This window comes from Pseudomonas sp. NBRC 111124 (assembly GCF_001320245.1).
Taxonomy (GTDB): domain Bacteria; phylum Pseudomonadota; class Gammaproteobacteria; order Pseudomonadales; family Pseudomonadaceae; genus Aquipseudomonas.
This window is the reverse complement of the sequence record NZ_BCBA01000032.1, coordinates 1-55,623: the sequence shown is the minus strand read 5'-3', so window position 1 is coordinate 55,623 and position 55,623 is coordinate 1. Positions and strand designations below refer to the sequence as shown.

Sequence of the window (55,623 nt, the reverse complement as noted above, 5' to 3'; positions counted from 1 at the left end):
CCTGCTCGAAGCCGCTTCTGACCTGGGTTCGAGCACCTTCAACAGCTTCTGGAAGATCACCGTGCCGCTGTCGAAGAACGGCATCATCGCCGGCTGCATGCTGGTGTTCATCCCGGTGGTGGGCGAGTTCGTGATTCCTGAGCTGCTTGGCGGCCCGGAAACCCTGATGATCGGTAAAGTGCTGTGGCAGGAATTCTTCAACAACCGTGACTGGCCGGTGGCTTCCGCCCTGGCGGTGGTGATGCTGGCGATCCTGATCGTGCCGATCCTGCTGTTCAACCGCAGCCAGGCCAAAGAAATGGAGGGCAGAGCATGAAGCGCTTCAGTTTTTCCAAGCTGATGCTGGTGCTCGGCTTGCTGTTCATCTACCTGCCGATGCTGATCCTGGTGATCTACTCGTTCAACGCCTCCAAGCTGGTAACGGTGTGGGGTGGCTGGTCGGTGAAGTGGTACGTCGGCCTGCTCGACAACACTCAGCTGATGGGTTCGGTGATGCGCTCGCTGGAAATCGCCTGTTACACGGCGGTGGCCGCAGTGGCGCTGGGTACCCTGGCGGCCTTTGTGCTGACCCGGGTCACCCGCTTCAAGGGCCGCACGCTGTTCGGCGGCCTGGTCACCGCACCGTTGGTCATGCCTGAGGTGATCACCGGTCTGTCGCTGTTGCTGCTGTTCGTGGCCATGGCGCAGATGATCGGCTGGCCGCAGGAGCGTGGCATCGTCACCATCTGGATCGCCCACACCACGTTCTGCGCGGCATATGTGGCGGTGGTGGTGTCGGCCCGCCTGCGCGAGCTGGACCTGTCGATCGAGGAAGCGGCGATGGACCTGGGTGCCAAGCCGTGGAAGGTGTTCTTCCTGATCACTATCCCGATGATCGCACCGTCGCTGGCGGCAGGTGGCATGATGTCGTTCGCGTTGTCGCTGGACGACCTGGTACTGGCGAGCTTCGTGTCCGGCCCGGGTTCGACCACCTTGCCGATGGAAGTGTTCTCGGCGGTGCGCCTGGGCGTGAAGCCTGAGATCAACGCCGTGGCCAGCCTGATCCTGCTGTCGGTGTCGCTGGTGACCTTCTTTGTCTGGTTCTTCAGCCGCCGTGCCGAAGAGCATCGACGCAAGGCGATCCAGCAAGCGATCGAAGAGGGTGCGGCGGCCAACGCCTCGCAGCCACAGGTCAAGCGCCCGACTCAGGTGGCAGCGTCGGCCTGACCCGGCCCATTCGCGGGCATGCCCGCTCCACAGGGACCTCACAGCCTCAAGGTTTGTGGTAACCCCTGTGGGAGCGGGCGAGCCCGCGAAGGCACCCACACGGATTCAAAGCCATATTGCATCCCAGTGTGGATAGTCCCTGAAACTCCTTACCAATCCAGCCCTCAAGGGGTTGGCCACAATGTAACGGGCTACATGCACCACACTCTCTTCCCGCCTCAACGCATGGTCATGGTAACCCGGTTGCCATATCAGCTTGTGCCTGACACCTGCCTTGTGTAACGCAATGGCTGTGCGTGATTTGAACTTGCGCATCAGTGTTCCCAATGCCACCTCTTTTAGCTCGATCAACCAATGCAAGTGGTCAGGCATCAGTACCCAGGCCAGCGAACGACAATCCTGAATGTCATCTGAGACCCGCAGGTGTTTGACCACCAGGCGAGCAAGGTGGAAGTCATGGAACAGTGCGGCTAATGGCATTGTGATCTTCCTTGAAACTGAATTTGCTTCTGAAAGGTAGCGGCTTAAGCGGGGATGGTGGGTGACTGATGGTTTCTGGATATGGCAGAAGCTGATGCATGGCTTTGCCGGCCTCTTCGCGGGCTCGCCCGCTCCCACATGGGTGGCGCAGTCTTCGAAACCTGTGCATAGCTGTGGGAGCGGGCGAGCCCGCGAAGAGGGCCGGACAGCCGCTGAAAATGCCTAACTGATCCCGGTCAGTGCCGTTTATCGAACCCTGAACTACGCTGACAGTCGCATCCAAAGAATCATTTGCGCGCAAAGCAAGGAGCCTGCATGACGTTGATGCGTCCGCTGTCGGTAGTTTGCCTGGGGCTGCTGTATATGCTCGCCGGCTGTAGCAAGGAAGAAACCACCGCAACACTGCCACGGGTTGGCGTACAGCAGGTGTCGCCCACCGACTTCGCTGCCAGGGTTACCCTGACCGGCGACGTGCAGGCGCGGGTGCAGACCGACCTGTCGTTCCGCGTCGGTGGCAAGATCATTTCCCGTAGCGTCGACGTCGGTGACCATGTCAAGGCCAACCAGGTGCTTGCACGCCTCGACCCCAAAGACCTGCAGAACAACGTTGACTCGGCCAAGGCCGAGGTGTTCGCTGCCCAGGCGCGGGTCACCCAGACCAGCGCCGCCTTTGTGCGCCAGCAAAAACTGCTGCCCAAGGGCTATACCAGCCAGAGTGAATACGATGCCGCCGAAGCTGCGCTGCGCAGCAACCAGAGCGCGCTCAAGGCAGCCCAGGCAGAGCTGGCCGATGCCAACGAGCAACTGAGCTACACCGCACTGGTATCCGATGCCGATGGCGTGATTACCGAACGCCAGGCCGAAGTCGGCCAGGTGGTGCAGGCGACCATGCCGATCTTCAGCCTGGCCCGTGACGGCGACCGCGATGCGGTGTTCAACGTCTATGAATCACTGCTGGTGGCGCCGCCGAGCGATGCCGGTGTCATCGTCAGCCTGCTGGATGACCCTAAGGTGCAAGCTCACGGCGTTGTCCGCGAAATCACCCCCACCGTGTCGGCGCAAAGTGGCACGGTGCAGGTCAAGGTGGCGCTCAAGGACGTGCCGCCGGGCATGCAGCTGGGCGCGCCGGTCACGGCCAGTACCAATGCAGTGGGGCGGCCGAGCATCGAGCTGCCGTGGTCAGCCTTGACCAAGGCGCTGCATGAACCTGCCGTCTGGGTGGTGGGCGAGGGCGACAAGGTTGAATTGCGCAAGGTCGAGGTCAGCCGTTACCTGACCGGCAAGATCGTAGTCGCCAACGGCCTTAAGGCCGGCGAGACCGTGGTGGTGGTCGGTAGCCAGCTGCTGCACCCGGGCATGCAGGTAGAAAAGGTCGATGCCAAGACCACGGAGGGTGAGCTATGAAGCGCCTGCTGATGCTGTCGGCCGGCCTGCTGCTGGCCGCCTGCGGTCATGAGGAAGAAGCGCCCGAGCCGATCCGGCCGGTGTTGTCGGTCAAGGTGGCGCCACAGGTGCAGTCGCAGCTGGGCCGCTTCGCGGGCGTTATCCAGGCGCGTTTCGAAAGCACCTTGGGCTTCCGGGTTGGGGGGCGCATTGCCCGGCGTTGGCTGGATGTGGGCGCCCAGGTGAAGCCGGGTGACACCTTGGCCACGCTCGACCCCACCGACCAGCAAAACCAGTTGCGCGCGGCCGAAGGCGACCTGGCCAAGGTGCAGGCGCAGTGGATCAATGCCCAGGCCGATGCTCGCCGCCAACAACAGCTGTACGACCGTGGCGTTGGTGCCCAAGCCCAGCTGGATATTGCCCAGACCAACCTGAAAACCACCAGCGCCGCACTGGAGCAGGCGCGCTCTGCGCTCAGCCAGGCCCGTGACCAGCTCGACTACAGCACCCTGCGCGCCGACCACGCCGCAGTGATCACGGCCTGGCAGGCCGAAGCCGGGCAAACCGTCACCGCAGGCCAGTCTGTGGTCACCCTGGCCCGGCCGGACGTGAAAGAGGCCGTGATCGATCTGCCCATCGGTCTGGCCGAGCAGTTGAGCAAAGACCTGACCTTCACGGTCGCTTCGCAACTCGATCCTTCCATCAACACCACGGCCACCCTGCGCGAGCTGGAGCCCCAAGCTGATGCCGCCACCCGCACCCGTCGCGCCCGGCTGACCCTGGCGAGCACACCGGCCGCCTTCCACCTGGGCACCGCGATCAGTGTGACCCTCAGCTCGCAAGTGTACCCGCGCAGCGAACTGCCCCTGAGTGCCTTGCTCGAGCGTGACGGCAAAACTCAGGTGTGGGTGATCGATACCCAGCAGAAGACCGTGGGCACCCGTGACGTCACCCTGATCGATCGTACTGCCGACAGCATCGTCCTGGCTTCGGGCGTGCAGCCTGGCGAGCGCGTGGTGACGGCGGGCGTAAACAGCCTCAAGCCTGGCCAGAAGGTCACCTTCGACGAGGATGCGCAATGAAAGGAAGCTTCAACCTGTCCGAATGGGCGCTCAAGCATCAATCGTTCGTCTGGTACCTGATGTTCGTTGCCCTGCTGATGGGCATTTTCTCGTACTTCAACCTTGGCCGTGAGGAAGACCCTTCGTTCACCATCAAGACCATGGTGATCCAGACCCGTTGGCCGGGTGCGACCCAGGACGAAACCCTCTACCAAGTGACCGACCGCATCGAGAAGAAGCTCGAAGAGCTGGACTCCCTCGACTACACCAAGAGCTACACCCGCCCTGGCGAGTCCACGGTGTACGTGTACCTGCGCGACACCACCAAGGCCAAGGACATCCCGGAAATCTGGTACCAGGTGCGCAAGAAGATCCAGGACATCCGCGGCCAGTTCCCGCAGGGTATCCAAGGGCCTGCCTTCAACGACGAATTTGGTGACGTGTTCGGTTCGATCTACGCCTTTACTTCCGACGGCCTGACCCTGCGCCAACTGCGCGATTACGTAGAACAGGCCCGCGCCGAGGTGCGCGAAGTACCCAATATCGGCAAGATCGAACTGGTCGGTACCCAGGACGAAGTGCTGTACCTGAACTTCTCCACCCGCAAACTGGCGGCACTGGGCATCGACCAGCGCCAGGTCATGCAAGCGCTGCAAGCACAGAACGCGGTGACCCCGGCTGGGGTGATCGAGGCCGGCCCCGAGCGCATTTCGGTGCGCACCACCGGGCAGTTCGCCTCGGAAAAGGACCTGCAGACCGTCAATCTGAAGATCAACGACCGCTTCTTCCGTCTGGCCGACATCGCCGACATCCAGCGCGGCTACGTCGACCCGCCGTCGCCGATGTTCCGCTACAACGGCCAGACCGCCATCGGCCTGGCCATCGGCATGAAGGCTGGTGGCAACATGCAGGTATTTGGCGCGGCGTTGAAAAAGCGCATGGACCGGGTGATCGAAGACTTGCCGGTCGGCGTTGGCGTGCACACCGTGTCGGACCAGGCCGTGGTGGTCAAGCAGGCGGTCGGCGGCTTCACCAGCGCGCTGTTCGAAGCGGTGGTGATCGTGCTGGCGGTGAGCTTCGTCAGCCTCGGCATGCGCGCCGGCCTGGTGGTAGCCTGCTCGATTCCGCTGGTGCTGGCGATGGTGTTCGTGTTCATGGAATACAGTGGCATCACCATGCAGCGGATTTCGCTGGGGGCACTGATCATCGCCCTCGGCCTGCTGGTGGATGACGCGATGATCACCGTCGAGGTGATGGTCACGCGCCTGGAAATGGGCGAGAGCAAGGAGCAAGCGGCCACGTTCGCCTATACCTCGACGGCGTTCCCCATGCTGACCGGTACCTTGGTGACGGTGGCCGGCTTCGTGCCCATCGGCCTCAACGCAAGTTCTGCAGGTGAGTACACCTACACGCTGTTTGCGGTGATCGCCGTGGCGCTGATGGTGTCGTGGGTGGTGGCGGTGTTCTTCGCCCCGGTGTTGGGCGTGCACATTCTCAGCAGCTCCAAGCTCAAGGCCCATGAGGCCGAGCCCGGGCGTGTCGGCCGGGCCTTCGAGCATGGTCTGCTGTGGTGCATGCGCAACCGCTGGCTGACCATCATCGGCACCATCGTGCTGTTTGCCCTGGCGATCTTCTGCGAGCGCTTTGTGCAGAACCAGTTCTTCCCGTCATCGGACCGCCCGGAAATCCTCGTCGACCTCAACCTGCCACAGAACGCCTCGATCGAGGAAACGCGCAAGGTGGTCGACCGCTTCGAGGCGCGGATCAAGGACGACCCGGACCTGGTGAGCTGGAGCACCTACATCGGCCAGGGTGCGATCCGCTTCTACCTGCCCCTCGACCAGCAGTTGCAGAACCCGTACTACGCGCAGCTGGTGATCGTCAGCAAAGGCTTCGAAGAGCGCCAGGGCATGATGCAGCGGCTGCAGAAGATCCTCCATGAAGACTTCGTCGGCATCGGCGTCAACGTGCAGTCGCTGGAGATGGGCCCGCCAGTAGGCCGGCCGATCCAGTACCGGGTCAGCGGCGGCAATATCGACGAAGTGCGCAAGCACGCCATCGACCTGGCCACCTTGCTCGACCAGAACGAGCACATCGGCGAGATGATCTACGACTGGAACGAACCCGGTAAGGTGCTGCGGGTGGAAATCGCCCAGGACAAGGCGCGCCAGCTGGGGCTGTCGTCGGAAGACGTGGCCAACGTGATGAACAGCATCGTCAGCGGGGTGAACATCACCCAGGTCAACGACAACATCTACCTGGTAAATGTGGTCGCCCGCGCCGAGGACAGCGAGCGGGGCTCGCCCGATACCCTGCAGAACCTGCAGATACTGACCCCCAGTGGTACCTCGATCCCGCTGCTGTCGTTCGCCACCGTGCGTTACGAGCTGGAGCAGCCGCTGGTGTGGCGTCGTGACCGCAAGCCGACCATCACCATCAAGGCCTCGGTCAACGGCGATATCCAGCCTACCGACCTGGTGGCCCAGCTCAAGCCGAAGATCGACGAGTTCGCCAGCAAGCTACCTGTGGGCTTCGAAGTGGCCACCGGCGGTACCGTGGAGGAAAGCGCCAAGGCTCAGGGGCCGATCCGCAAGGTCATCCCCTTGATGCTGTTCCTCATGGCGACCTTCCTGATGATCCAGCTGCACAGCGTGCAGAAGCTGATCCTGGTGGTCAGCGTGGCCCCCCTGGGGCTGATCGGGGTGGTGCTGGCGCTGGTGCCGACGGGCACGCCAATGGGCTTTGTGGCAATCCTCGGCATCCTCGCGCTGGCGGGCATCATCATTCGTAACTCGGTGATCCTGGTGACCCAGATCGACGAGTTCGAAGCCCAGGGTTACTCGCCATGGGATGCGGTGGTGGAGGCGACCAACCACCGGCGCCGGCCGATCCTGCTGACGGCGGCGGCAGCGAGCCTGGGGATGATCCCCATTGCCCGCGAGGTGTTCTGGGGACCGATGGCCTACGCCATGATCGGCGGGATCATTGTCGCGACCCTGCTGACGCTGCTGTTCCTGCCGGCGTTGTATGTGGCCTGGTACAAGATTCGCGAGCCTGAACACCACAACTGAACGTTCTTGTAGGAGCGGGCTTGCCCCGCGAACACCGGCAAAGCCGGTGCCAGGCCCCTAGGCGCTTGGCACCGGCTTTGCCGGTGTTCGCGGGGCAAGCCCGCTCCTACAAGGGGCGCGCGTCAGGTTTGAGAAATGGTTATATAAACATTCTTAAACAGTATTTTTAAGAATAATCCCGCCTCACTACTATTGCCTCCAAGCCAGGCAATAAATCCCCTTCAAATCCCTGCCCGGCACCCTCATTCCAAGGAGAACGAGCATGAGTGCATCGCTGCGTAGCATCGACGGTCAGGACGAAGCCACCATTCTGCGTGAGATCCAGAGCGCCTTGCGCGACCTGCGTTTCGGTGCGGTGGAAATCACCGTGCACAACGCTCAGGTCGTGCAGATCGAGCGCAAGGAGAAGTTCCGCCTGCAACAGCCTGGTAACAAGACCGGCTGATTCGCGCCACAACATCCAAAACTAGAAAAATGCCAATCGGGAGCTTCACCATGTCCATCCGCCGTTATGCACTCGCCGCCTTGGCCAGTGCTGTTTTTGCCGGTTCCGCCATCGCCAAGGACTACGAACTGCTGAACGTGTCCTATGACCCGACCCGTGAGCTGTACCAGCAGTACAACGCCGAATTCATCAAGCACTGGCAACAGGCCCATCCGGGCGACAAGGTGAAGATCCAGCAATCCCATGGCGGCTCGGGCAAGCAGGCCCGGGCGGTAATCGACGGCCTGCGCGCCGACGTGGTGACCCTGGCCCTGGCCGGTGACATCGACGAAGTCGCCAAACTCGGCAAGACCTTGCCCGAGGACTGGCAGAAGCGCCTGCCGGACGCCAGCACCCCGTACACCTCGACCATCGTGTTCCTGGTGCGCAAGGGCAACCCGAAAGGTATCAAGGACTGGGGCGACCTGATCAAGAAGGACGTGTCGGTCATCACGCCCAACCCGAAAACCTCCGGTGGCGCCCGCTGGAACTTCCTCGCCGCCTGGGCCTACGGCCTGAAGACCGGCGGTAGCGAAGACAAGGCCAAGGCCTACGTGCAGGAGCTGTTCAAGCACGTGCCTGTATTGGATACCGGTGCCCGCGGCTCGACCATCACCTTCGTCAACAACGGTCAGGGTGACGTGCTGCTGGCGTGGGAAAACGAAGCCTTCCTGGCGCTGAAGGAAGACGGTGGCGCTGACAAGTTCGACATCGTCGTGCCGTCGCTGTCGATCCTTGCCGAGCCGCCAGTGGCGGTAGTCGACAAGAACGCCGAGAAGAAGGGCAATACCGAGATTGCCAGCGAATACCTGAAGCACCTGTACAGCCCGGCCGGCCAGAAGATCGCTGCCGAAAACTTCTACCGCCCGCGTGACGAGAAAGTTGCTGCCGAATTTGGCAAGCAATTCCCCAAACTGGATCTGGTAACCATCGACAAGGACTTTGGTGGCTGGAAGACTGCACAACCGAAATTCTTCAACGATGGTGGTGTGTTCGACCAGATCTATCAGGCACAGTAACGCGGTCATGGTAGGAGCGGCCTTTAGCCGCGAAAGGGCTGCGCAGCAGCCCCAGGATTCAGAAGCCTGCACCGGCCCGGAATTGTTTCCGGGCTTCGTGCGTTAAACCAGGGATCTTTATGTCACGTCGCATTTCCCCCGTCATACCCGGCTTCGGGCTGACGCTGGGCTACACCTTGGTGTACCTCAGCCTGATCGTGCTGATACCGCTGGCGGCCATGTTCATCCATGCCTCGCAGCTGACCTTCGAACAGTTCTGGAACGTCATCAGTGCACCGCGGGTGATCGCCGCACTCAAGCTGAGTTTCGGCACCGCCCTGTTCGCCGCCATCATCAACGGTGTGATCGGTACCCTGCTGGCTTGGGTGCTGGTGCGCTACACCTTCCCTGGGCGCAAGATCATCGACGCGATGATCGACCTGCCGTTCGCCCTGCCCACCGCCGTGGCCGGTATTGCCTTGACCGCCCTGTACGCGCCTGCGGGCTGGGTTGGCCAGTTCGCCACCGACTTGGGCTTCAAGATTGCCTACACGCCGTTGGGCATCACCCTGGCACTGACCTTCGTCACCCTGCCGTTCGTGGTGCGCACGGTGCAACCGGTGCTGGCCGACATCCCGCGTGAAGTCGAAGAGGCCGCTGCATGCCTGGGCGCCAAACCTCTGCAGGTGTTCCGCCACATCCTGGCGCCAGCGCTGCTGCCCGCCTGGCTCACCGGCTTTGCCCTGGCCTTCGCCCGTGGCGTTGGCGAGTATGGTTCGGTGATCTTCATCGCTGGCAACATGCCGATGAAGACGGAGATCCTGCCGTTGCTGATCATGGTCAAGCTCGACCAGTACGACTACACCGGCGCCACTTCCATCGGCGTGCTGATGCTGGTGGTTTCCTTCATCCTGCTGCTGCTGATCAACCTGCTGCAGCGCCGCATCGAAACCCCTTGAAGGAGGCCGCATGTCCAGTTCAACCCTGAGTGCAAGCGCTGCCGCCAACGCCGCCCGGCGTGGCAGCGCCACCTCGCGGCGCGTTCTGATCGGCCTTGGCTGGCTGGTATTCGCGCTGTTCCTGCTGCTGCCATTGGTCATTGTGGTGTCGCAGGCGCTGAAGAATGGCTTCGGCACCTTCGTCGAGGCGATCTTCGAGCCTGATGCCTTGTCGGCGCTTAAGCTTACCTTGCTCGCCGTGGTCGTTTCGGTGCCGCTGAACCTGGTATTCGGTGTCAGTGCCGCCTGGTGCGTGAGCAAGTACAGCTTCCGCGGCAAGAGCATCCTGGTGACCTTGATCGACCTGCCGTTCTCGGTGTCGCCGGTGATCGCCGGCCTGGTCTACGTGCTGATGTTCGGCGCGCAAGGCCTGTTCGGCCACTGGCTGCAGGACCACGATATCCAGATCGTGTTCGCCCTGCCGGGCATCGTCCTGGCGACCATCTTCGTCACCGTGCCGTTCGTTGCCCGTGAACTGATCCCGCTGATGCAGGAGCAGGGCACGCAAGAGGAGGAGGCCGCGCGCCTGCTCGGTGCCAATGGCTGGCAGATGTTCTGGCACGTGACCTTGCCGAACATCAAATGGGGCCTGATCTATGGTGTGGTGCTGTGCACCGCGCGGGCCATGGGCGAGTTCGGCGCGGTGTCGGTGGTGTCGGGCCATATCCGTGGCGTGACCAACACCTTGCCGCTGCACGTGGAGATCCTCTACAACGAGTACAACCACGTCGCGGCCTTCAGCGTGGCCAGCCTGTTGCTGATCCTGGCGCTCTTCATCCTGCTGCTCAAGCAGTGGAGCGAGAACCGTATTAACCGCCTGCGCAACAGCGCCGCGGAGGAATGATTCATGTCGATCGAAGTTCGTAACGTCAGCAAGCGCTTCAACAGCTTCCAGGCCCTGAACAGTATCAACCTGGACATCAACAGCGGCGAGCTGGTGGCCCTGCTTGGCCCGTCCGGCTGTGGCAAGACCACCCTGCTGCGCATCATCGCCGGCCTGGAAACCCCGGACCAGGGCAACATCGTGTTCCATGGCGAGGACGTGTCCGGCCATGACGTGCGTGATCGCAACGTCGGCTTCGTGTTTCAGCACTACGCGCTGTTCCGCCACATGAGCGTGTTTGACAACGTTGCCTTCGGCTTGCGCATGAAGCCCAAGGGCGAGCGCCCGAGCGAGAGCAAGATTGCCGAGAAAGTCCATGAACTGCTGAACATGGTGCAGCTCGACTGGCTGTCCGACCGCTACCCCGAGCAGCTGTCTGGTGGCCAGCGCCAGCGTATTGCCCTGGCCCGCGCGCTGGCGGTGGAGCCCAAGGTGCTATTGCTCGACGAGCCGTTCGGTGCGCTCGACGCCAAGGTACGCAAGGAGCTGCGCCGCTGGCTGGCGCGCTTGCACGAAGACATCAACCTGACCTCGGTGTTCGTCACCCACGACCAGGAAGAGGCGATGGAAGTGGCTGACCGCATCGTGGTGATGAACAAGGGTGTGATCGAGCAGATCGGCTCGCCGGGCGAAGTGTACGAGCAGCCAGCCAACGATTTCGTCTATCACTTCCTCGGTGACTCCAACCGCCTGGCCTTGAGCGAGGGGCACCATGTGCTGTTCCGCCCGCACGAGGTGTCGCTGTCGCGGCATGAGACCGAGGGCCACCATGCGGCCGAAGTGCGCGACATCCGCCCGCTGGGTGCGACCACCCGGGTGACCTTGAAGGTAGAAGGGCAGAGCGAGCTGATCGAGGCCGAAGTGGTCAAGGACCACGACAGCCTGACCGGGTTGGCCCGCGGGGAGACGTTGTTCTTCCGGCCGAAGGTCTGGCAGAAGGTGGCGGATATCTGAGTCGCCTTGAAGCATGAACAGCCCGGGCATGGTCCCGGGCTTTTTATTGTCTGGGCGATTGCTGGGGCTGCTCTGCAGCCCTTTCGCGACACAAGGCCGCTCCTACGGGGGGTGCGCGGTCCTTTGTAGGAGCGGCCTTGTGTCGCGAAACGAGGGCATAGCCCTCGCGGCAATCTGATGCCTTGCACGAATATTTCATATGCCTGCAAAGCATCGCCTGATCGCTGTGAACCCGCACCCCGCGAAACCCTTGGGCTAGAGCCATCCTCTCTAAATATATATTCCCAAGAGTTCTAACTTTAATTTTAAACATTACTTTCAGAGATAAACGCATGCCCGCGATGATTCAGCTACACACCTGAATCAAGAACCCCAGGAGTTTGATCAATGGGTAATGTCCAATCGGCCGTCAGGGCCTACGACCAGCCATGGCGCCCGAGCCCGGGTGACCTGGTCGAGCTTGGACGGACGCTTCGCCTGCCACTGGGCCAGCTGCGCCTGCAACGCACTCCGGTCAGCGGCCTGAAGCGCCGTGACAAGCTGGCGCTGGGCCTGCTGGTATTGGCCCTGCACGGCGCTGCAGCCTACTGGGTGAGCCAGGCCCCCACGCCTGCGCTGCCCGTGGTGCCGCCACAGATTCCGCCCATGACCATCGAATTTGCCGCGCCCGCGCCGCCGGTGGTGGAACCGCCACCGCCCGCCCCGGCACCGCCGGTGGTCGAGCCCCCGCCTCCGGTGATCGACGAGCTGGCCGCCAAGCCCAAGCCGAAGCCAAAGCCCGTGCCCAAGCCGGTCGCCAAGCAACCGCCCAAGCCGCAGCCCAAGCCGGTCGAGGCGCCGCCACCTGCTCCGGTGGCGGCTCCGGCACCGCCTGCGCCACCGGCACCGGCACCCGTCACGCCGCCGTCGGCCAACGCTGCGTACCTGAAAAACCCGGCACCGGAATACCCGCAGATGGCCCTGCGCCGTGGCTGGGAAGGCACCGTACTGCTGCGCGTCGAGGTACTGCCCAACGGCAAGCCGGGGCAGATCCAGATCCAGAAGAGCAGCGGCCGCGATGCACTCGACGCCGCCGCGCTGGCTGCGGTCAAGCGCTGGAGCTTCGTCCCCGCCAAGCAGGGTGATGTGGCCCAGGCCGGCTGGGTCAGCGTGCCAATCGATTTCAAGCTTCGCTAACTTTTCGCAGAACACAGGAAGACACCATCATGAGCCTGCTGGCATCCCCCCTCGAGTCCGTTGAAAGCGCAGTCATCTGGCTGCTGGTCGGTTTTTCCGTCGTCACCTGGGGCCTGGCCCTGGTCAAGGCTGCGCAGTTTGTGCGGCTGAAGAATCAGGACAAGCGCTTCCACCAGCAATTCTGGGCAGCATCGAGCCTCGACTCGGCGGCGGAAATCAGCCACGAGCTGCCTGGCCCGGCCGCCCGCGTTGCCCAGTCCGGCTACGCCGCGATTGCGGTCGGTGACACCCACGCCAGTGACCTGAGCCACGCCATCAACCACCAGGACCGCCTCGAACGCGCCCTGCGTCAGCAGATCGTGCGTGAACGCCGTTCGCTGGAAACTGGCCTGGCGGTGGTCGCCAGTATCGGCAGCACCTCGCCCTTCATCGGTCTGTTCGGCACCGTGTGGGGCATCATGGAAGCGCTCAAGGGCATCAGTGCGGCCGGTTCCGCCAGCCTGGAAACCGTTGCCGGGCCGATCGGCGCGGCGCTGGTCGCCACCGGTGTGGGTATCGCCGTCGCGGTGCCGGCGGTGCTGGTCTACAACTACTTCCTGCGCCGCCTCAAGCTGACCGCGGCCGACCTCGATGACTTCGCTCACGACTTCTACAGCCTGGCGCAGAAGAGTGCTTTCCGCGTGTTGGTCCATCCGGCCGTACACAAGGCTCAGGCCGGTTTCACCCAGCCGGTGAAGGAGGCGTCCTGACATGGCCTTTTCGACCCAGGATAGCGACGAAGTCCTCAGTGAAATCAACGTCACGCCACTGGTGGACGTCATGCTGGTGCTGCTGGTGGTGTTCATCGTCACCGCGCCGCTGCTGACCAACGCCATTCCGATCAACCTGCCCAAGACCGAGGCCGTAGCCCCGGTGGAGCAGAAAGACCCGCTGGTGGTGAGCATCGACGGTGGTGGCAAGCTGTTCATCAACAAGGACGAGATCCAGCCCGACCTGCTTGAAAGCAACCTCAAGGCGGCCAAAGACAAGGACGCCGACGTGCGTGTGCAGCTGCAGGCCGACGATGGCGTGAACTACGGCGAAGTGGCGCGGGCCATGGCCGCGATCGAGCGCGCCGGGATCAGTAAACTGGCGGTAATCACTGCACGGTAGTCTTCACCCTCTTCAGGCAAGTGCTTAAGGGCCATATCTCTTGGCAGGGGTTGGCCCTTTTTTTTGCCCGCCATCTGAATGTAATTTTGGTTATTAATAAATAGCTTCTTATTCCTTTACGAATATAACTGTCTCCCTATACTGATCGCCAAGCACGCAAACTTACTGGAGGCGTCCCCATGCGCAATGAGTCGATTCGTTACCTGATTGTGCCGGGCTGGCAAGGATCGCCAGACAACCATTGGCAGAGTCACTGGCAGCGCACGCTGCCCAACAGTGCCCGGGTCGAGCAGGATGACTGGCTCACCCCACAGCGCCGTGACTGGGTGCAGGCGCTGGAGCAGGCGATTGCCGCCGAACGTTCGCCGGTGATTCTGATCGCTCACAGCCTCGGTTGCGTCACCGTCGCCCACTGGGCCGCGCAGGCCAGCCCAGCCCTGCTGCGCCGGGTGCGTGGCGCATTGCTGGTGGCTCCGGCGGATGTCGAGCGGCCAACCTGCGCGCCGGCCTTGCGCAACTTCGCGCCGATCCCGATGCAGGCGCTGCCGTTCCCCAGCCAGGTGGTCAGCTCCGACAACGACCCAGCGGTGAGTGTGCCGCGAGCCTTGCACCTGGCCCAGGCTTGGGGCGCCGAGGCGGGCCTGCTGAGCAATGCCGGGCACATCAACGTCAAGTCCGGCCACGAGCGCTGGGAACAAGGCTTCGCCTACCTGTACCGCCTGCAAAGCCGGGTCGAGCAGCGCGCTTTGCGCCGCGCCTGATCGACTCGGACCGTTCACCGTTTGCCTGACGCCCGGCCACCGATGGCCTGGGGCGGGAGTTTGCCATGACTTTTCAAAACCCGTTCGGCCAGCCGCTGCTGACCTTCCCTGAACTGGACAAGAGCCCCCTGAGCATTCGTGCCAAGGCGCTGGTGTTCATCGACCCGCGGTCGCAGCAGTTGCGCCAGGCCCTGGAGCAGCTGGCGCCGCAACCGGTACCGGTGCTGATCCGCGGCGAAACCGGCACCGGCAAGGAGCTGTTGGCCCGGCAGATCCACCGGGCCAGTGACCGCCCCGGCCTGTTCGTCTCGGTCAATTGCGCGGCCATCAGCCCGACCTATGCCGACGCCGAGTTGTTCGGCTACAGCGCTGGTAGCCAGGGCGGCACGGCCAGCAGCCGCGCTGGCTGGTTCGGTTCGGCCAATGGCGGCACCTTGTACCTGGACGAGATCGCCGATTTGCCCTTGGCGATCCAGGGCAAGCTGCTGGCGGCCCTGGAAAACCGCGAGGTCACCCGTGTCGGCGCGCAGCAACCACAACCGGTGGATGTGCGTCTGGTGGCCGCGACCAGCATCGACCTGGCGCGGGTGGTGAAGGCCGGGCGTTTCAACGAGCGCCTTTACCAGTACCTGCGCGAGGGCGCGCTGGAACTGCCGCCGCTGCGCGAGCGCCCCGGCGATATCCTGCCGCTGGCCGAGTATTTCGTGGGCATCTACAGCGTGCGCCTGCAGCGCCCGCTGGCGTTGATCAGCGAGGCCGCGCAGCAGGTGCTGGAAGCGCATGCCTGGCCGGGCAATACCCGCGAGCTGGAGAACGTGATCCACTTCGCCCTGCTGGTGAACGACGGGGATGAGCTGTTGCCGGAGGATCTCGATCTGGTCAACCCCGCGAGCTAGACGAACTAATAAGCAAACTGGATGATGGCAGTTTGTTTTTGGAATAAGCAGCTAATTAAAAGATATTATTACGGAATAAAAAATCTCGGTATTGTCCGCTTCACGCCCGCCGATGAAACGGTTGGGCACCCGACTTCGCCATCCTCGATGGCCCAGAACCAGAACAAGGAACACCATGAAGAAGACCCTGCTGACCACTGCCCTGGCCGCCGCCCTGTCGTTCGCTGGCCTGGCCTCTGCCGCCGAGAAACTGGTGGTTGCTGCGACCCCGGTGCCGCACGCCGAGATCCTTGAGCTGATCAAGCCGACCCTGGCCAAGGAAGGTGTGGACCTGCAGATCAAGGTCTTCACCGACTACGTGCAACCGAACGTACAGGTTGACCAGAAGCGTCTGGACGCCAACTACTTCCAGACCCTGCCGTACCTGCAGAACTTCAACGAAGGCAAAGGCACCCACCTGGAAACCGTGATTGGCGTGCACGTCGAACCGTTCGGTGGCTACTCGAAGAAGGTCAAGAGCCTGAGCGAGCTGAAGGACGGCGCGACCGTTGCCATCCCGAACGAAGGCAGCAACAGCGGCCGCGCCCTGCTGCTGCTGCAGAAGTCTGGCCTGATCACCTTGAAAGACCCGAAGAACGCCCTGGCGACCCCGAAAGACATCGCCGAGAACCCGAAGAAGCTGAAATTCCGCGAGCTCGAATCGGCCATGTTGCCGCGTGTGCTGGACCAGGTTGACCTGGACATGATCAACACCAACTACGCACTGGAAGCTGGCCTGAACCCGGCCAAGGATGCGCTGGTGATCGAGGGCAGCGACTCGCCATACGTGAACTTCCTGGTAGCCCGCCCGGACAACAAGAACAGCGAGGCCATCCAGAAGCTGGCCAAGGCGCTGACCAGCCCTGAGGTGAAGGAATTCATCGCCAAGAAGTACCAGGGTGCGGTGCTGCCTGCGTTCTGATGGCTTGTTCTTGATGTGAAAACGCCGACGCATTTGCGTCGGCGTTTTTGTGTGTGGCTGGCGGCCGATCAGCGCGGGGGAGAGGCGTGATGCAGAAAAGTTTCGATAGCCCAGCCAGTGATATCGATATGCAATAAAGGTATTTAGAAAAAGATTTTTATACCTTTAAAGTCTACTGATCGCGCCTGGCGCATCGTTCAGACTTCCCTATGTCGTACTCTGCAAACCCGGTGTCGAGGCAAAATCCATGACCTTCGACACCGCTTTCATTCTTGGCACATTGCCGGCATTCCTCAAGGCTGTCGGCGTGACCTTGCAGGTCGGGCTGATTGCCATCGCCACCTCGTTGCTCGTAGCGCTGGTCAATGCCGCGATACTGGTGCTGCGCACGCCTTACTTGCGGCACCTGGTCAAAGGCTATGTGGAACTCGCACGCAACACCCCGCTGCTGATCCAGCTGTTCTTCGTCTATTTCGCCTTGCCCAGCCTGGGCGTGAAGATCTCTGGTTTTGCCGCAGCGATCATCACCATGACCTTCATGGGCGGTGCCTACCTCACTGAGGTGCTGCGTGCCGGCGTCGAGGCTGTGCCACGTGCGCAGTTGGAATCGGGCCGCTCCATCGGGCTCTCGGAAGGCCAGCTGCTGCGTTATGTGATTCTGCCCCAGGCGGGGATTCTCAGCCTGCCGGCGCTGTTCGCCAATTTCGTCTTCCTGCTCAAGGAAACCACTGTGGTGTCGGCCGTGGCGGTGCCTGAAATCCTCTACACCACCAAGAACTACATCGCCTTGTACTACAAGACCTACGAGATGCTTGCCGTGTTGACGCTGCTCTGCGTGCTGCTTTTCCTGCCGCTGTCGCTGCTGTTGCGCTACCTGGAAAGGAGGTTGCAACATGGCCAGTTCGGCAATTGAACTGCTGCTGACGTCATTGCCGCTGCTGGCCAAGGGCGCGGCGCAGACACTGGCCATCTCGGCACTGGGAATTGTCTTCGCAACGCTCGGCGGCGTGCTGTATGGCACGCTGGCCACCTTGGGCAATCGTCTGCTGAACGTCGCCTTGCAGGTGTACCTTGAGCTGTTTCGGGCGATCCCGGTACTGGTCTGGCTGTACCTGGTGTTCTTCGGTTTGCCGATCTTCTTTGCCCTGAGCATTCCTAGCTTCTGGTGCGCGGTGCTGGTGCTGGGCCTGTGGGGTGCCAGCGAGGTTGGCGAGGTGGTACGCGGTGCGTTGCAGTCGTTGCCGCGCGGGCAACGGGAGGCCGGGCTATCGATCGGGCTTTCCACTGGCCAGCTGTACGGCTACGTGCTGCTGCCCCAGGCCCTCAAGCGCATGACACCACCGACCATCAACATCTACACGCGGATCATCAAGACCAGCTCGCTGGCAGTACTGATCGGCGTGGTCGAGGTGATCAAGGCCGGCCAGCAGATCATCGAGCGCACCTACGAATCGCTGCTGATCTACGCCGTGCTATTCCTGTTCTTTTTCACCGTCTGCTACCCGCTGTCCGCCGCCTCGCGTGTGCTGGAACGCCGTTGGGCTCATTCATGACCGCACTGATCGAATTTCAGGGTTTCAACAAGTATTTCGGCTCGCACCAGGTACTGAATAACGTCGACCTCAAAGTCCACACCGGCGAGGTGGTGGTGATCCTCGGGCCCAGCGGCTGCGGCAAGAGCACCTTGCTGCGTTGCCTCAATGGCCTGGAAGAGGCGCACAGCGGGCACTTGCGCCTGGAGGGCGAGGAGCTGCTGAGTGCCGATACCGACTGGCGCCAAGTGCGCCAGCGGGTGGGCATGGTGTTCCAGAGCTATCACCTGTTCGGCCACATGAGTGTGATGGACAACCTGCTGCTCGGCCCGCTCAAGGTGCAGAAGCGTGAACGCGCCGAAGCCCAGGCCCAGGCCGAAGCGCTGCTGGCGCGGGTTGGCCTGCTGGACAAGCGTGACGCTTACCCGCGGCAGCTGTCCGGTGGCCAGCAGCAGCGCATCGCCATCGTCCGTTCGCTGTGCATGAATCCGCAGGTGATGCTGTTCGATGAAGTTACCGCAGCGCTCGACCCGGAAATGGTCAAGGAAGTGTTGCAGGTGATCCAGGGCCTGGCCCGCGACGGCATGACCCTGCTCATCGTTACCCACGAAATGGCCTTCGCTCGCGCGGTGGCCGACCGAATCGTGTTCATGGAGGCCGGCAGGATCCTTGAACAGAGCGACCCCGAGAGCTTTTTCAGCCAACCGCGGACCGCACGCGCGCAGCAGTTCCTGGACAAATTCTCCTTTGTCGAAAGCCTGCCAAAGACAACGCAAAAGGAACTGTCATGAAAACTGCCCCGCTTACCAAACTGCTGGCGCCGTTGTTCGGCCTGGCCCTGCTGGCTGGTTGCAACAAGGCCGAGGAGCCGCCCAAGCCGGCTGCGGCCTCGCCGGCGACCAGCTACCTGGAAACCATCAAGGCCCGCGACAAGCTGATCGTTGGCGTGTTCACCGACAAGCCGCCGTTCGGTTTTGTCGACGCAAGCGGCCGTTACGTCGGCTTCGACACCGACATCGGCCGGCGCCTGGCCCGGGACCTGCTGGGTGACGAGAACAAGGTGGAGTTTGTCGCCGTCGAGCCGGCCAGCCGCATTCCGTTCCTGCAGAGTGACAAGGTCGACCTGATTCTCGCCAACATGACCGTGACTCCAGAGCGCAAGGAGGCGGTGGACTTTACCAACCCCAACCTGCGCGTGGCCGTGCAGGCCATCGTTGCCGACGGCAGCCCGGTACAGAAGCTCGATGACCTGGCAGACAAGACCATCATCGTCACCACCGGTACCACGGCCGATATCTGGCTGACCAAGAACCACCCGGACTGGAAGCTGCTCAAGTTCGAGAAGAACAGCGAGTCGCTGCAGGCCCTGGCGAACGGGCGCGGCGATGCCTATGCCCAGGACAACCTGATCCTGTTCAGCTGGGCCAAGCAGAACCCAGGGTATCGTGTGCTGCCGCAGTTGCTGGGCGAAGAAGCGCCAATTGCACCAGCGGTGAAGAAGGGCAATACCGAGCTGCGCGACTGGGTAAATGCCGAGCTGGCCAAGCTTGGGGAGGAGAAGTTTCTGTTGAAGCTGTATGACCAGTATGTGCGCAAGGAACTGAGCGATGACACCAAGCCGGAGAGTGTGATCGTCGAGGGCGGCAAGTGGCAGGGTTGATAGCGTAACTGGGCCGCAATGCGGCCGCAGTTACACCTTGATGTCATGGCACCAGCCTGAGGGTGCTCTGTGCCGGGATTACGCCCATCTGCGCCCGCTGATATTTCCCCTCCACATACCCCTCGGCCTGGTCCGCGTAGTGCTTGTCGAACAATACCCCGCTCTGCCCGACCGGGCTGACGCTCAGCGCTTGCCCGGCATCGGCGAAGTCGATCAGCCGGCGGGTGGATGGCCCATAGGTCACCGGCCACGGCGCCGGGCCAATCTTGGCCGACAGGTTGTTCGACACCTCATGGGTGCCTGGCGCGGCAAACGGGCCGACATTGAACAGCAGGTTCAGCGGCTTTTTCGAGCCCAGTGGATGGTTGTGGGTCAGGGTATGAGCCTTGCCCCACTGCCAGCTGGCCGGGTCCTTCCCAAGGGTGTCGCGCAAGTGGGCAATGCTCTTCTGCCAGGCCAAACGCACGATGGCGGGGCGGTCGGTGCGCTGGTTGGCGCCGCGGGTGTTCCACCAAGGCGAGTCGGCATCGGCAGCCAGGCGCGGTAATGCGGCATCGATGACACGGGTGCTGATCAATACCGAGAACCAGGTATCGCCCAGTTCGTCATGCAGCGCGGCATAGGCCAGCTCGTAGAGGAACTGGTTGAACAGCGTGGCGCTGGTGGAATCCAGCGGATAGTCACCGCGCCAGGCGGCAAGCTGCTCGACCAGTTCCTTTTCCTCGTCACCCTGGGCGATCTGGCGCAACGTCGCCAGCAGCGGCGCCAGGGTGCGCGGGCCGTAATCGCTGGCCGTATCAAGTTGCAGCGCCTGGCTGTTCTGGGTGTCCCATTTCACTTCCGGGTTGGCCAGCTGGCGATCGAGCTGGCGTCCACGGTCGGCGAGGTTGTAGTAACCGGGTATCGGCACCACGGCCGGTGGCTGGTAGTTGGCCGAGACGATATAGCCGCTGGCCGGGTTCTCCTGTTGCGGATTGACACTGAACGGGTAGAAACCAGGTTTGTCGGCCTGGTTGCTGGCGCCGTCGAGGATGAACGCCGGGTTAACCCCGTCGGGGCGAATCGGCAACTTCGCCGCCGCCCACCAGCCGATATCGCCACGGGCGTTGGCCCAGACGAAGTTCAGCCCCGGCGCGTGCACCTTGGCTGCGGCCTCGCGCATCTTGCCCAGGGTATCGGCGCGATTGAGTTGGTAGAAACCTTCGAGGATCGGGTTCTCGGTTTCGAGGAATGCCCACCACATGGCAATCGGCGTGGTCCCAGCCGTGGCGCCGACGACTTCGTTGACGATCGGCCCATGTGCTGAACGGCGCAGGTTGATGGTGACTGGCTGCTCGCCTTTGACTGCAATCTTCTGCGCGGTCTTTTCCAGCGCTTGCCAGTTGCCGTCGATCATCACCTGGTCGGCATCTGCAGGGTTGGTCTTTTCCGCGATCAGGTCGACGTCATCGTTCTGGAACATGGTCAGGCTCCAGCCGAAATCACGGTTGTGCCCCAGCATTGCGAACGGGTTCAGCGCCTGGAAGTAGCCATACAGGTTGAAGCCGGGCGCTGAAAGCTCAGCCTCGTACCAGACGGCGGGCACAGCAAAACTGATGTGCGGGTCACCGGCCAGCAAGGGTTTGCCGCTGCGGGTGCGGCTACCGGAAACGGCCCAGGCATTGCTGCCTTCGAACTGCGGGATGCCGGCTTCGACCAGCGCGTCGTGGCTGGCGGCAGCCACGGCTTCGAGGCTTTGCCAGTCGGCCGCCGCCAGTGGCGTGCCTAACGCCCCTTGCGGCTGCCAGCCGAGGTCGAAAATCTTCAGGTATTGCGGCCCGAGCTGGTCGCGGATGTAGGTCAGTGCAGGTTCAGTGCGAAACGCTGCGGCGAAGCTGTAGGCCAGGTAGCCGGCGATGCTCAGGGTGTCCTCGGCGGTGAATGGCCGTGGCGTGATGCCGATCAGGTCGAACTCCATCGGTTTGGGGTGGCTGGCCTGCCAGGCGTTAACGCCATCGAGATAGGCCTGCAAGGCTTGCCAGGCGGGTGACTGGTGGTCCTGGCGCTGAGCCATCAGCGCGGCCTGCTCGCGAATGCGCAAGCTGCGGAACAGCGTATCGGTGGGCAGCAGCTTGGCCCCCAGCACTTCGGCCAGCTCGCCACGGGCCAGGCGGCGCATGATCTCCATTTGGAACAACCGATCCTGGGCATGCACGTAGCCCAGGGCACGGTACAGGTCCGCTTCGCTCTGCGCTTGCAAATGGGGCACGCCACGGGCGTCGTAGCGCACGCTGACTGGCGCCTGCAGCCCGGCCATGGCCACTTCGCCCTCGCGCTGCGGCAGTTTGCCGTGCACGTACCAGTAACCGGCGCCAGCGGCTACGGCAACGACCACCGCCAACAGGGTCAGGCTGCGCTTCATCGAAACTCCTTGTGCATTCGAGCGGAAACTGTGGTCCGATCATCGACGGATTCGCGAACAGAGCATAGCCCCCGGAAGGAGTTTCCATGTCCATCAGCGAAAAACAGAAAATGCTCAGTGGCCAGCTCTACCATGCCGGCTGCCCCGAGCTGCAGGCGGAGCAGATTGCCAACAAGCACTGGATGCACCGTTACAACAACAGCGTCGAATTGCTCAACGAAGCGCGCAACGGCCTGCTGGCCGAGCACTTCGGCCATGTCGGCGAAGGCACGGTCATCCGCCCGCCGTTCTACTGCGACTACGGCTACAACATCAGCGTCGGGCGCAACACGTTCATGAACTTCAACTGCGTGATCCTCGACGTGGTGCCGGTGCGCATCGGCGATGATTGCCAGATCGGCCCCAACGTGCAGATCTATACAGCCGACCATCCGCTCGACCCCGAGGTCCGCCGCAGCGGGCTGGAGAGCGGGCGGCCGGTGACCATTGGCAACAATGTATGGATTGGCGGGGCGGCGATCATCCTGCCGGGGGTGACCATTGGCGATAACGCCATTGTAGGCGCCGGCAGTGTGGTGACCCGTGATGTGCCGGCGGGGGCGACTGTAATGGGTAACCCGGCGCGGGTGCGTCAACCGGCCCAAGGGCAATAGCAACCCACGGCCAGCGTATTGAAGGCGGTGACCCTGCGGCCGGCCAGCAGCGCTTTGAGGATCGGTTCGATGAAGCTGTTGCTGGCGTTGCACACGGCGCCTTCGCTGTAGGGGCCGAAGTAGGCCAGGTTACCTTGGCGGTCCCAAATGGCCACGGCGGGAGAGGCGGGCAGGTATTCGCTGCCAGGCAAGTGAGCGATGGGTTGCAGGCTGCTCAGGTTGGCAGGCAGCTGGCCGTGGCTGCCTGCCTTCTGTACCAGGTGGAAGGTCACGTCCTGGCCTGCGAACTGGGTAATCAGGTCGCCCAGGTGCTGCTGGTTACCCACGTTGCACGGGCAGGCCGGGTCCCAGAAGTGCACCACGCGGATCGGCCCGGGGCCTGCGAGTCCGGGGGGCAGGCGCAGCTGGCTGCCGTCGAACAGGGTGGTCTGGTTGTCGAACGGGCGCAGGTATCGGGACTGGAAGGTGGAGTAGGCCTGCCAGAGCACAATGGCGCAGAGCATAAGCAGGAACACCATCAGTGTCCGTTTGATACGGTTCGACATGAGTCATCCACAGAGTCGGCGATGCAGCCGGTGCAGGCAGCTTATCTGCCTCATGAAAAGGTGCCCAAGCTTGCCACGATGCGGCCAACAGCTGAATATCCCAGATCAATACTCGCTTCGCCTTGGATGTACCCGATGCCCGCTGCCTTTCACCCCGATACCCTGCGTGCCAGCCTCGCACCGTTGACCAAACGCCAGCCGTTGTCCACGCAGGCGCAGGACTATCAGCGCTTCTATGGCCTGAACCTGCCGGCGCAGAGCTGGCTGGGCGGCTTTCAGGCGGCGGGGTTCGAGCTGGTCGGGCAGGTCTGGTTACCTGAGCAGCCGGTTGCGACGCTGTTCCTGCTGCACGGCTACTACGACCACATGGGCCTCTATCGGCATGTGATCGCGTGGGCGCTGAAGCTTGGCTACGCGGTGATCAGCTGCGACCTGCCGGGCCACGGCCTGTCCAGTGGCGAGCGCGCCAACATCAGTGATTTCGCGGTGTACCAACAGGTGCTGGAGGCTTTGTTCGAACAGGCGCGTGGTCTGGAACTGCCACGGCCCTGGCACCTGTGCGGGCAGAGCACCGGTGGCGCAATCGCCGTGGATCACTTGCTGAACGAAGGTGAGCGTAGCCCCATCGATGGCGAGGTGATCTTACTGGCGCCGCTGGTGCGGCCACGGTCCTGGCGCTGGTCGAAATTCAGCTATCGGGTATTGCGCCACTTCGTAAATGGCATCGAGCGGCGCTTCAGCGAGAACACCAACGACCCGACGTTCCTGCCCTTCCTCGAAGCCGACCCGCTGCAACCGCGGCGGCTGCCCACGGGCTGGGTCGGCGCGCTGATCGCCTGGGTCAAGCGTATCGAGGCGGCGCCGCATTGCGCGCGCCGGCCCTTGATCGTGCAGGGGGAAGCGGATGCAACGGTGGACTGGCCGTACAACCTTGAAGTGCTCAAGGCCAAGTTCAGCGAGCCGCAGATCCTGATGTTGCCCGAAGCCCGTCATCACCTGGCCAACGAGCTGCCGGACATCCGCAGGCGCTACTTCGAATTCATCGAGCAGCGCCTGGGTTGATCACTTGAGGTCGGCGCTGTTCTGGCCCACCGCCAGGCCTGCGCGCACCGCAGCCACGGCAGCCTGGTAATAGGCCTTGCCGTCCGGCGACTCGGCGAAGGTGGCGAATTCTTCCAGTTCGTCGTCGGACAGGTCGCGGTACACGTAGAGCAGGGTATTGTTCAGGTCTTCACCGATCTGCCCCATGAGACGCTGGCGCTGGCCGTCGAGCAGGCCCTGAGCCTGGCTAGCGCCGAACAGGCCGGGGATCATCGAACTCAGGCTGTCGGCGGCCACCCCGGCAATCGCCAGGCTGACTTCTGCGCCGGCCTCGCGGGCTGGCAGGGCTTGGGCCAGGTGGCCGATGACCAGCATGCGGTTGTCGCTGGCCTGGATCTTCGGCAGGCCCTTGGCGTTCTTGGCCAGCTGGTCCTTGCGCGTGGCCAGCAGCTCGGCGGCGACGATCTTGCGCCCCAGCGGCGACTGGAAGAAAGCCAGTGCCGGTGCCGGGTTGGGCAAGGCGCTACGCAGTTTGGCCAGGGCACGGTTGTCCATTGCCTGGGCCTGGAAGCGCTGGTTGCTGTTGTTGACCAGCGCCTGGTAAACCGCAGGCGGCAGGCTGTTGCGGTAGCGCTGCTGGGCGGCGCTCACGGCATCGGAAAAATGGGCGCGCTGGTCGGGCCAGCCGGCGGCCTTGTACAGTTGATCGAGGCTGTCTGCCCAGACAGGCATGGTGCAGATCATCAGCAGTAGCAGGGAAAACAGACGGCGCATTCAGGACTCCTGTCGGCAGGTGGCTATTGTCCTAGGCCCGGCGCCGTTTTGTCGAGCAATCCGAACGCTTCTCAGCCAAGTGGCGCTGTGCGCCGACAAGGTGAATGGATATGATGCGCGCCATGCACATCTCCCCTGAAAACCCGATGTTTGCGGCCGTCGTCGACGATCTGGCCACCCATGGCTGGTCGCAGCAGGCGCTCTTTCTGCCTGCCGATCTGGTGCGCGCGCTGGCGACCGAATGCCGGCGCCGCGATGCCGAAGGCGAACTCAACCCGGCCGGGGTCGGGCGCGGCGACGCCCAGGAAGTGCGCGAAAGCATTCGCGGCGACCAGATCCAGTGGATCGACCCTGGCCAGGCCGAGGCCTGCGACCAGTACCTCGCCGCCATGGACCAGCTGCGCCAGGCCATCAACCAGGGCCTGTTCCTGGGCCTGGAAGATTTCGAATGCCACTTTGCCCTGTATCCACCGGGGGCGTTCTATCGCCGGCATCTGGACCGCTTCCGCGACGATGACCGGCGCATGGTGTCGGCGGTGCTCTACCTTAACGAAGGCTGGCAGCCGGAGGACGGCGGGCAGCTGCGCATGTTCCTGGCCGATGATGTCGAGCACGATGTGCAGCCTGTGGCGGGTAGCCTGGCGATATTCCTGTCTGGTGAGGTGCCGCACGAGGTGCTGCCGGCCAGGCGCGAGCGCTTGTCGTTGACTGGCTGGTTCCGGCGCCGTGGCAATGACCCGTTCTGACCTGCCCAAGGTACTGGTGAGTGCGTGCCTGTTGGGGCAGCCGGTACGCTATGACGGCCGGGCCAGCGGGCATCCCGACCTGTTGCAGCAGTGGCAGGCCGAAGGGCGTGTGGTGCCGTTGTGCCCCGAGGTGGCTGGCGGCTTGCCAACGCCGCGCCCGCCGGCGGAGATCCCAGGTGGGCAGGGTGCGCAGGTGCTCGATGGCGGGGCGCAGGTGCTGACGGTAAACGGTGAGGATGTCACTCCCCAGTTTCTGGCCGGGGCGCAGCAAGCGCTGGCGTTGGTGCGGCGGCATGGCATTCGGGTGGCGGTGTTGAAGGCGGGCAGCCCTTCGTGTGGCAACCGGTTGACCTACGACGGCACCTTCAGCGGGGTAAAGGTGCCGGGCGAGGGCGTGACCACCGCATTGCTGCGGCGCGAAGGGGTGCAGGTTTTCAGTGAGGGGGAGCTGGAGCAAGCGCAGCAGGCGCTGGCTCGCCTGCCTGCATGGCCTTGAACCACTTGTTCTCCAGCTCTGCGGTGCGACCGTTTTTCTCGAGGCGCTCAAGCGCATTGTTCACCGCACTTTCAAACGCCGGATTATCCTTCTGGAACGGGATCACCAGCTTCTTGTCGCCGAACGCCTGGCTGACATCGAAGGGGCCATCCGCCTTGGGCGCCTCGCTCGATGGAATCAGAGAAATGTCGTACTTGCCGCTTTCCACACCTGGCAGCACTTCTGCGGCGGTGGCTTCGACGAACTCTGCACGCAGGTCCAGCTCCCGGGCCAAGTCCTGACCGAACTCGATCTCAAAACCCGTCAACCGCTCGCTTTCCTTGTCCTTGAATGAATACGGCGCGTGGTCGGCCTGCACGGCAATGCGCAGTTCACCCCGGTCGGCGATTTCGTCTATCAGCTCGGCCTGAGCCAATGGCGTGATCAGTGCTGCCAGCAGTACGCCTATGGTCGAACGCATGTAAAGCCCCTTTTTCTTAAGCAGATGAGTAACTTTCGCCGCGACTTTCTTCCCCGTCGCGGTCGAGCGCAGCCTATGACCTTGAAGCCTTGGCGAGGTTTAACCCTAACTCAAATATTTCTCTTTGTGGGCTATCACCGACGCCGCTCGTTTTACTGGTAGCGGTTATAAGTGAATCCTTGCAGCGGATACTGGGTGGCGTGTCGTTCAAGCCGAATGTCGAATCGAGGAAGATTACGGTTGAAGTGAAATAAAAAAGGGAGGCCACCAGGGCCTCCCTTTTTCATACCGCCGGCGACCTTAGAACAGGACGCGCGAACGGATGGTGCCTTTGACCTGTTGCAGTTTTTCCTGCGCCAGGTCGGAATACTCGGCGTCAACGTCGATAACCACGTAACCAACTTTCTCGTTGGTCTGCAGGAACTGACCGGAGATGTTGATACCGTTCTCGGCGAAGACTTTGTTGATCTCGCTGAGCACGCCCGGGATGTTTTCGTGGATGTGCAGCAGGCGGTGTTTGCCTGGGTGCGCCGGCAGGGCAACTTCCGGGAAGTTGACCGACGAAACGGAAGTACCGTTGTCGCTGTACTTGACCAGCTTCTCGGCCACTTCCAGGCCGATGTTGGCCTGGGCTTCGGCAGTGGAGCCACCGATGTGCGGGGTCAGGATCACGTTGTCCAGACCACGCAGCGGGCTTTCGAACTCTTCGTCGTTGGAGCGGGGCTCGACCGGGAATACGTCGATGGCGGCGCCGATCAGGTGCTTGTCCTTGATCGCGGCGGCCAAGTGGTCCAGTTCGACCACGGTGCCACGGGCGGCGTTGATCAGGATCGAACCCTTCTTCATTGCTCGGATTTCTTTCTCGCCGATCATCCACTGGGTGGACGGCAGTTCAGGCACGTGCAGCGAAACGATGTCGGCCAGGCCCAGCAGCTCGTTGAGGCTGGTGACCTGCACGGCGTTGCCCAGCGGCAGCTTGGTCAGCGGGTCGTAGAAGTACACCTGCATGCCCAGGTTTTCTGCCAGGACCGACAGTTGGGTACCGATCGAGCCGTAGCCGACGATGCCCAGCTTCTTGCCGCGGATCTCGAACGAGTTGGCCGCGCTCTTGATCCAGCCGCCACGGTGGCAGGAAGCGTTCTTCTCTGGGATGCCGCGCAGCAGCAGGATGGCTTCGGCCAGCACCAGCTCGGCCACCGAACGGGTGTTGGAGTACGGTGCGTTGAACACGGCGATACCGCGTTCGCGGGCAGCTGCCAGGTCAACCTGGTTGGTGCCGATGCAGAAGCAGCCGACAGCGACCAGTTTCTTGGCGCAGTCGAAGATTTCTTCGGTCAGTTGGGTGCGCGAGCGGATGCCGATGAAGTGGGCATCGGAGATCTTTTCTTTCAGCTCGGCATCCGGCAATGAACCGGTGAGGTATTCGATGTTGGTGTAGCCGGCAGCCTTGAGGGTATCGACTGCGTTCTGGTGCACACCTTCAAGAAGAAGGAACCGGATCTTGCTCTTGTCGAGAGAAGTCTTGCTCATCTGCGTAAACCTGTATCCCGGAGAAAAAATGGCGAGGACTGATGCCAGGCGCTACGGCAGCCTTAGCATGAACAGCGGGAGGGCTATGCTAGCATACGCGACACAATCTGAGCTTATCCCGACAGGTGAAGAGTGCTCAGGGTGACTATGAATAAGTCGAGAGTTCCAGCGATGACCCACCCCGCTGTAATTGAAGAACTGATGACCCTTGTCGACCCTGGCAAGGTCCTGACCGACCCCGCTTCTCTCGAGGTTTACGGCAAGGACTGGACCAAGCATTACCCGCCAGCGCCCACGGCCATCGTGTTCCCCAAGTCGGTAGAGCAGGTACAGGCCATCGTCCGCTGGGCCAACCAGCATCAGGTTGCGCTGGTGCCGTCCGGCGGGCGTACCGGGCTGTCCGCCGGCGCCGTGGCGGCCAATGGGGAAGTCGTCGTCGCGTTCGACTCCATGAACCAGATTCTTGATTTCAATGCCTTCGACCGTACCGTGGTGTGCCAGCCGGGTGTGATCACACGTCAGCTGCAGGCCTTTGCCGAAGAGCAGGGCCTTTATTACCCGGTGGACTTCGCCTCCAGTGGCTCCAGCCAGATTGGCGGCAATATCGGCACCAATGCCGGCGGTATCAAGGTGATCCGTTACGGCATGACCCGCAACTGGGTGGCCGGCCTGAAAGTGGTCACTGGCAAGGGTGAACTGCTGGAGCTGAACAAGGGCCTGATCAAGAACGCCACTGGCTACGACCTGCGCCAGCTGTTCATCGGCGCCGAAGGCACCCTGGGCTTCGTGGTCGAAGCGACCATGCGCCTGGACCGCGCTCCGCGCAACCTCACGGCCATGGTGCTTGGCACGCCGGATTTCGACTCGATCATGCCGGTACTGCATGCCTTTCAGGGCAAGCTCGACCTGACCGCCTTCGAATTCTTCTCCGACAAGGGCCTGGCGAAGATCATGGCCCGTGGTGATGTGCCGGCCCCGTTCGCTACTGACTGCCCGTTCTATGCCTTGCTGGAGTTCGAAGCCAGTACCGAGGAGGTTGCCAACGAAGCGCTGGCGACCTTCGAGCACTGCGTCGAGCAGGGTTGGGTGCTGGATGGGGTGATGAGCCAGAGCGAAACCCAGCTGAAGAACCTGTGGAAGCTGCGCGAGTACCTGTCCGAGACCATCTCCCACTGGACACCCTACAAGAACGACATTTCCGTCACCGTTTCCAAGGTGCCGGCGTTCCTGCGTGACATCGATGCCGTCGTCAGCAAGCATTATCCGGACTATGAAGTGGTCTGGTACGGCCACATCGGTGACGGCAACCTGCACCTGAACATCCTCAAGCCCGAGCACATGAGCAAGGATGATTTCTTTGCCTCGTGTACCAAGGTCAACAAGTGGGTGTTCGAGATCGTCGAGCGCTACAACGGCTCCATTTCAGCCGAGCACGGCGTGGGCATGACCAAGCGCGACTACCTGGGCTACAGCCGCTCGCTGGATGAAATTGCCTGCATGAAGGCAATCAAGGCCGTATTCGACCCTAATGGCATCATGAATCCGGGTAAGATCTTTGCTCCTGAACAAAAGCAGTAATCAAAGGAGTCGGCCATGAGTTACCAGCACCAGTATGTAGACGGCACGCGCATTCATTTCCCGCTGGGCAAGGTGGTGTGCATCGGCCGCAACTACGCCGAACATGCCAAGGAACTGGACAACCCCATTCCTTCCGAGCCGCTGCTGTTCATCAAACCGGGCAGCTGCGTGGTGCCGCTGGAAGGCGGGTTCAAGATCCCGACCGAACGTGGCTCGGTGCACTATGAGGCCGAAATTGCCGTACTGCTGGGCAAGTCGCTGTCGTCCAATGCTTCCGAAGAAGAGGTGCTGGATGCCATTTCCGGCTTCGCCCCGGCGCTGGACCTGACCCTGCGCGACGTGCAGGCCAAGCTCAAGGAAAAGGGCCTGCCGTGGGAGTTGTGCAAGAGCTTTGACGGCGCTTGTGTGCTGCCGCCGTTCGTGTCCGCTGCGTCCTTTGAAGACCTGACTGACATTCCGGTGCGCCTGACCATCAATGGTGAAGTGCGTCAGGACGGCAACAGCGCGATGATGCTCAACCCGATCGTGCCGATGATCCAGTACATGGCAGCGCATTTCTCGCTGCAGGCGGGGGATGTGATCCTGACCGGCACCCCGGCCGGCGTCGGGCCGTTCACGGTCGGTGACGAGCTGGTGCTGGAGCTGCCGGGCGTTTGCCGCTTCGAGAGCCGCGTGCTTTGACTTGAGACCGCGTCGCTTTTTTCGCGGGCACGCCCGCTCCCACAGGGATCGCACAGTACTTGAAGCTTGTGCATGACCCTGTGGGAGCGGGCGTGCCCGCGAAGAGGCCGGCGCGATTTACCGATTTTTCACACCTCATGCGGATAATGCGCGGATCTTCGCCCATTCCCCCAGGATTTTTGCATGCCAGCATCCACCAGCGCCCCCGCATCCCCCAAACGCCGCTTCTACCTGCGCTGGCCCTTCGGCCTGGCCGTCGCAGCGGTGATTGGTTACGGCGTGGCCATTGCCATGCACTGGGATGACCGCGGCATGCTGTGGGTCAAGGAAGGCTTCGAAAGCAGCGCCGAGCGTAGCGAAAGCGTGTGGCTGCCGGACTACCAAGTCGATATCGACGCCAAGGTGCTGCCGGGCATGGAGGATGACGAAGCTTCGGACATCGCCTACAGCCCGCACACCCGCACGCTGTTCGCGGTGATGGGCAAAAACCCGTTTCTGGTCGAGCTCAACCTCGACGGTGACGTGCTGCGCAAGATTCCGTTGGTAGGCTGGAGCAACCCGGAAGGCGTCGCCGTGATGGAAGATGGCCATGTGGCGATCACCGATGAACGCCTGCACGACCTCACCGTGGTCAAAGTCGACGCGCAAACAACCTCGCTGAATCACGCTGACTTCCAGAGCCATGACTTGGGCGAGTCGATCAAGAGCAACAAGGGCTTCGAAGGCCTGGCCTGGGACCCGATGCGTCAGCGCCTGGTGATTGGCGAGGAGCGGCCGCCGAAGCTGTATACCTGGAGCAGCGACGGGCGCAGCCCGCTCAAAGGTGACAAGCAGGCGCTGGCCAGCGACGAACTCGACCTGCGCAACCTGTCGGCCCTTGGGGTCGACCCGCGCACCGGGCATCTGTTGGTGTTGTCAGCCGATTCCAACATGCTGCTGGAGCTTGACGAGCAAGGCCAGCAAGTCAGCTTCATGACCTTGCTGGGTGGCTTCAACGGCCTGCAGCACACCATTCCGCGTGCCGAAGGCGTTGCCATGGACGATCAGGGCAACCTGTACATGGTCAGCGAGCCGAACCTGTTCTATCGCTTCAAGAAAAACGACTGACCGGGGCGTTCGGCCCGCTCGCGAATGCCGTTACTCGGCCTTCAGGGTCTTCATGCCTTCGGCGGTGCCCAGCAGCAGCAGGTCCGCCGGGCGCGCTGCGAACAGGCCGTTGGTCACCACGCCGACGATGGCATTGATCTGAGCTTCCAGCTCCACCGGGTTGGTGATCTGCAGGTTGTACACATCGAGGATCACGTTGCCGTTGTCGGTCACGACCCCTTCACGGTACACCGGGTCGCCGCCCAGCTTGACCAGCTGACGCGCCACGTGGCTGCGGGCCATCGGGATGACCTCGACCGGTAGCGGGAAGGCGCCCAGCACGGGCACCAGCTTGCTGCCATCGGCGATGCAGATGAAGGTCTTGGCCACGGCCGCGACGATCTTCTCGCGGGTCAGGGCCGCGCCACCGCCTTTGATCAGGTTCAGGTGCGCGTCGCTTTCGTCGGCGCCGTCAACATAGAACTCCAGCTCGCTGACGCTGTTCAGCTCGTAGACCGGGATGCCATGGCCCTTCAGACGCTGCGCCGTGGCCTCGGAGCTGGCGACCGCGCCATCGAAGGCGGTCTTGTGCTGGGCCAGGGCGTCAATGAAGAAATTGGCGGTCGAACCGGTGCCGACGCCGACGACGCTCTTTACATCCAGCTTCGGCAGAATGAAGTCGACAGCGGCCTGGGCGACGGCCTGTTTGAGTTGGTCCTGGGTCATGCGGGCTCCGGAAAGGGGCAGGGCGGTAGTCAAAGGAGCCTAGTATAACGGCTCGGGCGGCTTTGCTGTGGTCGCCCGACGTAGCGCTGGGGTAGACTCGCAGCCCTTGTCCCGCGGCCAGTGATGCTTTCCCGATGCTCGAACAGTACGTCAAGAAGATCCTCACCTCGCGCGTCTACGACGTCGCCGTCGAAACCCCGTTGCACAGCGCCGGGCAGCTGAGCAAGCGCCTGGGCAACCAGATTCTGCTCAAGCGCGAAGACTTGCAGCCGGTGTTCTCGTTCAAGATCCGCGGGGCGTACAACAAGCTGGCGCAGCTGACCCAGGAAGAACTGGCCCGTGGCGTGGTCACCGCATCGGCCGGCAATCATGCCCAGGGCCTAGCCCTGGCGGCCCGCGAGCTGGGCATCAAGGCCACCATCGTGATGCCCAAGACCACCCCGGAGATCAAGGTCGAAGGCGTGCGCTCGCGCGGCGGCAAGGTGGTGCTGCATGGCGATTCGTTCCCAGAAGCACTGGCCTACTCGCTGAAGCTGGTCGACGAGAAAGGCTTCGTCTACATCCACCCCTATGACGACCCGCACACCATTGCCGGCCAGGGCACCGTGGCGATGGAAATCCTTCGTCAGCACCCGGGCCAGCTGGACGCGATCTTCGTCCCGGTGGGCGGCGGTGGCCTGATTGCCGGCATCGCGGCTTATGTGAAATACCTGCGCCCGGAAATCAAGGTGATCGGTGTCGAGCCCGACGACTCCAACTGCCTGCAGGCAGCGATGGCGGCTGGCGAGCGCGTGGTGCTGCCGCAGGTCGGGCTGTTCGCCGACGGCGTGGCGGTGGCGCAGATCGGTCAGCACACCTTCGACATCTGCCGCCACCATGTGGATGAGGTGGTGACGGTCAGCACCGATGAAATCTGCGCGGCGATCAAGGATATCTACGACGATACCCGCTCGATCACCGAACCTGCTGGCGCCTTGGGCGTGGCAGGCATCAAGAAGTACGTGGAGCTCAAGGGCGTGACCGGGCAGACCCTGGTTGCCATCGACTCGGGCGCCAACGTCAACTTCGACCGCCTGCGCCATGTGGCCGAGCGTGCCGAGCTGGGCGAGAAGCGCGAAGCGATCATTGCCGTGACCATCCCCGAGCGCCCGGGCAGCTTCAAGGCCTTCTGCGAGGCCATCGGCAAGCGCCAGATCACCGAGTTCAACTACCGCAAGCACACCTCTGACGAAGCGCACATTTTTGTCGGCGTGCAAACTCACCCCGAAAACGACCCAAGGGCGGCACTGGTTCAGAACCTGATCGACCAGGGCTTCCCGGTGACTGACCTGACCGACAACGAACTGGCCAAACTGCACATCCGCCATATGGTCGGTGGCCATTCGGCCGGTGCCAGCGACGAGATCGTGCTGCGCTTCGAGTTCCCCGAGCGGCCGGGTGCGTTGTTCAACTTCCTCACCAAGCTGGGCGGGCGCTGGAATATTTCGATGTTCCACTACCGCAACCACGGCGCAGCTGACGGGCGCGTGGTGGCAGGCTTGCAGGTGCCGGAGGACGAGCGCCACCTGGTGCCGGCGGCGCTGGCCAAAATCGGTTACCCGTACTGGGACGAGACCGACAACCCAGCGTACAAGCTGTTCCTGGGTTGAGCGGCTAAGCTTGGCTTAACGCTCAAGGATGTGAAGACATGGAACACCTGACCACCCTCAAGACCCTGCACATCATCGCCACCGCATTGCTGCTGCTGGGCGCCCTGGGCCTGACGATCTGGACCGTGCGGGCCCGTCGCCAAGGTGATGCCGAGGCCTATGCCAAACTGCTGCGCCGGCCGCTGGTGTTTGTCTGGCTGGTGATGGGGGTGTGCCTGGTGAGCATGCCGTTCACCGGCTGGTGGCTGGTGCACCTTGTGGGCTGGCCGCTAGGGCAGACCTGGGTGCTCGCTTCCAGCGTCATCTATACCCTCGGTGCCTTTGCCGGGTGGTGGCTGCTGGTGCGGCTGAACCGGCTGCGCAAGGCCGAGGTGGTGGGGTTGCGGTTTACCCTGGCCCTGGCGGTGTTCAGCGGGGTGTGCTTTCTGTCCATCGCCGGCCTGATGGGCGCCAAGCCCGTCTGACAGCCTTGTGCTGGCCATGCCGGCCTCTTCGCGGGCACAGAAAGTCTCAATCCCTCAGCGAAACCACCGGCCATCCACGTTTCTCGGCCTCTGCTCGCAAGTTCGGGTCTGGGTCCACTGCCACCGCATGCGCCACCCGCTCCAGCAACGGCAGGTCATTCATCGAGTCGCTGTAGAAATAGCTGTCTTCCAGGTCGAACCCGTTCTCCAGCATCCAGCGCTCCAGCCGCGTCACCTTGCCTTCACGAAAACAGGCTATATCGGTACTACGCCCGGTATAGCGGCCGTCGAGCGTCTCGCATTCGGTCGCCAGCAGCACGCGCACACCCAGGCGGCGGGCAATCGGTGCGGTGACGAAACGGTTGGTGGCGGTGATGATCACCAACTGGTCGCCGGCCTCGCGGTGCTGCTGGAGCAAGGCCAGGGCCTTGGGCAGGATGATCGGCTCGATGCAGTCGCGCATGAAGTCGCGGTGCCATTGGTCGAGCTGGGCGGGCTCGGTGGCTGCAAGAATCTCCATGGAAAAGGCCAGGTAGGCCTGCAGGTCCAGGGTGCCGTTCAGGTAGTCCTGGTAGAAAGCGTCGTTGCGTTGTTTGTACGCGACCGGGTCGAGAATGCCCCGTTCGCACAGGTAGTCACCCCAGGCGTGGTCACTGTCGCCACCGAGGAGGGTATTGTCCAGGTCGAATAAAGCCAGGCGCATCGCGGTCACTCGTGTCAGCCACAGGGTAGGCCCGCAGAATACGGAGTTTTCACCGCGCTGCACATAAGCTTGGCGGGCGCGTTGCTGCGCTCGCAAGCTTTGTGGAACAATGCGGTGACATGCGTTTGCGAGGTTGCTGCCGTGATCGACCCGGATGGTTTTCGCCCCAATGTTGGGATCATTCTGACGAATGATGCCGGGCAGGTGCTATGGGCTCGACGGATCAACCAGGATGCCTGGCAATTCCCCCAGGGTGGTATCAACCCTGACGAGACGCCGGAAGATGCCCTGTACCGCGAGCTGAACGAAGAAGTTGGCCTTGAACGCGATGATGTGGAAATTCTTGCCTGCACCCGCGGCTGGTTGCGTTATCGTTTACCCCAGCGGCTGGTCCGCACCCACAGCCAACCGCTGTGCATCGGCCAGAAGCAAAAGTGGTTTCTGCTGCGCCTGGTGAGCAATGAACAACGGGTGCGGATGGACCTGACCGGCAAGCCGGAATTCGACGGCTGGCGCTGGGTCAGCTATTGGTACCCGCTGGGCCAGGTGGTGACATTCAAGCGTGAAGTCTACCGCCGCGCCCTGAAAGAGCTTGCACCGCGTCTGCTGACGCGCGACTGACGACGGAGTTCGACCCCGAGCCATGCTCAATACGCTGCGCAAGATCGTCCAGGAAGTGAACTCCGCCAAAGATCTCAAGACGGCGTTGGGGATCATTGTCTTGCGCGTCAAGGAGGCCATGGGCAGCCAGGTCTGCTCGGTGTACCTGCTCGACCCGGAAACCAACCGCTTCGTGCTGATGGCTACCGAAGGCCTGAACAAGCGCTCCATCGGCAAAGTCAGCATGGCTCCCAACGAAGGCCTGGTCGGCCTGGTCGGTACCCGGGAAGAGCCGCTGAACCTGGAGAACGCCGCCGATCACCCGCGTTATCGCTACTTCGCCGAAACCGGCGAAGAAAAATTCGCCTCCTTCCTCGGCGCGCCGATCATCCACCACCGCCGTGTGGTTGGTGTGCTGGTCATCCAGCAGAAGGAGCGCCGCCAGTTCGATGAAGGCGAAGAAGCCTTCCTCGTCACCATGAGCGCCCAGCTCGCCGGGGTTATCGCCCATGCGGAAGCCACCGGCTCGATCCGTGGCCTGGGGCGCCAGGGCAAAGGCATTCAGGAAGCGCGTTTCGTCGGTGTGCCAGGCTCGCCGGGCGCCGCTGTCGGGCGTGCCGTGGTCATGCTGCCGCCGGCCGACCTCGAAGTGGTGCCGGACAAGGCCGTCGACGACATCGACGCCGAACTGAAACTGTTCAACAACGCGCTCGAAGGCGTGCGCGCCGACATGCGCAAGCTGTCGGCCAAGCTGGCGACCCAGCTGCGCCCGGAAGAGCGCGCACTGTTCGATGTGTACTTGATGATGCTCGAAGACGCCGCCCTCGGTGGCGAGGTGGTCGAAGTCATCAAGACCGGCCAGTGGGCCCAGGGTGCCCTGCGCCAAGTGGTGGGCGAGCACGTCAACCGCTTCGAACTGATGGATGACGACTACCTGCGCGAGCGCGCCTCGGATGTGAAGGACCTTGGCCGGCGCCTGCTGGCCTACCTGCAGGAAGCCCGCTCGCAGTCGCTGGTGTATGCCGACAACACCATTCTGGTCAGTGAAGAACTGACCCCGGCGATGCTCGGCGAAGTGCCGGAAGGCAAGCTGGTGGGCCTGGTCTCGGTATTGGGCTCGGGCAACTCCCACGTCGCCATCCTGGCGCGCGCCATGGGCATCCCGACGGTGATGGGCCTGGTCGACCTGCCGTATTCCAAGGTCGACGGCATCGAGCTGATCGTCGACGGCTACAAGGGTGAGGTGTTCACCAACCCCAGCGAGGTGCTGCGCAAGCAGTACAGCGAAGTGGTGGAGGAAGAACGCCAGCTGGCCCAGGGCCTCGACGCCCTGCGCGAACTGCCGTGCGTCACCCCCGACGGTCATCGCATGCCGCTGTGGGTCAATACCGGCCTGCTCGCCGATGTGGCCCGTGCACAGCAGCGCGGTGCCGAAGGGGTTGGCCTGTACCGCACCGAAGTACCGTTCATGATTCAGCAGCGCTTCCCCAGCGAGAAAGAGCAGCTGGCGATCTACCGTGAGCAGTTGGCATCGTTCCATCCGTTGCCGGTGACCATGCGCACCCTCGACATCGGGGGTGACAAGGCGTTGTCGTATTTCCCGATCAAGGAAGAAAACCCGTTCCTCGGCTGGCGCGGCATCCGCGTTACCCTCGATCACCCGGAAATCTTCCTGGTACAGACCCGCGCCATGCTCAAGGCCAGCGAAGGCCTGAACAACCTGCGCATCCTGCTGCCGATGATTTCCGGCATTCACGAACTGGAAGAAGCGCTCCACCTGATCCACCGTGCCTGGGGCGAGGTGCGCGATGAAGGCACCGACGTGCCGATGCCGCCGGTGGGCGTGATGGTGGAAATCCCGGCGGCGGTGTACCAGACCAAGGAGCTGGCGCGGCAGGTGGACTTCCTCTCGGTCGGTTCCAACGACCTGACCCAGTACCTGCTGGCGGTGGACCGCAACAACCCGCGGGTCGCCGACCTTTACGACTATCTGCACCCGGCGGTGCTGCAGGCGCTCAATACCGTGGTGCGTGATGCCCACGGCGAAGGCAAACCGGTGAGCATCTGCGGCGAGATGGCCGGTGATCCGGCTGCAGCGATCCTGTTGATGGCCATGGGCTTCGATAGCCTGTCGATGAACGCCACCAACCTGCCGAAGGTGAAGTGGATGCTGCGCCAGGTGAACATGAGCAAGGCCAAGGAACTGCTGGTCGACGCCCTTAGCCATGATAACCCGCAAGTTATCCACAGCTCGCTGCAGTTGGCCCTGAAGAACCTTGGGCTGGCGCGCATGATCGGGCCAGGGGCCAACAAACCCCTCTGAAGTTGCATAGGTCATGCCGGCCTCTTCGCGGGGCAAGCCCGCTCCTACAGGTGTGCGCGCTCCTTGTAGGAGCGGGCTTGCCCCGCGAATGGGCCGGTGCAGACAGCATCAAACCTCCAAGCTGACTTCCCCTAGATGCCCGCCGAAGGGCCCAAAACTGCGTTCAACCAGCCGCCTTCTGCCTTGATCATCGACAATCAGCACGGTGCTCGCCCGGGTGCCATAGTTCTGGCTGGCAATAAACACACTCGACAGCAACCTCTCGGTCGCCATCCCCACGCCAGTCTCTGGTAGTTCACTGTCGCCTGCCGGCTCGTTATCCGCCAGCAACGCCAGCAACCGCTGCGGATCTGCTGTCTCAAGCAGCGCTTCCAGCCCAGTGCGCGCCTTCACCAGCTTCGGCCACGGCGTATCCAGCCCGGCATTGGAAAGCCCGTACACCCCGGCTTCGAGCAAGCGCGGCGCCACGTCCCGGGCATGCAGGTAGCCCAACTGATGAGCGTCACCCACCAGCAGGTTGAACCCTGAGTATTGCCCGCTGCGGCTGGCGACCTGGTCGAGGTAGGTTTCCACCCCCAGTTCACCCTGCAGATACGCCGCCACCAGCTCGCCTCGCGAGCGCGGCCCCAGCGCCTGCCCTGGGTCACGAATATTGGTCAGCGCCGCAAAGCGCCCCTGGGGGCCGACGCCCAGCCAGGTTCCGCCAGCTTCGAGGTCGCGCCCGGCATGCACCGCGGGTGTATCTTCCCAGGCCGCCAGGGCCTGGGTCGGCCGGGCGTAGAACTCGTCACGGTTGGCCGCGACGATCAGCGGCAGGGCATGCCCTGGCCGCCAGGCGAATACGATCAGGCACATAGGTTGGGCCTCTGTGTTTTTGCCCACTGTACCCACTGCGCGGGTGTCGATCCATCCTGTCACAGAGTTCACTAGAGCCACGTGCCCGGCTTCCGTTACCATGCCGGATTGTTTTCTTGGGGAAGACGAATGGAATTCGTGCTCTATCTGCTGTTGGGCGCCTGCGCCGGCGTGCTGGCCGGGCTGTTCGGCGTGGGCGGCGGTATCATCATCGTGCCGGTGCTGGTGTTTAGCTTCACCCTGCAAGGCTTCGACGCGTCGGTACTCACTCACCTGGCCGTCGGTACTTCGCTGGCGACCATCGTCTTCACCTCGATCAATGCCGTACTTGAGCACCACCGCAAGGGCGCGGTGCAATGGCCGATCTTCGCCTGGATGACCCTCGGTATCCTCATCGGCGCCGGTATCGGCGCCAAGACCGCTTCGTTGATCCAGGGCCCTCAGCTGCAGAAGATCATCGGCGTGTTCGCCCTGATCATCGCTGCACAGATGGCCCTGGACCTCAAGCCCAAGGCCAGCCGTGACATCCCTGGCAAGCCTGCTTTGATCGGCGCCGGCGGGGTGATCGGCTGGGCTTCGGCCATCTTCGGCATTGGCGGCGGCTCGCTGACCGTGCCATTCCTGACCTGGCGCGGGCTGCCGATGCAGAAAGCCGTGGCGACCTCATCGGCCTGCGGCCTGCCGATTGCCCTGGCCAGCGCCCTGAGCTTCATGCTGCTGGGCTGGCACGAGCAACACCTGCCGCCCCACAGCTTTGGTTTCGTCTACCTGCCGGCGCTGGTCGGCATTGCCGTGACCAGCATGTTTTTCGCACGCTTCGGCGCGCGCCTGGCGCACAAGCTGTCGCCACGCCTGTTGAAACGCCTGTTCGCAGCCTTGCTGTTCTGCGTCGGCCTCAGCTTTCTGATTTGAACCAAGAGGAAGTTCCATGCTGCCTTACCCGCAGATAGACCCCGTGGCCGTAGCCCTCGGGCCACTGAAAATCCACTGGTACGGCCTGATGTACCTGGTTGGCATTGGCGGCGCCTGGCTGCTGGCTTCGCGCCGGCTTAACCGCTTCGACCCGACCTGGACCCGCGAAAAGCTTTCCGACCTGGTGTTCTGGCTGTCGATGGGGGTTATTGTCGGTGGGCGCCTGGGTTACGTACTGTTCTATGACCTGCACGCCTACCTGGCCAACCCGACACTGATCTTCGAAGTGTGGAAGGGCGGCATGTCGTTCCACGGCGGCTTCATTGGCGTGATGCTGGCCGCGCTGTGGTTCGGCAAGCGCAACAACAAGTCGTTCTTCGAACTGATGGACTTCGTCGCGCCGCTGGTGCCGATCGGCCTGGGCGCCGGGCGTATCGGCAACTTCATCAACGCCGAGCTGTGGGGCAAGCCCACCGACGTGCCATGGGCGATGATCTTCCCGCCTTTCAGCGACCCGGCCCAGCTGCCGCGCCACCCGTCGCAGCTGTACCAGTTCGCCCTGGAAGGCGTGGCGCTGTTCGTTATCCTCTGGTTGTACTCACGCAAGCCGCGGCCAACCATGGCGGTTTCCGGCATGTTTGCGCTGTTCTACGGCATCTTCCGCTTCATCGTGGAATTCGTCCGTGTGCCGGACGCGCAGCTCGGTTACATCGCCTGGGGCTGGCTGACCATGGGTCAGATTCTCTGTGTGCCGATGATCCTGGCTGGCCTTGGCCTGATCTGGTGGGCTTATAATCGCAAACCCACGGCGAAACCCGCCTGATTATTCCCACGGCAGGGGTGATCCCCCTGCCGTTTTTGTTACAGGTAAGCCATGAAACAGTATCTGGACCTGGTCCGCGACGTCATCGAGAACGGCACGCTGCAGGGCAACCGCACCGGCATCCGCACCATCAGCCTGCCGGGCGCCATGCTGCGTTTCGACCTGCAGAAGGGCTTCCCGGCCATCACCACGCGCAAGCTGGCGTTCAAGTCGGCCATCGGTGAGATGGTCGGCTTCCTGCGTGGCGTGAAGAACGCCGGTGAGTTCCGCGAGCTGGGCTGCAAGGTTTGGGACCAGAACGCCAACGAGAACGCCCAGTGGCTGGCCAACCCGTTCCGCCAGGGCCATGACGACCTCGGCGAGATCTACGGCGTGCAATGGCGCCAGTGGCCGGGCTATAAGCGCATCCCGCTGAGCAACCCGGCGGCCATCGAAATGGCTGAGCAGGCTGGCTTCCGCCGCATTGCCCAGGACGAGGAGGACGGCGTCGCGTTCGTCATCCTGTACAAGGCCATCGACCAGGTGCGCCAGTGCCTGGACACCATCGCCAATGACCCGGGCAGCCGGCGCATCCTGTTCCATGGCTGGAACTGTGCCCAGCTTGACGAAATGGCCCTGCCGCCGTGCCACCTGCTGTACCAGTTCCACCCGAATGTCGAGACCAAGGAAATTTCCCTGACCCTCTACATCCGCTCCAACGACTTGGGCCTGGGCACGCCGTTCAACCTCACCGAAGGCGCGGCGCTGCTGTCGCTGTTCGGCCGCCTGACCGGCTACACCCCGCGCTGGTTCACCTACTTCATTGGCGATGCCCATGTGTATGAGAATCACCTGGACATGCTCAACGAGCAGCTCAAGCGCGAGCCGCTGGAAGCGCCGAAGCTGGTGATCAGTGACCGCGTGCCGGAATTTGCCAAGACCGGCAAGTACGAGCCGGAGTGGCTGGAGAAGATCGAGCCGAGCGATTTCAGCCTGGAAGGCTATGAGCACCATGCGCCGATGACGGCGCCGATGGCGGTCTGAGAGGTCTTGGTTGCCTGAGCTGGCCTATTCGCGGGCACGCCCGCTCCCACAGGAGTTCCCACAGGCCTGAAGGCTTGTGCGATCCCAGTGGGAGCGGGCGTGCCCGCGAATGTTTTCCAGTTAGTGCCCGTGACTTCGGCCCACATGCGAATGCTCGGTGTCCGGTACCGATACCGCCCCGTTCGTCTCCAGTTGCTGCAAGATCGCGCATTCCGCCCCCTGCGCATTGCAGCGCCGCCGCAGTTCCACCAGCTGTTCCTGCAACGCCACCAACCCATCGATCCGTGCCTGCACATGCTCGATATGCTCATCGATCAGCGCATTGACGCTGCCGCACGAGTCGTCGGGGCTGTCGCGCAGGCGTAACAGGCTGCGGATCTCGTCCAGGGTCATGTCCAGCGTTCGGCAGTTGCGGATGAAGGTCAGCCGCTCGACGTGGGCCTGGGTGTACTGCCGGTAATTGCCTTCGGTGCGCGCCGGCTCCGGCAGCAGGTGTTCACGCTCGTAGTACCGGATGGTTTCCACGGCGCAATCGGTGGCTTTGGCCAGTTCTCCGATCTTCATGACAAATCTCCAGCAAGTGGCTTGACCCTATAGTGGCTACAGGGTGTTCACTTGGCAACAGGCTCAATTTAAGGATGACCCCATGAACCAGCCTGTCAGCCACGAACACAAGCATTCACACGATCATGCCCATGGCGATGAAGGCCATGGCCATGCCGCTCACGACCGCAGCTGCTGTGGCTCCAGCGCCGCGCCCGCTTTGGTGCAACTGAGCGAGAAGGCCAGCAGCCACGCGCAGCTCAGCCGCTTTCGCATCGACGCCATGGACTGCCCTACCGAGCAGACCCTGATCCAGGACAAGCTGGGCAAGCTGGCTGGCATCGAGCAGCTGGAATTCAACCTGATCAACCGCGTGCTTGGTGTGCGCCATACCCTGAACGGCACGGGCGAAATCGAGCGCGTCATCGACAGCCTGGGCATGAAGGCTGAGCCGCTGACCGCTGAAGGCGACGGCAGCGCCGCCGCCGCTCAGCCGCACAAGACCCAGTGGTGGCCGCTGGCCCTGTCGGGTACTGCCGCGATCGCCGCCGAAATCGTGCATTTCGCCAACCTCGCACCGCAATGGCTAGTTGCTGTGCTCGCGCTGGCTGCGATCCTCGGCTGCGGCCTTGGCACCTACAAGAAGGGCTGGATCGCACTGAAGAACCGCAACCTCAACATCAATGCGCTGATGAGCATTGCCGTGACCGGCGCCGTGCTGATTGGTCAGTGGCCGGAAGCGGCCATGGTCATGGTGCTGTTCAGCGTCGCCGAGCTGATCGAGGCGCGCTCGCTGGACCGTGCGCGCAATGCCATCGGCGGGCTCATGCAGCTGGCGCCGGACATGGCCACGGTGCAGCAGGCCGATGGCCAGTGGCATGAGTTGGAGGTGCGTGAGGTGTCAATCGGTGCCTTGGTCCGGGTGCGCCCGGGCGAACGCATCGGCCTGGATGGCCAGGTCGTCAGCGGGCAATCCAGCGTTGATCAGGCGCCGATTACCGGTGAAAGCCTGCCTGTGGAAAAGGCTGCGGGGGACAAGCTGTTCGCCGGCACCATCAACCAGGCCGGTGCCTTGGAGTACCGCGTGACGGCGGTTGCCGGGCAGTCGACTTTGGCGCGCATCATCAAGGCCGTCGAAGAGGCACAGGGTGCGCGTGCGCCTACCCAGCGCTTCGTCGACCAGTTCTCGCGCATCTACACTCCGGCGGTGTTCGCCGTGGCCCTGGCGGTGGCGGTGATTCCGCCGCTGTTCATGGCCGGTGGCTGGTTCGACTGGGTGTACCGCGCGCTTGTACTGCTGGTGGTGGCTTGCCCCTGTGCCCTGGTCATTTCTACCCCGGTGACCATCGTCAGTGGCTTGGCCGCTGCGGCGCGCAAAGGCATCCTGATCAAGGGCGGGATCTACCTGGAAGGTGGGCGCAAGCTGGACTTCCTGGCACTCGACAAGACCGGCACCATCACCCACGGCAAACCGGTGCAAACCGATGCCAAGGTGCTTGAACCCCTGTTCGAGGGCCGCGCCCAGGCGTTGGCGGCAAGCCTGGCCGACCGTTCCGATCACCCGGTGTCGGGTGCCATCGCCCAGTTCGCCAAGGCGCATAACCTACCGCTGAGCGAGGTCAGCGAATTTGCCGCCCTGGCCGGCCGCGGCGTGCGCGGCGATATCGACGGGGAAACCTACCACCTGGGCAATCACCGGCTGGTCGAGGAGCTGGGCCTGTGCTCGCCGGCGCTGGAAGCCCAACTGGATACGCTGGAGCGCCAGGGCAAGACCGTGGTCTTGCTGCTCGACCGTTCCGGGCCGTTGGCACTGTTCGCCGTGGCCGACACGGTCAAGGACAGCAGCCGCCAGGCCATCGCCGAACTGCATGCGCTGGGTATCAAGACCGTCATGCTGACCGGCGACAATCCGCACACTGCCCAAGCCATCGCCGCCCAGGTGGGTATTGATCGCGCTGAGGGCAACCTGCTGCCGGCCGACAAGCTGCAGAGCATCGAGCAGCTGTACGCCGAAGGGCACCGGGTGGGTATGGTCGGTGATGGCATCAATGACGCACCAGCCTTGGCCCGCGCCGAAATCGGCTTCGCCATGGCGGCGGCCGGCACCGACACGGCGATCGAGACTGCCGACGTGGCGCTGATGGATGACGACTTGCGCAAAATCCCGGCGTTCGTCAGGCTGTCGCGCCAAAGTGCGGCGATCCTGACGCAGAACATCGTTCTGGCGCTGGGCATCAAGGCAATATTCCTGGCGATCACCTTTGCCGGCATGGCCACCCTGTGGATGGCGGTGTTCGCCGACATGGGCGTGAGCCTGCTGGTGGTGTTCAACGGTCTGCGCCTGCTGCGCAAATGAGGTCATGCAATGCTGAGTGCCGAGCTCAAAGCCTTCTACATGGTGGCCCGCCTGGGCAGCATCACCCTGGCGGCGAAGAAGCTCGGGCTCAGCCAGCCGACCGTGACCACGCAGATCCGCAACCTGGAAAGCCACTATGCGGTGGAGCTGTTCTACCGCGGTGGTCGGCGTCTGGTGTTGAGCGAGGAGGGCGTGCGCTTGTTGCCGATGGTGAAGGCGCTGTTGCAGCAGGAGGCCGACATCGAGTTCGAGTTGCGCAACAGCGGCCAGGCCCAGGGCAGCTTGCGCATTGCCGCCACCGCGCCCTACTACATCCTCGACCTGGTGAAGATCTTCCGCGAGCGCCTGCCTCAGGTCGAAGTGATGGTGGAGATCGGCAATTCGCAGCAGGTGCTGGAGATGCTCGAGGACTACCGGGTGGACATCGCCGCCTCGTCACAGCTGGTCGAGGATGCGCGGCTGGTACGCCGGGTGCTGGGCACCGATCCGCTGGTAGTAGCAGTGCACCGCAATCATCCGCTGGCCCATCGGCAGGCGGTATCCATCGATGTGGTCGCGGGGCATTGCCTGCTGATGCGCGAGAAGGGCTCGACTACACGCAAGCTGACCGAGCAGATGCTGCTGGAGGCCGGGGTCAAGGCCGGAGCGTTGCTGGAGATCGGCAGCCGCGAGTCGATCCGCGAGGCGGTGCTGCGCAATATCGGCATCAGCGTGATTGCCCGGCACGAGGTGCCGCATAACCCGGAGCTGCAGGTGCTGGCGCTGGAGAACGCGCCGGTGATGCATGAATACCTGTATTGCCTGAAAGAGAGGCGGCAAGCCAGGTTGCCGGCGGCCTTCCTTGGTGTGGCGCAGGAAGTGGTGGGTTCACAGTTTTAGATCTGTGTTGCTGGCTTCGCGGGCGTGCCCGCGAAGAGGCCCGCAAGGACACTACAAAATCTGCCTATACCACTATCACCGGCTTTTGCCCAAACGCCACAGAACCTTCGCACAGCCTTCCTAGCATGGCCCTCACTTGTTCGATGAGGCCTTGCCATGAACCACGCTACCCCGGGCGCACAGATGAAGGTGCGCGGTATCCACAAACGTTTCGGTGCCTTCACGGCGCTCAACGACGTGTCTCTGGACATCGCCGCTGGCGAACTGGTGTGCCTGCTCGGTCCGTCCGGTTGCGGCAAGACCACCCTGCTGCGCTGCATCGCCGGCCTCGAACGCCAGGACCGTGGCGCGCTGTACATCGGTGAGCGCGATATCTCCGAACTGCCTCCCCAGGCACGGGATTACGGCATCCTGTTCCAGTCCTACGCGCTGTTCCCCAACCTCACCGTCGAAGCCAACATCGCCTACGGCCTGAGTGGCAGCAACCGCGACCAGAGCCGTCAGCGTGTGGCAGACATGCTCGAACTGGTCGGCCTGTCCGGAAGCGAAAAGAAGTACCCCGGCCAGCTGTCCGGCGGCCAGCAGCAACGTGTGGCCTTGGCCCGTGCGCTGGCACCTGCGCCGTCGCTGCTGCTGCTCGACGAACCGATGTCGGCGCTGGATGCCCGCGTGCGCGAGCATCTGTGCACCGAGCTGCGCCAGCTGCAGCGCCAGCTGGGTATTACCACGTTGATGGTGACCCACAACCAGGACGAGGCCATGCTCATGGCCGACCGCATCGCGGTGATGAACAACGGTCAGGTCGAGCAATATGCGACCCCGCAGGAAATCTACGACCAGCCCGCCACGCCGTTCGTTGCCGAATTCGTCGGCCAAGGCAACTGGCTGCCGTTCCAGCGCAGCAGCGAGAGCCACGCCCAGGTCGGCGCCATGAGTATGCGCCTGGCGACCAACGCAGGGACCGCCCGCAGTGGCCGGCTGTTCTGCCGCCCGGAGGCGATCACCATCAACCCGGTGATGCATGAGGAAAACCTGTTCCCGGCCAAGGTTCGTGAGATCACCTTCCTAGGCAACCGCTGCCGCATGAGCTTCGAGCTCAAGGCCCTGCCGGGCCATGCGCTGCTCGCCGAACTGGCACCCGAAGCCATGCCGCGCCTGGGCTCTCAGGACATCTGGGTGGCGTTGCCACCGCAGAGCCTGCAGGTGTTTGCCTGAGATGGCCGCGCCAATGTCCCTGCCGTTGACCCAGGCCAATGATGCGCGACGCGGCGATGTCGCCCTGGGTGACCGGCTGTTCATCGTCGGTGGCAAGAGTTTGCTGCTGGTCCTTCTGCTGCTGGCCGTGGTGATGCCGCTGCTGGCCATATTCTGGAAAGGCTTCAGCGGTGAAGCTGGCCAGGGTGGTGGCGTGCTGGCCGCCCGCGAACTGCTCGCCAGCGAGAACTTCCATTGGCTGCTCGGCAACAGCCTGTCGGTGGCCTTCACCGTGGCGGCGATCGTGGTACCGCTGGCTTACCTGTTCGCCTACGCCCTGCAGCGCACGCTGATCCCGGCCAAGGGCCTGTGGCGCGGCATCTCGCTGCTGCCGCTGCTGGCGCCGTCGATGCTCCCGGCCATCGCGCTGGTCTACCTGTTCGGCAACCAGGGCCTGCTGCGCAGCCTGCTTAGCGATAACATCTACGGCTTCTGGGGCATTGTTCTCGGCGAGGCCATCTACACCTTCCCCCATGCGCTGATGATCCTGCTCTCGGCGCTGTCGCTGGCCGACGCACGGCTGTTCGATGCTGCCTCGAGCATGGGCGCCGGGCCGTGCCGGGCATTCTGCAGCATCACCTGGCCTGCCACGCGTCAGGCGGTGTTCGCCGCGTTCTGCCTGGTATTCACCCTGACCATCACCGACTTCGGCGTGCCGGTCGTGGTCGGCGGTGATTATCAGGTGCTGGCACTGGAAGCCTACAAGGCGGTGGTCGGTCAGCAGCAGTTCGGCCGTGGCGCCTTGATCGGCATGGTCCTGCTGCTGCCGGCGCTGCTCAGCTTCGGCGTCGATGCCTGGCTGCGTCGGCGCCAGGGCGAGGCCATGAGCGGCCGGGCCCAGGTGTTCGAGCCCAAGCCTTCGCGTGGCCGTGATGCCTGCTTCCTGGCCATCGTGCTGCTGGTCTGCGCGGCACTGCTGGTGGTGATCGGCATGGCGGTGTACTCGTCGCTGGTGACGTTCTGGCCGTACAACCTGACCCTGTCGTTCAAGCACTATATGTTCGACGACACCGCCGGTGGCGGCTGGCTGGCCTACCGCAACAGCGTGACCATGGCCCTGTGCACTGCATTGATCGGCAGCCTCGTGATCTTCACGGGGGCCTACCTGATGGAGAAAACCCAGGGTCAGCGCCTGCTCAACCAGGCCTTGCGCCTGCTCAGCTTCATTCCCATGGCGGTGCCTGGGTTGGTGCTGGGCCTGGGCTACGTGTTCTTCTTCAACCTCAGCGGCAACCCATTGCACGTGTTCTATGGCGGCATGGCGCTGTTGGTGCTGTGCACCATCGCCCACTACCTGACCACCGCGCAGATGACCGCCGCCACCGCGCTGCGCCAGCTCGACGGCGAGTTCGAGGCCGCCGCGCTGTCGCTCAAGGCGCCGCTTTACAAGCACTTCGTGCGGGTTACCGTGCCGATCTGCTTGCCGGCGCTGCTTGACATCATCCGCTACCTGTTCGTCTCGGCGATGACCACCGTATCGGCGGCGATCTTCCTCTACAGCCCCGACACCATCCTCGCCGCCGTTGCTGTGTTGAACATGGACGATGCCGGCAACGTTGGCGGCGCCGCCGCCATGTCGACCCTGATCCTGCTGACCAGCGCCGCCGCCTCGCTGCTGCTGGCTGCAGCTTCGCGCGGCCTGCTGCGCCGTTCCCAAGCCTGGCGCCAGCGCGCGCCTGGCCATTGACCGCCTGCCCATACCCATAGGAAACGCATCATGTTCAAGCCCCTCGCACTTGCCGCTGCCGTATCCGCCGTATTCAGCCTGCAGGCCTCGGCCGCAGCCACCCAGCTGACCGTCTATACCGCCTTGGAAGCCGAGCAGCTCAAGAGCTACAAACAGGCCTTCGAAAAGGCCAACCCGGACATCGAGATCAAATGGGTGCGGGATTCCACCGGCATCATCACCGCCAAGCTGCTGGCCGAGAAAGACCGCCCGCAAGCCGACGCTGTCTGGGGCCTGGCCGCTTCCAGCCTGGCCATCCTCGACCAGAACGGCATGCTCGAAGCCTACGCACCGAAAGACCTGGGTAAGATTTCCGCCAATTACCGCGACGCCGCCAACCCGCCAGCCTGGGTCGGCATGGACGTGTGGGCCGCGACCATCTGCTTCAACACTGTCGAAGCCGAAAAACAGGGCCTGAGCAAACCGGTGAGCTGGCAGGACCTGACCAAGCCTGAGTACAAGGGCAAGATCGTCATGCCTAACCCGGCTTCGTCCGGCACCGGCTTCCTCGACGTCAGCGCCTGGCTGCAGACCTTCGGCGAGCCGCAGGGCTGGGCCTACATGGACGGCCTGCACCAGAACATTGGCCAGTATGTGCACTCCGGCTCCAAGCCGTGCAAGCTGGCGGCGGCGGGCGAGTTCCCGATCGGCATCTCGTTCGAATACCCGGCCGTGCAGCTCAAGCGCCAGGGCGCGCCGCTGGATATCGTGCTGCCGAAGGAAGGCCTGGGCTGGGAGATCGAGGCAACCGCCGTGATCAAGGGCTCGCCGAAGGCTGACGCAGCCAAGCGCCTGGCCGACTTCTCGGCAAGCCCGGCGGCCATGGACCTGTACAAGGACAACTTTGCCGTATTGGCCGCACCGGGCATTGCCAAGCCGCAGACCGAGCTGCCGGCGGATTATGAACAGCGCCTGATCAAGAACGACTTTGCCTGGGCCTCGAAGAATCGTGACGAGATCCTGACCGAATGGCGCAAGCGTTATGACGGCAAGTCGGAGAAAGTGGCCTCGCAGTGATTGGGTGATGGCTAGCAGGTGTATGCCTTTGAGTACTTGGTGGCTGTGATATCGAGCGCCGCGCGGGCGGCGCTCGATATCACAGCGCCTCAAATCTGTGCGACCAGCGCCTCTAGCTGTTCTTGCCGCTCAGCCTGGTTGGGCTTCGCCCCTGGGTTGAGCGTCGACCACTGCGGATGCGCCCGCGCCTTGCTCAAGGCCTCCGGCAGCTTACCCTCGCGCCAGGCCTTCTCATCCAGTTCGCCCAGCCGAATGCTGTCCTGCGCCGCATGCCCGCGGCCATCCAGCGCCACCATCAACTGTTGCTGACGCAACGCCAGCAACCGCAGCACCGTGTCATCCACCGTCAGCTCGCGTTGGCCCTTGAGCTTGCCCATGAGCCGCGACCCATAGTTGCGCGCCGTCTGCAGCGCGCCACCGGCAATTGCGCCGGCCAGCGCGGCAGCGCCGAGGGTCAGGCCGCCAACCAGCAGGTCAACGCCGGCACCGGCTGCAGCACCGGCCGCCACGCCGCTACCCAGGCGCACGCCAAGCAGCTTCAGGGTCTCGGGATTGAACAGGTCATCGCCCCAGCGACCATCCAGCAATGGCAAGTCACCGGCATTGGCATCCTCGCGGCGGAAGGCATACAGCTTGAGCAGGGCCTCCACACAACGCTGCTCACGTTGGCGCACATCCTTGCGCAAGGCCTCGATGGCTTTGGCTTCAGCTGCTGGCTCAGCCTCGACGCTGCGCCGGCAAGCGGCGCAGTCGAGCAGCAGTTCGGCGATCAGCCGCTTGCCACTCTGTTGACGCGCCAAGCGCTGGGCCTGCTGGTCGTCGATCAACCGTTGCAGGGCCGGTCGGGCTTCTTCCAGCAGCAGTGCCAGGCTCTCGTACAGCCGACGTTCACCATCTTCCGGCGGGGCCACGCTGTCGAACCGTACCAATGCGTGAAGCCCAAGCCGGGCAAGGGCTTCACGCCATTGCGGTTCGCGGTGCTGGCTGCTGGCAACGAAGTTGAGTACCGGCAGCAGTGGCTTGCCGCAGCTGGCCAGCACTTCCAGTTCGTCGCGGTACTTGGCCAGCACCGGCTCGCGTGCGTCGATCACATACAGGCCGGCATTGCTCGCCAGGAGTTGGCGCAGCACCTTGGCTTCCTGCTCGAAGCGTTGACGCGCCTCGCTGCCTTGCAGGAAGCGTTCGAGGCGGGCCGGGCCGTCTAGGCGTTCGCCGGGGCGCTCCAGGCGTTCGAGGTAGTCCAGCAGGGCGATGGCGTCTTCCAGGCCGGGGGTATCGTAGAGCTCAAGCAGCGGTTCGCCGTCCACCGACAGCCGTGCACCCTCGACATGGCGGGTAGTGCTGGGGCGGTGCGAGACCTCGCCGAAGCCGACGTCGCGGGTGAGCGTGCGCAGCAGCGAGGTCTTGCCGACATTGGTGTGGCCGACCACGGCCAGTTTCAGCGGCTCAGTCATGACCATGCTCCAGCCAGTTCAGGGGCGAGGTGTCGGCGTGGGGCAGGCCGAGGCGGTCGAGGGCGTCGTGCCAGTCGCCCAGCCGTTCGGCGTCCAGGGCTTGGCCCGGCGCGGCCTGGAGCAGCCAGATACGCGTGGCGCCGGCATTGCGTGCCAGTTCGGCAAGCAGCGCCAGGCTGCCGCGGTCTGGCGAGCGGCGTGGGTCGCAGGCGATGGCCAGGCGTGCCGGCGGGAAGCGGCTGAGCTGCTCCAGCAGCTTGTTACGTGATTCGCGACTGTCGAGCACGCCAGCGTTGGTCACCGTTTTGGGTAGGGCAGGCGGCCAGGGACGTTGATCGTCGAGTTCCAGGCCTACCAGCAAGGCGCCGCTGCTGCCGCTTTCCAGCTGGCCAGCCTGGAACTGCGGCAGTGCTTCGGGGGCGGCATCCTGCACGCCGATGCGTTCGCTGCGCGGCATCAGGGCTTCGCGCAGTTGCGCGTAGCCGGGCAGGCTGAGGTCCAGTGTCAGCCGGGCACGGCCCTGGCGCCAGCGCCACAGGCACAATCCGGCCAGCAGCAGGCGCGGCAGCAGGCCATACACCAGCACCACGCCGAGCAGCCAGCTGGCCCAGGCTTGGCGGGCGATATCCAGGGCTGGCAGGGTGTCGCCGCTGGCGCGGATCATGGCCTCGTCCGGCACGGCGAAACCGAGCAGCGCGGGCAGTGCGCCGAGGGCTTGGGTCAGGTGAATGAATGGGTCGGCAGCCAGCAGGGTGGTTTCCCAGACGAAGCCGTAGCGACGGGTTGCGAGCAAGGTCAGCAACAGGACCAGCGCTGCGACCATCGCCAGTAGCCACAGGCCGTGCACAAGGGCGCCAAGCAGCCAGCGGTTCAGGCGCTGGCGTTGCAGCAACACCAGCAGTGCTGGCCCCAGGTGCGCGGCCTTGGCATCGCGGGCGAAGCGTTCACTCAGCCACAACCACAGGCGGCCGAGGCTGGCGCCGTGCTCGCCGCTCAAGGCAAAGCCAACGGCCCAGCCCAGCAGCATCAGCAGGTTCAGACCGAGCAGGCTGCCCAGTGCCCAGAACACGTTGACCGGGCGCTGGCCGTCGCCCAAGGCGGCAAAGGCCAGGCCTGCGCCGCTGAAAACGGCCAGCAGCATCAGGGCCAGCAGCGCCAGGCGGGCGCCCTGCTTCCAGTGGCGAAGGGCCGTGGTCATGCCATCGCGCTCGGCCAGCCAGAGCGCGCGGGTTTCGATGCGCCCTGCCAGGTCGCCACCTTGCTGGCGGGCGTGGCGGTTGGCCTCCTGGTCGTCCAGCAGGCCTGCATGTTCCTCGCGCAGGCGTACCGCTTCGGTGAGCCAGCGCTTGTCCAGTGGAGTCGGTGCAGTCACAAGGTCTTCCATTGCGTGGTTCAGGGCAGAAGCATAACCCACACGCCCGGTGCTATCCTCGCTGGCATGAATACATCACTCCCCCTCAGCCTGATTGCGGCTCACGCCGAGAACCGCGTGATCGGCATCGACAACACCATGCCCTGGCACCTGCCGGGGGACTTCAAGTACTTCAAGGCCACCACCTTGGGCAAACCGATCATCATGGGACGCAAGACCTGGGACTCACTGGGCCGACCGTTGCCGGGGCGTTTGAATATCGTGGTCAGCCGGCAGGCGGGCCTGGAACTGGCCGGGGCCGAGGTGTTCGCCTCGCTAGAGGCCGCGGTGGCGCGGGCCGAGCAGTGGGCGCGCGAGCAGGGCGTTGGCGAACTGATGCTGATTGGCGGGGCGCAGCTTTATGCGCAGGCGCTAGAGAAGGGGCTGGTTAGCCGGATGTACCTGACGCGAGTGGAACTGGCACCGGAGGGTGATGCCTGGTTCCCTGAGTTTGATGAGGGCCAGTGGAAGCTGATGTCGAGCGAGGCTCAGGCTGAAGAAGGCAAGCCGGCCTACCACTTCGAGGTTTGGGACAGGATCTGAATTGCCGGGGCTGCCAAGCAGCCCCGGCAATCCGTCAGGAATGGCTCAGTTCGGCATGCTCGTCGCCGGCCAGCACATCCTTGTCGGTTTCCTTCAACAGCTGGCTGGTCACCACGCCAGCAGTCATGGAGCCGTTCACGTTCAATGCCGTGCGGCCCATGTCGATCAGCGGCTCCACCGAAATCAGCAGTGCCACCAGCTCGACCGGCAGGCCCATGGCAGGCAGCACGATCAGCGCGGCGAAAGTCGCACCGCCACCCACGCCAGCCACACCCGCCGAACTCAGCGTCACGATTGCCACCAGGGTCGCGATCCACAACGGGTCGAAGGTATCGATGCCCACTGCTGGTGCCACCATTACCGCCAACATGGCTGGATAGAGGCCCGCGCAGCCGTTCTGGCCAATGGTGGTGCCGAACGATGCACTGAAGCTGGCAATCGACTGCGGCACGCCCAGGCGGCGGGTTTGCGCTTCGATGTTCAGCGGGATGCTGGCGGCGCTGGAGCGGCTGGTGAAAGCAAAGGTCAGCACCGGCCAGACCTTGCGGAAGAAGCGCAGCGGACTGACGCCGGTGGCGGCGAGGATGATGCCGTGGACCACGAACATCAGCGCCAGGCCCAGGTACGACACCACCACGAAGCTGCCGAGCTTGAGGATGTCCTCCATGTTGGAGCTGGCCACCACCTTGGTCATCAGCGCCAGCACGCCATAGGGGGTGAGCTTCATCACCACGCGGACCAGGCGCATCACCCAGGCTTGCAGGGTATCGATGGCCGACAGGGCACGCTCGCCCTTCGCGGCGTCATCCTTGATCAGCTGCAGCGCGGCCAGGCCGACGAACACGGCGAAGATCACCACGCTGATGATCGAGGTCGGTTTGGCTCGGGCCAAGTCGCCGACCGGGTTGCTCGGGATGAACGACAGCAGCAGCTGCGGGATATTCAGGTCGGCAACCTTGCCCACGTAGTCGCTGTGGATAACCTGCATGCGTGCGCTTTCCTGGGCGCCGGCCACCAGGCCTTCAGCGCTCAGGCCGAACAGGTTGGTCAGGACAATGCCGATCAGTGCGGCAATGGCGGTGGTCAGCAGCAGCGTGCCGATGCTCAGTACGCTGATGCGGCCCAGCGACGAAGCGTTATGCAGGCGGGCCACGGCGCTGAGGATCGAGGCGAAGATCAGCGGCATGACGATCATCTGAAGCAGGCCTACGTAGCCGTTGCCGACCAGGTCGAGCCAGCTGATGGTGGCCTTGAGTACCGGGTGGCCGGCACCGTAGAGGGTGTGCAGGACCAGGCCGAACGCCACGCCCAGCGCCAGGCCCAGCAGGACCTTCTTGGCCAGGCTCCAGTCGGTGCGGCGCGTTTGCGCCAGGCCCAGCAACAAGGCCAGGAACGCCAGCAGGTTGAGAGACAACGGCAGGTTCATTGAAGCTCCAGGAAAAAGCAGAAGAGGCATCGCCTCTGGTGAGCGATTGCGAACGGAAATGCTAACAGCCTGAAAACAAACGAATTTATACCCAAAAGTAATTTACTTAGTCGTTTATGGAATAACAGGTTGTCGCAGATAGCAATACACACGACGTTTACAGTTCAGTGAAGGTCGTTGTGAGAGGCCGGAATCGGCGAATGTTGCACTAGTTTTGCCGGGTCATTTCAGGAGATTCGTACATGAAATTCGCTCCGAAAGCCCTCGCCCTGGGTTTGTCCCTGCTGTTCAGTGTCGAAAGCTTCGCCACCGAGCTCAAGCACTGGCCTGCTGAAGCGGCCAAACAGCTCGACGCCATGATTGCTGCCAATGCCCATAAAGGTAACTACGCGGTCTTCGACATGGACAACACCAGCTACCGCTACGACCTTGAAGAAGCGCTGCTGCCGTTCATGGAAAACAAAGGCCTGCTGACCCGCGACAAGCTTGACCCGTCGCTCAAGCTGATCCCGTTCAAGGACACTGCCGAGCACAAGGAAAGCCTGTTCAGCTACTACTACCGCCTGTGCGAGATCGACGACATGGTTTGCTACCCGTGGGTGGCACAGGTGTTTGCCGGCTTCACCCTCAAGGAGCTGAAGGCTCAGGTCGATGAGCTGATGGCCTCGGCCAAACCAATCCCCAGCACCTATTTCGAAGGCGACCAGGTCAAGACCATCGAGGTGCAGCCGCCAAAGGTCTTCGCTGGCCAAGCAGAGCTGTATAACAAACTTATGGAGAACGGCATCGAGGTCTACGTGATCTCGGCGGCGTCCGAAGAGCTGGTGCGCATGGTCGCTGCCGATCCCAAGTACGGCTACAACGTCAAACCGCAGAACGTGATTGGCGTCAGCCTGTTGCTGAAGGATCGTGCGAACGGCCAGCTGACCACGGCGCGCAAGCAGATCAGCGCCGGGCAGTATGACGCCAAGGCCAACGAAGGGCTGGAGCTGACACCGTACCTGTGGACGCCGGCGACCTGGATGGCAGGCAAGCAGGCGGCGATCCTGACCTATATCGATGAGTGGAAGAAGCCGGTGCTGGTGGGGGGCGATACGCCAACCAGCGATGGCTACATGCAGTTCCATGGGGTGGATGTGAACAAGGGTGGCATCCACCTGTGGATAAACCGCAAGGCCAAGTACATGGACCAGTTGAACGGGATGATCGCCAAGAATGCGGCGGCGCAGGCCAAGGAGGGGTTGCCGGTGACGGCAGACAAGAACTGGGTGATCGTGACGCCGGAGCAG

54 protein-coding genes (1 of these 54 only partly in view) are annotated in these 55,623 nt (G+C 63.1%); 41 read left to right on the top strand and 13 right to left on the bottom strand.

Annotated features, from left to right (window positions below; genetic code table 11):
* On the top strand, nt 1-316 hold the 3' end of the coding sequence (locus tag APH28_RS13360; RefSeq protein WP_060510037.1) for an ABC transporter permease subunit. 605 nt of this gene lie to the left of the window's left edge; 316 of the gene's 921 nt are visible here — the last part of the coding sequence; the start codon falls outside the window, past its left edge; the stop codon is at nt 314-316.
* The gene (locus tag APH28_RS13355; protein WP_060510034.1) at nt 313-1,206 is read left to right on the top strand and encodes an ABC transporter permease subunit; all 894 of its coding nucleotides are present in this window, start codon (nt 313-315) and stop codon (nt 1,204-1,206) included. The genes APH28_RS13360 and APH28_RS13355 overlap by 4 nt, the downstream gene beginning before the upstream one ends.
* A 105-nt stretch (nt 1,207-1,311) precedes the next feature.
* Here APH28_RS13355 and APH28_RS13350 read toward each other — a convergent pair whose 3' ends face one another.
* Nucleotides 1,312-1,686 carry a transposase gene (locus APH28_RS13350; RefSeq protein WP_060510032.1) on the bottom strand — a complete coding sequence of 125 codons (375 nt, stop codon included), beginning with the start codon at nt 1,684-1,686 and terminating at the stop codon, nt 1,312-1,314.
* Nucleotides 1,687-2,001: 315 nt separating this feature from the next.
* Between APH28_RS13350 and APH28_RS13345 the strand changes: the two genes are divergently transcribed.
* The 18 genes from APH28_RS13345 to APH28_RS13260 all read left to right on the top strand — a co-directional run bounded on the left by APH28_RS13345 (nt 2,002) and on the right by APH28_RS13260 (nt 19,656).
* Entirely contained in the window at nt 2,002-3,090 is a 1,089-nt protein-coding gene (locus tag APH28_RS13345) for an efflux RND transporter periplasmic adaptor subunit (protein WP_060510030.1), read from the top strand.
* The gene (locus tag APH28_RS13340) at nt 3,087-4,151 is read left to right on the top strand and encodes an efflux RND transporter periplasmic adaptor subunit (RefSeq protein WP_060510028.1); all 1,065 of its coding nucleotides are present in this window, start codon (nt 3,087-3,089) and stop codon (nt 4,149-4,151) included. The genes APH28_RS13345 and APH28_RS13340 overlap by 4 nt, the downstream gene beginning before the upstream one ends.
* Complete coding sequence (locus tag APH28_RS13335; protein WP_060510026.1) at nt 4,148-7,201, top strand: efflux RND transporter permease subunit; 3,054 nt, start codon at nt 4,148-4,150, stop codon at nt 7,199-7,201. The genes APH28_RS13340 and APH28_RS13335 overlap by 4 nt, the downstream gene beginning before the upstream one ends.
* A 262-nt stretch (nt 7,202-7,463) precedes the next feature.
* Nucleotides 7,464-7,646 (top strand): sulfur starvation response protein OscA, encoded by a 183-nt coding sequence (gene oscA / locus APH28_RS13330; RefSeq protein WP_003258557.1) that lies wholly within the window; start codon nt 7,464-7,466, stop codon nt 7,644-7,646.
* Between the two features lie 50 nt (nt 7,647-7,696).
* Entirely contained in the window at nt 7,697-8,704 is a 1,008-nt protein-coding gene (locus tag APH28_RS13325; protein ID WP_060510025.1) for a sulfate ABC transporter substrate-binding protein, read from the top strand.
* 119 nt (nt 8,705-8,823) lie between these two features.
* Nucleotides 8,824-9,642: a sulfate ABC transporter permease subunit CysT gene (gene cysT / locus APH28_RS13320; RefSeq protein ID WP_060510023.1), complete on the top strand. Its 819-nt coding sequence runs from the start codon at nt 8,824-8,826 to the stop codon at nt 9,640-9,642.
* Nucleotides 9,643-9,652: 10 nt separating this feature from the next.
* Nucleotides 9,653-10,525: a sulfate ABC transporter permease subunit CysW gene (gene cysW / locus APH28_RS13315; protein WP_060510021.1), complete on the top strand. Its 873-nt coding sequence runs from the start codon at nt 9,653-9,655 to the stop codon at nt 10,523-10,525.
* A gap of 3 nt (nt 10,526-10,528) precedes the next feature.
* Nucleotides 10,529-11,518, top strand: a complete 990-nt coding sequence (locus APH28_RS13310; protein ID WP_060510018.1) for a sulfate/molybdate ABC transporter ATP-binding protein — start codon at nt 10,529-10,531, stop codon at nt 11,516-11,518.
* Between the two features lie 387 nt (nt 11,519-11,905).
* Nucleotides 11,906-12,694: an energy transducer TonB gene (locus tag APH28_RS13305; RefSeq protein WP_060510016.1), complete on the top strand. Its 789-nt coding sequence runs from the start codon at nt 11,906-11,908 to the stop codon at nt 12,692-12,694.
* 29 nt (nt 12,695-12,723) lie between these two features.
* Nucleotides 12,724-13,443 carry a MotA/TolQ/ExbB proton channel family protein gene (locus APH28_RS13300; protein WP_060510015.1) on the top strand — a complete coding sequence of 240 codons (720 nt, stop codon included), beginning with the start codon at nt 12,724-12,726 and terminating at the stop codon, nt 13,441-13,443.
* Between the two features lies 1 nt (nt 13,444).
* Nucleotides 13,445-13,846: a biopolymer transporter ExbD gene (locus APH28_RS13295; protein WP_054885478.1), complete on the top strand. Its 402-nt coding sequence runs from the start codon at nt 13,445-13,447 to the stop codon at nt 13,844-13,846.
* Nucleotides 13,847-14,025: 179 nt separating this feature from the next.
* Nucleotides 14,026-14,607 carry an alpha/beta hydrolase gene (locus tag APH28_RS13290; RefSeq protein WP_060510012.1) on the top strand — a complete coding sequence of 194 codons (582 nt, stop codon included), beginning with the start codon at nt 14,026-14,028 and terminating at the stop codon, nt 14,605-14,607.
* Nucleotides 14,608-14,672: 65 nt separating this feature from the next.
* A complete protein-coding gene (locus tag APH28_RS13285) occupies nt 14,673-15,503 on the top strand; it encodes a sigma 54-interacting transcriptional regulator (RefSeq protein ID WP_060510010.1) in 831 nt (276 codons plus the stop codon).
* Nucleotides 15,504-15,678: 175 nt separating this feature from the next.
* The gene (locus tag APH28_RS13280) at nt 15,679-16,464 is read left to right on the top strand and encodes a MetQ/NlpA family ABC transporter substrate-binding protein (protein ID WP_060510008.1); all 786 of its coding nucleotides are present in this window, start codon (nt 15,679-15,681) and stop codon (nt 16,462-16,464) included.
* Nucleotides 16,465-16,711: 247 nt separating this feature from the next.
* Nucleotides 16,712-17,377, top strand: coding sequence for an amino acid ABC transporter permease (locus tag APH28_RS13275; protein ID WP_060510006.1), 666 nt, complete (start codon nt 16,712-16,714; stop codon nt 17,375-17,377).
* Nucleotides 17,358-18,017 (top strand): amino acid ABC transporter permease, encoded by a 660-nt coding sequence (locus tag APH28_RS13270; protein WP_060510004.1) that lies wholly within the window; start codon nt 17,358-17,360, stop codon nt 18,015-18,017. The genes APH28_RS13275 and APH28_RS13270 overlap by 20 nt, the downstream gene beginning before the upstream one ends.
* Nucleotides 18,014-18,787: an amino acid ABC transporter ATP-binding protein gene (locus APH28_RS13265; RefSeq protein WP_060510003.1), complete on the top strand. Its 774-nt coding sequence runs from the start codon at nt 18,014-18,016 to the stop codon at nt 18,785-18,787. The genes APH28_RS13270 and APH28_RS13265 overlap by 4 nt, the downstream gene beginning before the upstream one ends.
* Nucleotides 18,784-19,656 (top strand): transporter substrate-binding domain-containing protein, encoded by an 873-nt coding sequence (locus APH28_RS13260; RefSeq protein ID WP_060510001.1) that lies wholly within the window; start codon nt 18,784-18,786, stop codon nt 19,654-19,656. Before APH28_RS13265 ends, APH28_RS13260 begins: the two co-directional genes overlap by 4 nt.
* A gap of 43 nt (nt 19,657-19,699) precedes the next feature.
* On the opposite strand, the gene APH28_RS13255 is transcribed toward APH28_RS13260, so the two are convergent.
* Nucleotides 19,700-22,057 (bottom strand): penicillin acylase family protein, encoded by a 2,358-nt coding sequence (locus APH28_RS13255; protein WP_060509999.1) that lies wholly within the window; start codon nt 22,055-22,057, stop codon nt 19,700-19,702.
* Nucleotides 22,058-22,143: 86 nt separating this feature from the next.
* Here APH28_RS13255 and APH28_RS13250 point away from each other — a divergent pair, with 86 nt between their 5' ends.
* Entirely contained in the window at nt 22,144-22,710 is a 567-nt protein-coding gene (locus APH28_RS13250) for a sugar O-acetyltransferase (protein WP_060509997.1), read from the top strand.
* On the opposite strand, the gene APH28_RS13245 is transcribed toward APH28_RS13250, so the two are convergent.
* Nucleotides 22,689-23,255 carry a DUF6436 domain-containing protein gene (locus APH28_RS13245; RefSeq protein WP_060509995.1) on the bottom strand — a complete coding sequence of 189 codons (567 nt, stop codon included), beginning with the start codon at nt 23,253-23,255 and terminating at the stop codon, nt 22,689-22,691. The two genes, APH28_RS13250 and APH28_RS13245, sit on opposite strands and share 22 nt — an antisense overlap.
* A gap of 135 nt (nt 23,256-23,390) precedes the next feature.
* Here APH28_RS13245 and APH28_RS13240 point away from each other — a divergent pair, with 135 nt between their 5' ends.
* On the top strand, nt 23,391-24,317 hold the full coding sequence (locus APH28_RS13240; RefSeq protein WP_060509993.1) for an alpha/beta hydrolase: 927 nt from the start codon (nt 23,391-23,393) through the stop codon (nt 24,315-24,317).
* On the opposite strand, the gene APH28_RS13235 is transcribed toward APH28_RS13240, so the two are convergent.
* The gene (locus APH28_RS13235; protein ID WP_060509991.1) at nt 24,318-25,070 is read right to left on the bottom strand and encodes a DUF2059 domain-containing protein; all 753 of its coding nucleotides are present in this window, start codon (nt 25,068-25,070) and stop codon (nt 24,318-24,320) included.
* Between the two features lie 113 nt (nt 25,071-25,183).
* Here APH28_RS13235 and APH28_RS13230 point away from each other — a divergent pair, with 113 nt between their 5' ends.
* Nucleotides 25,184-25,816 carry a 2OG-Fe(II) oxygenase gene (locus APH28_RS13230; RefSeq protein WP_060510049.1) on the top strand — a complete coding sequence of 211 codons (633 nt, stop codon included), beginning with the start codon at nt 25,184-25,186 and terminating at the stop codon, nt 25,814-25,816.
* Nucleotides 25,803-26,312 (top strand): DUF523 domain-containing protein, encoded by a 510-nt coding sequence (locus APH28_RS13225; protein WP_060509989.1) that lies wholly within the window; start codon nt 25,803-25,805, stop codon nt 26,310-26,312. Before APH28_RS13230 ends, APH28_RS13225 begins: the two co-directional genes overlap by 14 nt.
* On the opposite strand, the gene APH28_RS13220 is transcribed toward APH28_RS13225, so the two are convergent.
* Nucleotides 26,251-26,772, bottom strand: coding sequence for a transporter substrate-binding domain-containing protein (locus APH28_RS13220; RefSeq protein ID WP_060509988.1), 522 nt, complete (start codon nt 26,770-26,772; stop codon nt 26,251-26,253). The two genes, APH28_RS13225 and APH28_RS13220, sit on opposite strands and share 62 nt — an antisense overlap.
* A 300-nt stretch (nt 26,773-27,072) precedes the next feature.
* Nucleotides 27,073-28,302 (bottom strand): phosphoglycerate dehydrogenase, encoded by a 1,230-nt coding sequence (serA, locus tag APH28_RS13215; RefSeq protein WP_060509986.1) that lies wholly within the window; start codon nt 28,300-28,302, stop codon nt 27,073-27,075.
* Between the two features lie 171 nt (nt 28,303-28,473).
* Here serA and APH28_RS13210 point away from each other — a divergent pair, with 171 nt between their 5' ends.
* The 3 genes from APH28_RS13210 to APH28_RS13200 all read left to right on the top strand — a co-directional run bounded on the left by APH28_RS13210 (nt 28,474) and on the right by APH28_RS13200 (nt 31,668).
* Nucleotides 28,474-29,880: an FAD-binding oxidoreductase gene (locus APH28_RS13210; protein WP_060509984.1), complete on the top strand. Its 1,407-nt coding sequence runs from the start codon at nt 28,474-28,476 to the stop codon at nt 29,878-29,880.
* A gap of 15 nt (nt 29,881-29,895) precedes the next feature.
* Nucleotides 29,896-30,561, top strand: coding sequence for a fumarylacetoacetate hydrolase family protein (locus tag APH28_RS13205; protein ID WP_060509982.1), 666 nt, complete (start codon nt 29,896-29,898; stop codon nt 30,559-30,561).
* A 183-nt stretch (nt 30,562-30,744) separates the two neighbouring features.
* Nucleotides 30,745-31,668: an SdiA-regulated domain-containing protein gene (locus APH28_RS13200; RefSeq protein WP_060509980.1), complete on the top strand. Its 924-nt coding sequence runs from the start codon at nt 30,745-30,747 to the stop codon at nt 31,666-31,668.
* A 30-nt stretch (nt 31,669-31,698) separates the two neighbouring features.
* On the opposite strand, the gene rpiA is transcribed toward APH28_RS13200, so the two are convergent.
* On the bottom strand, nt 31,699-32,373 hold the full coding sequence (gene rpiA / locus APH28_RS13195) for a ribose-5-phosphate isomerase RpiA (RefSeq protein WP_060509978.1): 675 nt from the start codon (nt 32,371-32,373) through the stop codon (nt 31,699-31,701).
* 134 nt (nt 32,374-32,507) lie between these two features.
* On the opposite strand from rpiA, the gene ilvA reads away from it, so the two are divergent.
* Both ilvA and APH28_RS13185 read left to right on the top strand, forming a co-directional pair.
* Nucleotides 32,508-34,022 (top strand): threonine ammonia-lyase, biosynthetic, encoded by a 1,515-nt coding sequence (gene ilvA / locus APH28_RS13190; protein WP_060509976.1) that lies wholly within the window; start codon nt 32,508-32,510, stop codon nt 34,020-34,022.
* Between the two features lie 38 nt (nt 34,023-34,060).
* Nucleotides 34,061-34,486: a DUF2269 domain-containing protein gene (locus tag APH28_RS13185; RefSeq protein ID WP_060509974.1), complete on the top strand. Its 426-nt coding sequence runs from the start codon at nt 34,061-34,063 to the stop codon at nt 34,484-34,486.
* A 46-nt stretch (nt 34,487-34,532) separates the two neighbouring features.
* Here the strand turns inward: APH28_RS13185 and APH28_RS13180 are convergent, their stop codons facing one another.
* Nucleotides 34,533-35,189 (bottom strand): HAD family phosphatase, encoded by a 657-nt coding sequence (locus APH28_RS13180; protein WP_060509971.1) that lies wholly within the window; start codon nt 35,187-35,189, stop codon nt 34,533-34,535.
* 141 nt (nt 35,190-35,330) lie between these two features.
* Between APH28_RS13180 and APH28_RS13175 the strand changes: the two genes are divergently transcribed.
* Nucleotides 35,331-35,810, top strand: coding sequence for an RNA pyrophosphohydrolase (locus tag APH28_RS13175; protein WP_003249017.1), 480 nt, complete (start codon nt 35,331-35,333; stop codon nt 35,808-35,810).
* A gap of 22 nt (nt 35,811-35,832) precedes the next feature.
* On the top strand, nt 35,833-38,112 hold the full coding sequence (gene ptsP, locus APH28_RS13170; protein WP_060509969.1) for a phosphoenolpyruvate--protein phosphotransferase: 2,280 nt from the start codon (nt 35,833-35,835) through the stop codon (nt 38,110-38,112).
* 108 nt (nt 38,113-38,220) lie between these two features.
* On the opposite strand, the gene APH28_RS13165 is transcribed toward ptsP, so the two are convergent.
* Nucleotides 38,221-38,967, bottom strand: a complete 747-nt coding sequence (locus tag APH28_RS13165; protein WP_060509967.1) for an NRDE family protein — start codon at nt 38,965-38,967, stop codon at nt 38,221-38,223.
* A 129-nt stretch (nt 38,968-39,096) separates the two neighbouring features.
* Here APH28_RS13165 and APH28_RS13160 point away from each other — a divergent pair, with 129 nt between their 5' ends.
* The 3 genes from APH28_RS13160 to APH28_RS13150 are packed head-to-tail and all read left to right on the top strand — an operon-like array spanning nt 39,097 to nt 41,725.
* On the top strand, nt 39,097-39,879 hold the full coding sequence (locus tag APH28_RS13160) for a sulfite exporter TauE/SafE family protein (protein WP_060509964.1): 783 nt from the start codon (nt 39,097-39,099) through the stop codon (nt 39,877-39,879).
* Between the two features lie 16 nt (nt 39,880-39,895).
* Nucleotides 39,896-40,702 carry a prolipoprotein diacylglyceryl transferase gene (gene lgt, locus APH28_RS13155; protein ID WP_060509962.1) on the top strand — a complete coding sequence of 269 codons (807 nt, stop codon included), beginning with the start codon at nt 39,896-39,898 and terminating at the stop codon, nt 40,700-40,702.
* Nucleotides 40,703-40,753: 51 nt separating this feature from the next.
* Nucleotides 40,754-41,725, top strand: a complete 972-nt coding sequence (locus APH28_RS13150; RefSeq protein ID WP_060509960.1) for a thymidylate synthase — start codon at nt 40,754-40,756, stop codon at nt 41,723-41,725.
* Between the two features lie 120 nt (nt 41,726-41,845).
* Here APH28_RS13150 and cadR read toward each other — a convergent pair whose 3' ends face one another.
* Nucleotides 41,846-42,289, bottom strand: a complete 444-nt coding sequence (gene cadR, locus APH28_RS13145; protein WP_060509959.1) for a cadmium resistance transcriptional regulator CadR — start codon at nt 42,287-42,289, stop codon at nt 41,846-41,848.
* Between the two features lie 82 nt (nt 42,290-42,371).
* Here cadR and APH28_RS13140 point away from each other — a divergent pair, with 82 nt between their 5' ends.
* The 5 genes from APH28_RS13140 to APH28_RS13120 all read left to right on the top strand — a co-directional run bounded on the left by APH28_RS13140 (nt 42,372) and on the right by APH28_RS13120 (nt 49,500).
* Nucleotides 42,372-44,624 carry a heavy metal translocating P-type ATPase gene (locus APH28_RS13140; protein WP_060509957.1) on the top strand — a complete coding sequence of 751 codons (2,253 nt, stop codon included), beginning with the start codon at nt 42,372-42,374 and terminating at the stop codon, nt 44,622-44,624.
* Nucleotides 44,625-44,633: 9 nt separating this feature from the next.
* Nucleotides 44,634-45,503 carry a LysR family transcriptional regulator gene (locus tag APH28_RS13135; protein WP_060509955.1) on the top strand — a complete coding sequence of 290 codons (870 nt, stop codon included), beginning with the start codon at nt 44,634-44,636 and terminating at the stop codon, nt 45,501-45,503.
* Between the two features lie 156 nt (nt 45,504-45,659).
* On the top strand, nt 45,660-46,718 hold the full coding sequence (locus APH28_RS13130) for a putative 2-aminoethylphosphonate ABC transporter ATP-binding protein (protein ID WP_060509953.1): 1,059 nt from the start codon (nt 45,660-45,662) through the stop codon (nt 46,716-46,718).
* Between the two features lies 1 nt (nt 46,719).
* Entirely contained in the window at nt 46,720-48,444 is a 1,725-nt protein-coding gene (locus APH28_RS13125; protein WP_060509951.1) for a putative 2-aminoethylphosphonate ABC transporter permease subunit, read from the top strand.
* A 30-nt stretch (nt 48,445-48,474) separates the two neighbouring features.
* Nucleotides 48,475-49,500, top strand: coding sequence for a putative 2-aminoethylphosphonate ABC transporter substrate-binding protein (locus tag APH28_RS13120; protein ID WP_060509949.1), 1,026 nt, complete (start codon nt 48,475-48,477; stop codon nt 49,498-49,500).
* A gap of 89 nt (nt 49,501-49,589) precedes the next feature.
* Here APH28_RS13120 and APH28_RS13115 read toward each other — a convergent pair whose 3' ends face one another.
* Both APH28_RS13115 and APH28_RS13110 read right to left on the bottom strand, forming a co-directional pair.
* Nucleotides 49,590-50,954, bottom strand: coding sequence for a GTPase/DUF3482 domain-containing protein (locus tag APH28_RS13115; protein ID WP_060509947.1), 1,365 nt, complete (start codon nt 50,952-50,954; stop codon nt 49,590-49,592).
* Nucleotides 50,947-52,338, bottom strand: coding sequence for a DUF2868 domain-containing protein (locus APH28_RS13110; protein WP_060509946.1), 1,392 nt, complete (start codon nt 52,336-52,338; stop codon nt 50,947-50,949). The genes APH28_RS13115 and APH28_RS13110 overlap by 8 nt, the downstream gene beginning before the upstream one ends.
* Nucleotides 52,339-52,392: 54 nt before the next feature.
* Between APH28_RS13110 and APH28_RS13105 the strand changes: the two genes are divergently transcribed.
* Nucleotides 52,393-52,908 (top strand): dihydrofolate reductase, encoded by a 516-nt coding sequence (locus APH28_RS13105; protein WP_060509944.1) that lies wholly within the window; start codon nt 52,393-52,395, stop codon nt 52,906-52,908.
* 34 nt (nt 52,909-52,942) lie between these two features.
* On the opposite strand, the gene APH28_RS13100 is transcribed toward APH28_RS13105, so the two are convergent.
* A complete protein-coding gene (locus tag APH28_RS13100) occupies nt 52,943-54,334 on the bottom strand; it encodes an L-cystine transporter (protein ID WP_060509943.1) in 1,392 nt (463 codons plus the stop codon).
* A gap of 242 nt (nt 54,335-54,576) precedes the next feature.
* Here APH28_RS13100 and APH28_RS13095 point away from each other — a divergent pair.
* Nucleotides 54,577-55,623 (top strand): phosphorylcholine phosphatase (locus APH28_RS13095; protein WP_060509941.1); only part of this gene is annotated, 1,047 nt, incomplete at its 3' end.

Bases quoted from the DNA above. Each gene is read 5' to 3' on its own strand.
- APH28_RS13140 (WP_060509957.1), top strand. From the start codon at position 42,372: ATGAACCAGCCTGTCAGCCACGAACACAAGCATTCACACGATCATGCC.
- APH28_RS13280 (WP_060510008.1), top strand. From the start codon at position 15,679: ATGAAGAAGACCCTGCTGACCACTGCCCTGGCCGCCGCCCTGTCGTTC.
- APH28_RS13110 (WP_060509946.1), bottom strand. From the start codon at position 52,338: ATGGAAGACCTTGTGACTGCACCGACTCCACTGGACAAGCGCTGGCTC.
- APH28_RS13200 (WP_060509980.1), top strand. From the start codon at position 30,745: ATGCCAGCATCCACCAGCGCCCCCGCATCCCCCAAACGCCGCTTCTAC.
- APH28_RS13235 (WP_060509991.1), bottom strand. From the start codon at position 25,070: ATGCGCCGTCTGTTTTCCCTGCTACTGCTGATGATCTGCACCATGCCT.
- APH28_RS13275 (WP_060510006.1), top strand. From the start codon at position 16,712: ATGACCTTCGACACCGCTTTCATTCTTGGCACATTGCCGGCATTCCTC.
- APH28_RS13270 (WP_060510004.1), top strand. From the start codon at position 17,358: ATGGCCAGTTCGGCAATTGAACTGCTGCTGACGTCATTGCCGCTGCTG.
- APH28_RS13300 (WP_060510015.1), top strand. From the start codon at position 12,724: ATGAGCCTGCTGGCATCCCCCCTCGAGTCCGTTGAAAGCGCAGTCATC.
- APH28_RS13325 (WP_060510025.1), top strand. From the start codon at position 7,697: ATGTCCATCCGCCGTTATGCACTCGCCGCCTTGGCCAGTGCTGTTTTT.
- APH28_RS13260 (WP_060510001.1), top strand. From the start codon at position 18,784: ATGAAAACTGCCCCGCTTACCAAACTGCTGGCGCCGTTGTTCGGCCTG.
- APH28_RS13355 (WP_060510034.1), top strand. From the start codon at position 313: ATGAAGCGCTTCAGTTTTTCCAAGCTGATGCTGGTGCTCGGCTTGCTG.
- APH28_RS13230 (WP_060510049.1), top strand. From the start codon at position 25,184: ATGCGCGCCATGCACATCTCCCCTGAAAACCCGATGTTTGCGGCCGTC.
- APH28_RS13120 (WP_060509949.1), top strand. From the start codon at position 48,475: ATGTTCAAGCCCCTCGCACTTGCCGCTGCCGTATCCGCCGTATTCAGC.
- APH28_RS13305 (WP_060510016.1), top strand. From the start codon at position 11,906: ATGGGTAATGTCCAATCGGCCGTCAGGGCCTACGACCAGCCATGGCGC.
- APH28_RS13130 (WP_060509953.1), top strand. From the start codon at position 45,660: ATGAACCACGCTACCCCGGGCGCACAGATGAAGGTGCGCGGTATCCAC.
- APH28_RS13105 (WP_060509944.1), top strand. From the start codon at position 52,393: ATGAATACATCACTCCCCCTCAGCCTGATTGCGGCTCACGCCGAGAAC.
- cysT (WP_060510023.1), top strand. From the start codon at position 8,824: ATGTCACGTCGCATTTCCCCCGTCATACCCGGCTTCGGGCTGACGCTG.
- APH28_RS13220 (WP_060509988.1), bottom strand. From the start codon at position 26,772: ATGCGTTCGACCATAGGCGTACTGCTGGCAGCACTGATCACGCCATTG.
- APH28_RS13345 (WP_060510030.1), top strand. From the start codon at position 2,002: ATGACGTTGATGCGTCCGCTGTCGGTAGTTTGCCTGGGGCTGCTGTAT.
- APH28_RS13205 (WP_060509982.1), top strand. From the start codon at position 29,896: ATGAGTTACCAGCACCAGTATGTAGACGGCACGCGCATTCATTTCCCG.
- APH28_RS13100 (WP_060509943.1), bottom strand. From the start codon at position 54,334: ATGAACCTGCCGTTGTCTCTCAACCTGCTGGCGTTCCTGGCCTTGTTG.
- APH28_RS13310 (WP_060510018.1), top strand. From the start codon at position 10,529: ATGTCGATCGAAGTTCGTAACGTCAGCAAGCGCTTCAACAGCTTCCAG.
- ilvA (WP_060509976.1), top strand. From the start codon at position 32,508: ATGCTCGAACAGTACGTCAAGAAGATCCTCACCTCGCGCGTCTACGAC.
- APH28_RS13180 (WP_060509971.1), bottom strand. From the start codon at position 35,189: ATGCGCCTGGCTTTATTCGACCTGGACAATACCCTCCTCGGTGGCGAC.
- APH28_RS13210 (WP_060509984.1), top strand. From the start codon at position 28,474: ATGACCCACCCCGCTGTAATTGAAGAACTGATGACCCTTGTCGACCCT.
- APH28_RS13125 (WP_060509951.1), top strand. From the start codon at position 46,720: ATGGCCGCGCCAATGTCCCTGCCGTTGACCCAGGCCAATGATGCGCGA.
- APH28_RS13135 (WP_060509955.1), top strand. From the start codon at position 44,634: ATGCTGAGTGCCGAGCTCAAAGCCTTCTACATGGTGGCCCGCCTGGGC.
- cysW (WP_060510021.1), top strand. From the start codon at position 9,653: ATGTCCAGTTCAACCCTGAGTGCAAGCGCTGCCGCCAACGCCGCCCGG.
- ptsP (WP_060509969.1), top strand. From the start codon at position 35,833: ATGCTCAATACGCTGCGCAAGATCGTCCAGGAAGTGAACTCCGCCAAA.
- APH28_RS13295 (WP_054885478.1), top strand. From the start codon at position 13,445: ATGGCCTTTTCGACCCAGGATAGCGACGAAGTCCTCAGTGAAATCAAC.
- APH28_RS13185 (WP_060509974.1), top strand. From the start codon at position 34,061: ATGGAACACCTGACCACCCTCAAGACCCTGCACATCATCGCCACCGCA.
- APH28_RS13115 (WP_060509947.1), bottom strand. From the start codon at position 50,954: ATGACTGAGCCGCTGAAACTGGCCGTGGTCGGCCACACCAATGTCGGC.
- rpiA (WP_060509978.1), bottom strand. From the start codon at position 32,373: ATGACCCAGGACCAACTCAAACAGGCCGTCGCCCAGGCCGCTGTCGAC.
- APH28_RS13250 (WP_060509997.1), top strand. From the start codon at position 22,144: ATGTCCATCAGCGAAAAACAGAAAATGCTCAGTGGCCAGCTCTACCAT.
- oscA (WP_003258557.1), top strand. From the start codon at position 7,464: ATGAGTGCATCGCTGCGTAGCATCGACGGTCAGGACGAAGCCACCATT.
- APH28_RS13225 (WP_060509989.1), top strand. From the start codon at position 25,803: ATGACCCGTTCTGACCTGCCCAAGGTACTGGTGAGTGCGTGCCTGTTG.
- APH28_RS13245 (WP_060509995.1), bottom strand. From the start codon at position 23,255: ATGTCGAACCGTATCAAACGGACACTGATGGTGTTCCTGCTTATGCTC.
- APH28_RS13285 (WP_060510010.1), top strand. From the start codon at position 14,673: ATGACTTTTCAAAACCCGTTCGGCCAGCCGCTGCTGACCTTCCCTGAA.
- APH28_RS13335 (WP_060510026.1), top strand. From the start codon at position 4,148: ATGAAAGGAAGCTTCAACCTGTCCGAATGGGCGCTCAAGCATCAATCG.
- cadR (WP_060509959.1), bottom strand. From the start codon at position 42,289: ATGAAGATCGGAGAACTGGCCAAAGCCACCGATTGCGCCGTGGAAACC.
- APH28_RS13165 (WP_060509967.1), bottom strand. From the start codon at position 38,967: ATGTGCCTGATCGTATTCGCCTGGCGGCCAGGGCATGCCCTGCCGCTG.
- APH28_RS13160 (WP_060509964.1), top strand. From the start codon at position 39,097: ATGGAATTCGTGCTCTATCTGCTGTTGGGCGCCTGCGCCGGCGTGCTG.
- APH28_RS13290 (WP_060510012.1), top strand. From the start codon at position 14,026: ATGCGCAATGAGTCGATTCGTTACCTGATTGTGCCGGGCTGGCAAGGA.
- APH28_RS13350 (WP_060510032.1), bottom strand. From the start codon at position 1,686: ATGCCATTAGCCGCACTGTTCCATGACTTCCACCTTGCTCGCCTGGTG.
- APH28_RS13265 (WP_060510003.1), top strand. From the start codon at position 18,014: ATGACCGCACTGATCGAATTTCAGGGTTTCAACAAGTATTTCGGCTCG.
- lgt (WP_060509962.1), top strand. From the start codon at position 39,896: ATGCTGCCTTACCCGCAGATAGACCCCGTGGCCGTAGCCCTCGGGCCA.
- APH28_RS13240 (WP_060509993.1), top strand. From the start codon at position 23,391: ATGCCCGCTGCCTTTCACCCCGATACCCTGCGTGCCAGCCTCGCACCG.
- APH28_RS13150 (WP_060509960.1), top strand. From the start codon at position 40,754: ATGAAACAGTATCTGGACCTGGTCCGCGACGTCATCGAGAACGGCACG.
- serA (WP_060509986.1), bottom strand. From the start codon at position 28,302: ATGAGCAAGACTTCTCTCGACAAGAGCAAGATCCGGTTCCTTCTTCTT.
- APH28_RS13340 (WP_060510028.1), top strand. From the start codon at position 3,087: ATGAAGCGCCTGCTGATGCTGTCGGCCGGCCTGCTGCTGGCCGCCTGC.
- APH28_RS13255 (WP_060509999.1), bottom strand. From the start codon at position 22,057: ATGAAGCGCAGCCTGACCCTGTTGGCGGTGGTCGTTGCCGTAGCCGCT.